We start from the raw sequence: 57,671 nt of genomic DNA, 5'->3' as shown, positions 1-57,671 counted from the left end.
CCGACAATCTCGAGCTGAAGCGAGGAGCGTTCAGAAATCCTTGCCAGCGCCTCGATGACGATATCGACCGCCTTCCAGTCCACCAAACGGCCGACGAAGATGAACTTTCCTGTCGTGCCCTCGCTCTGGCTTTCGCGACGCCAGATCGAGAAATCCACCCCGTTCTCGACGAGCTTTGAGATTGTGCCCGACACGCCGTCGGGCAACGCAAGGCGGGTTCGCTGGTTTGCGACCAGAACGACGTTCGCACGCAGCTTGCCCGGGAAGATGAACTGAACCATTCCGGCAAGTGAACGGCCGAGTCGAAGTGCTGCTCGAGACAGTACATCCTGCTCCCGCCGAAACGCCTCCGGGTATTCCATTCCGCCATTGAGAGGGCCAACCACGACCGCGGTGCCAAGACCGTACATTAACGATGGCGTCTTCGGCGAGACCGGAATTGGCTCATGGACGACATCCACGCGCCCACGATTCATAAGGTCAATGATCAAGCGCCGCTGCGCGAATTGTGTGCTGAGATGGATCGCCAGGCCGCAGGTGATGTCGGCCACCCTTCGGGGAAGGAAGCGGCTCAACCAGATCATGCCGCGGTGGAACGCCGTATCCTTGGCAAAATGCAGCCGCTCGAGATGATCGGGAAACTCTTCGTAGAGTTCTTCGCGATTGCGTGCATGAGCGACCAGGTGAACGTCTTCTCCGCGCGCCAGCAGCAGCCGGAAGTAGTTGAACGGAATGAAAGCTTCGCCACCGAAGCGACGAGATGCATTGCTTGCGACGATGACGATGCGCATGTCCAGTCTTTTGCGATGAATTTGCCGGTTCGGCCCGGGCGGATCCCCGCGTCACATTCTCTGATGAGGTTGGATGCCAGCGGTGAGCGTTTTAGGCCCTGGCTCACGCTATTGCCACCCTGCAATGATCTGTTTGGCCTCAAGCTCGAGACGATGGGCGTTCGCATCGATCTCGGCCTGAACCTGTTTCAGATCTTCGTCGCGATAGAAGAAGTCTGAGCAGCGGGCGTTATAATCGACCACGAGCAGGTTCAGATGCCGAGCCTGCTCTGGTGTCTTGACCCACTGCTTGATGAGCCTCAGACGCTCTTTCTGAAAATGGCAATAGCGGACCGCTTGCAATTCCAGGTGCTGTCCGGTGCCAACTGGAGGCATGGCCTGTGGTGCAAGGGGAGGAGCATCTGCTGTTGCAGTTGTGGCTGGCGCCGCAAGATCCGACGAAGAGCCTCCCAGCCAGCGGATACTGAGGTTGATGGCGGCTCCGCCCAGCATGATCGCCACAAGGCCGGCGGTTCCGAAGGCGAGGGAGCGCAAGAGCCTGCGCTTCAGGCTTCCCCGGGGGCCTGGTGTGCGCTCGGACGTCAATCGCCTTAGCCGCCCGATCAGGCTTTCGACCAGTTTGGGCCGTCGTGAAGATGGCGGAGCGGGCGCCGCAAGCGGCTGTCGGCCGCCTTTGGGGTGCTTTGCTCCGACAAAGGATCGCATGAATTGAAGGCTGTTGCGCATCTCCTTGAGCAACTGCGGCGGCGCGCCGTTGGCCTCGCCATAGGTGATCAACCCCGAAATGAGTGCGATGACGGCTTTTCCTGCGCCGGGTGCATTGCTCAGCCGCAAGGTCAGTTGGTGCGTCTCTTTCCACGCGAGTTCACGCGCTGCCGTATCTGCGATCTTTGCCGCATTGGTGAACGCTGTCCAGAGTGCCTTTGCCGGCCCAGCCGATTGCTCGCCAAATCCCGAGCTTTCGAGCGCCGCAATGATTTCCGACGAATTCGTCTGCGCGCTCTCGATTGCCGCACTCAGTTCCTCGACTTGCGCCGCCATAGATAATCGGGACAACAGCCGCGCGTCCGCGCTGAGTTGGTCCATCGTTGTCGGGACTGCCGCAAAGATCTCACGGGTCGCATCGCTGATCGCCAGCGCGGCCTTGGATGCGCCGGTTTGCGCCAGCTCTTCGAGGAGAGCACGGATCATCCCGAGCGGCGTATCGAGGTCCGTCTCGGAGCCGAGTGTCAGCTGACGCGCCAGCAATGGGCGGCAAAGCGAGGTCCATAGATGGACCGAATCTGTGAGTCGCTCGTGTAGCGCCCGGTGGTTTGGCTGCTCTCGCAACAACAAGCAAACCTGCTCGATGAAGCCTGCGGCCTCTCGCCGTGGCCCGTCGATCGTGGCCTCGTATTTGTCCAGCAGAAGATCGAGGCGGCTCCATGCGTCGCTGGCCTTTGCGGAGAGAATATGGATGGTGCAGTCCAGTACGGCCGGGATCGCGTCCCAGACCGTGCGGTAGCCCCGGAGGGCCGCTGCCATCTGGAGGTCGCACACAAGCGAGACGCTGTCACTGACACTGACCAGGGACGGCGGCGGCAGCTCGGCACTCTGTCGGATGGCCTTGAGCGCCGTATAGACTTCGTTGGTGTCAATGGCGGCTTGCGCCAAGATTAGCTCGATGAGTAGTTCGCCCGGTGCAGGCTGTCGGCTCGCAACCCGCGCTAGGAAATTGGCGCGATCCAGCGGCGATAGCCGCTGCGCAGATAACAACGCCTGGTCGATCGATAGATCATCGCGGAGGGCGATCTGGAATGCCTCCATCTCGTCAGGCGCGCAGGCCAGCGGATACGCCAGCTCATGAACCAGCCGGATATCAAGGTCGGAAAGGGCTTGATGCGCGATCAGGAGCTCGTCGGGTGAGGCCGCTTTTGCGTCTCGGGCAAAAAGCAGTGCATCGTCCAAGACACGCTTCGTCGCCGACGGCGTAACGCGCAGAAGCCGAAACGGCTGGGCCAGGAGGTCAAAATTGCTCGGTCTGCGCGCAGGATCCACGGCCATATCGGCTAAAAATACTCAACAAGAGAAGGAGGTCGCTCAATAGGGCCGCACGTTGACATAAAACACGTGGAGAAACCTTCTCGTAATTAAACCGATCGGGGCGGCTCGCAAACCTAATATCATACCTCTCGAGCGAGGCGGCGTTAGCCCGCCATCGTGCTCTGAGCGATGGGCCTACAGTTTTGTACATAAAATCAATGACATCCTGCCCCCTCGCCTTTTTCCGATGGGCGCATGCGTCAACGATCCCGCCCGTTGAAAGATGTTGCTGCACAAGCACAGCGATCAGTTCGTGTCTTCCCAGTGGCTAGATCGCGGCTAACTGACCTTGCCTTCGCGGCACCAAAGCGATAATCAGGTTACACCGCGTTAAGAATTCATTTATCCAAAATCTAGATGGGGGTCGCGTAATGCGAAAATCATTGGCTCTGCTGGCACTGACTGCCGCATTCATTGCTTCCGTCCCGGCGCAGGCTGCCGTTACGCTGAACCTGCTGAGCTTCGGCACCAATGTTCCTGCAGTTGTCCCGGGCCAGGTTCTCGAAACGTTCGACAGCCGCACTGCCGGAAGCTTTGCGGATTTCACGAATGGCGCCCTGGATTTTTCGTCTAAAGGCGCGAAGGTCGAGAATGGAAGTCTGGCCGGTCAATATGCTGCGCCGTACTTTCAGGGCGGAGCGGACACATCAAATTACCTGAGCGTCTTCGGAAATACGACGGAGACGGTCAAGATCAACAATGGGAGCTTGGGCACCTATTTTGGTCTCTATATCGGATCGCTCGACACCTACAATTCGATCTCGTTCTATAAGAACAACGCCCTTATCGGAACGTTTGGCGGGAACGACATCACGGGTCTGATTGCATCATTGCCGGCAAATCTGACCTCGCCGAGTTCGAACCGCTATGTCGAATTCAACTTCGACGCGGCTTCCTACTTTGACACTGTCGTGTTGAGCAGCGGAAACCAGAACTCGTTCGAGGTTGATAATATCGCCGTCAACTTCAACACGATCACGCCGGGGGTGCCCGAGGCATCGACCTGGGTTATGATGGTCCTCGGCTTCATGAGCGTCGGTCTCATTGGATATCGTCGCCGCAGCGGCGGTCCGGCTTTTCGCCTCGTCTGAGCGAATTGCCTGAGCTATGAACATGAAAAAGCTGCCCCGTTCGGGCAGCTTTTTTTGCTGTCGCCTTACGGAGCCGGCCGCAGGCGTCTTAGGTCGTGCTTTTGCATCGTAGACGGCATGGTCTGTCGTCCATGCCTGATCTCTTGAGCCTTTCGTCAGTGGCTCAGCTGGGGCGCTCTGGAGGCTGCAGTTTGCTGCCGCGTCAGATCGCTTACCTTGCGAGCGAGCAGCGATGATTGGGCGCGCTTAAAGGTTTGAAGACCCTATCCGGCGACGGCGGATTCGACCCGCGATCGGCGCTGCGGGGCCAGGCATCCGCCGGCTGGCTCCAGTCTGGCCCTATGCCTGGTGGCCGTGAATTGAACCATCAGGCACGGGGCCAAGCGTGCATTGAAGCTTCTTCCATGATGGTGTCGACGAGCCAGGAAAGCCGCCTGCCTGGGTTGAGGCACCTGATTCAACTCAGACAAAGCCCAGCGCACCAGGGGGCCGGGTTCGGTCGGAGTGCTCAGGTGACGTGTCGCTTGGTCAGGACTCGGTTCTCAGCTTGACCGCCAACGGCGGCGCCAACGCGCCGTCGGCGAGCATTGGCATGTTTGCATCGGCCGCGAGGAACGAGTGTCTGGCGGCGCGAGCATCGCGCGCTGTCGCGGCATAGTAATAGGCGGCCAGGAAGATCATGGGTGCCATGTAGAACTGGGCTATGAAGAGTTCGACCTCTGCAAACGTCCGGAAGACCGCCAACGCGACGTAGCCAGCAAAGAAGCAACTTTCCGGTTTTGGATCCTCCAATACCCAGCGGAAGGTTTCGAAAACGACGAGCAGCGTCGTCAACACGCCAAGCACGATTCCGGTCAGGCCCAGCTCTGCGCCAAGCTCCAGCCAGAGATTGTGGAAGTGGAATCCGTTGCGCGTATAGATGTAGAAAAACGCCCAGAACCTTTCCGCCCAACGGTCGCCAGGAGCCCAGACCGCCTGGAGGCCCATGCCGCCGAATGGATGCTCGGCAATCACGTCAAGAGCGTGCGACCACAGCAGTGTGCGGCCCGTGAGAGTGGTGTCCTTTCCGACAGAGGCAAGTGCGAGGTCGATAATGTTGTCGTCAATGATATACGCGATCCCGATCGCCATGCAGACGACGAGCGCCGCAACCCCGATCAGCTGATAGCGAACGCTTGCTCGCGCTGAGCGCAGCATATACGGGCCAGCAGAGCAAAGCAGGGCGATAATACCTGCAATCATGGCGCCGGCGGAGTTGGAAGCGACGAAGATGGGAGGCAACGTCACCATCGCCAACAAGGCGACCAGACGCGAGATCTTCGGCTGCTGCCGGTCAACCATAACCCAGAAGCTTGAGAGCAGAGCAAGCGCGGCTGCCAAGGCCAGCTGGTTTTTGGACCCGAACGCTGGCGCAACAAAATGATGGTAAAGGATTGATGCTAGAAACGAGTACATCAGCACGGCGATATACAAGAAGGGCGGAAGCGCCCGAGCGAAAAGCAGCGCCGCGAGGGTTGTGAGGCCAAGCTGCGCGGCTCCGCGCGCCGACAACATCGGAAATGGCGACCACAAGGCCGAGAGGGCCGCAAGGCCGACGATCATCCAGGGAATAGGACTCCAACTGAGAGCGGCGAGCGGGCGGGCCGGAAAGATCACGCAGTAGAGCCCAACGACGAGCACGAATGCCGCGGCCGGCACAGTTGGGACGGTCTGGATCAGGGCGATCGAAATGGCCGCACAAAGCCAGGCCCACCAGCTTACGCGAAGTTTCCATGCCGCTTGATCGGGCGTTGCAGCGAGGGTCGACGAGATCATGGATGTGAGTGGTTCCCAGGTTCAGCTCAAGGATCGCAACCAATCCAAAAGTATCAGATCAGCGACATAAACGGACCATGGATAAGTGAGCCCGCGGCCAGACGCGCCTCTGTCACAGAACACCGCTGTTGCCTCAGTCTTCTTCTAAGACGCCACGGCGATCCGTGCGCCCGCTCGCAATCGCTTGTTGATCCTGCGGCCGGCATCGATGGCAGGCTGCTCGATCCAGCGATGGACCACCGCCGCCCAGGCCAGCGTAAGGACGACAGCAGCTCCCGCAAACGTCAACTGCACGACCCCGCCAGCCCCCGGCGAGAGCCAATCCTCCAGTACGAGCAGAACAATCTCGTGCAGCAGATAGACGGAATAGCTGATCTTTGCCAGCCAGGCCAACAACCGCGTCGTTCCTGTCAGCCGCGCGCGGGCCAAAAGGAAAAGGGCGATGGCCGCGAGATAGCCGGTGAGGAAAGATAGGGGCGTGAACAGCGGATCGGCGCGCTCCGGCGCGCCGAGCACCACGAAGGCTGACACCGGCACCAGCACCAGCGTGGCGAGCCAAACCTGCTGCTCTGCGTCGGCCCTTCCGTTCTCGTCGATATGACGGAGGGCCAGTCCAAAGAACATCAGCGCAAGGTTCAACAGGAGATTGGCGTGTAGATACAGACCCGTGAGGCGTCCAATCAGGCTGAGCGCCACGGCAAGCATCAGAAGCCCTATCATGCTCATCAGAGCCATGCGTTGCGAATGCAGGCCGTTGCAGAGATAAAGGGCCATGCACAGGCCGTAGAAGGCCAGCTCAATGATCAGCGTCCAATATGGACCCAAGAGGACGGGCACTCCCATTGCCATCTCGAGCATGGTGGCATTGGCGATCAGATGAGAGGGCGGGACGTTGAGGTGCTTGTACCAGGTCAGCACCGCATAGGCGAACAGAACCGAAACCCAATAGGCCGGATACAGGCGGAAGAACCGCCCGACCGCGAAGGTTTGCAGCGCCATGGGGGGGCGGATCGAGAATGGCACGACATAGCCGCTCACAATGAAGAATGCGCCTACGCCAAGCCGTCCGGCGTCGAACAATGAGACGAAGACCGACTGCCATGCTTCGTGTCCGCTGACATTTGCTACGATCAATCGGTCAACGACGTGTTGCAAAAGGACGCACATTGCCGCTGTGCCGCGCAAGGTGTCGATGAAAGCGATCCGTTGGCTCGTCACGGCCGTCCTTTCAGGGCCAAGTGCCCAGCTTGCGCGTCAGCGTGCCGCCGGGCCAGCCGATGACGCCGGGGTAAAACGATAGCCGTTCACGATCATGGTCATGTGCTCGCCGGCGCTGAACCCCTGGAAGCGTCCAGCCCACGTCACCATACCCGGACTGGCAGGATCGACAGACCACATTTCGATGAAAGGGCGCATCGGATGCGAGATGTAGAAATCCATCCTGCTTCGATCCCAGGTATAGACCACCGCGCCATTGATCAGCATCTCGACTTGCCCCGCGGCGCGCTTTGCCCGGATTCCGAAGCACATCCGCTTATGAGAAAAATCGGTGCCGGCGAACAGCCGAATGGTCGTTGTGCGATGCTGCCCGCCGGGCCACGCGTGCATCGAAACGTCCAGTCCGCGACGCCCTGCAAATTCGAAGTCAACCTCGTCCTTGGTATCCCTGTCGTAGATCCACAATGGCGCAACGATCACGCCTTCGCGCAGCTCCGGAAGCGTGACATCGGCCTCCCACAGGCCGTCATCCTGCGCAGCGGTTCCGTCCACTGCCTGCAGCTGCGGTGCGCCGTCAGCGTCGAGCCGAAGGAAGATCTGTCCGCCGCTGGGTTGCACATGATCGTACTTCCAGGCGATGGTACTGCCAGCGTTTGCCCATTCCGAGGCATGCCAGCGGGCCTTGTAGTTGAACTTGCTCATGTCGGAGACGTCGAGCGCGGGCAGGTTGCAGCCTTTGCCGTCGGTGTTGATAATCGCCTGAGGTAGCTGGACCGGAATGCGATCACCGGCGGCAGCAGCCGTCAGCCCTTCGAGAAATCCGGGTCCTGTCGTGGCGTTTGGCCACACCGTCATCGCGGCTGCCCCGCCCACCGCCGCAATCGCCGCGATGCTCAGGGCCCAAGCAGCGACATGTCGCTTCATCAATCGTGTCATCCTGATCGTCCCTGTCACATCACACGCAGCCAGATCGCAACGATCTGGTCTGTGTCAATCGCTCTCCGCAGCCACGCGGCCGGAAAGAGTTCCGCTGCCGACAGCAGGATCGTTCTACGGCCCAGCAGCGCTCGCCAGCAGAGTGGCCCGAACATAGGCGCGGGTGGCCGGCTGATTTTGGCGACACGCGCGGTCGGGCACTTGCGCCGGTAAGAAACCTCGTCAAAGCGGTTCTTCTCACAATGGCTCAACCGATTGCTCGCGATGGGCTCGCTGATCGACCTTCGCTGCGGGCGCTATGGTCGTTGTGGCCGCCGTGCCGGCCGTGTCGCTCGGTTGCGCCATGACCAGACCATGGAAGTTGGAGCGCCGGAGCAGACGGGTGAGCGGCAGTTCAAAAAGGCGATAGCACAAGATCGCCGCAATGCAGCTGACCAGGAGCACGATGACCGCATTCAGAGTGGAATGAAGGGGTGAGAACTTTTCGGCGGCGCTGACGACGAAGCCATGCGTCAAGTAGAGGGAATAGGAGGCATCCCCCAGGATGATCGCCAAAGGCAAACGTGGCCAATGTCCCGCCCTCTCGACGGCTAACGCTCCCGAGACGAGCAGCAGGCTGGGGAGACCAAGAAAGATCAGGCGAGGAACGCCGTCGCCGGGATCAAGGCCCATCGTGCCGATCACAACGAATGCCCCTGCACCGATAATCAGCTGGAGGAAGCCCAACCGGTCTCCGCCCAGCGGGCCGAGTGCACTCAACGCCATGCCGGCAACGAACTCCAGCAGAATCGGATCCGTGTAGGTTCGTGCGAACGCCCCATCCTTTGCGATCACAAAGCCCGCGACTATCAGCAACAGCATGAGCGATGACGAAAACAGTCGAGGACGGCCGAGCACGAGGCCTAGCGTAAAGACAAGGTAGAAGAACATTTCATAGTTGAGCGTCCAGCCGGCAATGACCAGCGGCCAGACATGCCCCGTCTGATCGATATATGGAATAAACAGGATTGACTTGATCAGGCTCTCGGCGTCGAAGGTGAAGTTACGGAAGAAATGTGGGATCAGCGACAAGCCGCACATGATCAGCGTCATGGTCCAGTAGAGCGGCGCGATGCGGATCAGTCGCTGGCGAAAGAAGCCGGCGGGCGTTTCCTGCGTCCCGACGGTGCCCATGATGAACCCGGAGATCACAAAGAAGATGTCGACCCCCGCATAGCCTTGAGCATAGGTCTTGGTATGGAACAGCACCACCATGGTCGCAGCGACCGCCCGCAGCACTTGGATTGACTCGAGCTTCGCCACGCACGCCTCTCTTGTACTCTGACGCTGGGGCAGCGGCCGCCGCAACGCAATTCGGCCCCGCGCAATGTCGCGGAATGTAGCCTTACCTGGGCCGCACGCGGCGGCAGAAAAGCCTATGTCGATGATCCCACAATAGCAATTGTCTCGCCCCGGCAGCGCATCGTCTCCCTCGGCAGCGTTAACGCGCCGGGATTGAACTCTTGCAAGCGACTTATCTGTAGTGCTTACCGGCCGGACGCCAATCGGCAAACCCCGGGGGGTGGCGTGGTGGGGGCGGCCCCGATGCCCCGGGCCGACGCCCGAAGAAGACTGCCGGCACAGAGATGCTGGCCTGGCTTTATGCCTTCCGTGCTCATGTGCTCGCCCGCTTGGGTCCGCTCCGCGGAGATGAACGACGGGTTTGTCTCGTCCGAATTAAGGTATTTAAATACCTCTTACTGATCTGCTCGGGCGAATTTTTTTGGAGCTACTGAGGAGCACGCGACAACAGCTGCATGCGGGGCCCCTCAGCCTACGATGTGAGATGTCAACGGAGGAGCATTAAGCAAGATACCTACAAAACTTCCAAAACATACGCAGACAAAGTATGTGTGGGGGCGTGCCGATGGGCCTCCGCGTCAACGAACGAAGCCTTAAGTTGCAGCGTGAACAGGGAAAAGCGTAATGCCAATCGCGAGCTCCGTGCGTCTGGGCAAGGACGTGCAGATTTATCACGAAAGCCAAGTCAATCTTTATGGCTGCAGCGTGGGAGATGGGACGCGGATAGGCTCTTTTGTCGAAATTCAGAAAAATGCCGCGATCGGGGCGAGATGCAAGATATCGTCGCACAGCTTCATCTGTGAGGGAGTAACGATCGAGGACGAGGTTTTCATCGGTCACGGCGTGATGTTCACCAACGACCGCTTCCCGCGGGCAACCAATCCCGACGGCAGTCCGCAGACGGAGGCGGACTGGGCGGTCGAGAAGACGCTGGTCCGGCGCCGCGCCTCGATCGGCTCCAACGCAACCATCCTGTGCGGTCTGACGGTGGGGGAAGGCGCGCTGATCGCGGCCGGAGCAGTCGTCACAGTCGATGTTCCTGATTATGCGATCGTCGCAGGGGTGCCCGCTCGCATCGTCGGCAACACACGCAACGAAAAAAATCGAGCAGTTTGAGTCGTACGGCTCCCGTCTATTTCGGCAACCTCGAAGGATTTGAAAAATTGGTTAGCATAGGCCTTGTCGGATACGGATACTGGGGTCCCAACCTGCTCCGCAACTTCGTCGACTTGCCCGGCGTGACGGTGTCGGCCGTTGCGGATGCGAGGCTGTCTCAGCTCGAAGCCGTTTCGCGGCGTTACCCTGCGATCAGAACCACCAAGCATTTTTCCGATCTCGTCGTCGATAAGTCCATCGACGCTATCGTTGTCGCGACGCCCGTTTCGACCCACTTCGAGTTTGGCATGGCCGCTCTCAAGGCCGGGAAGCATCTATGGCTGGAAAAGCCGATGACCGAAACAAGTCATCAAGCGGAGCGGCTTGTCGAGGAAGCGGAAAAACGCTCGCTCGCGCTCTTTGTTGACCACACATTCGTCTATACCAGCGCTGTCCGCAAAATGGCCGAGCTGGTCAAGGCCGGAGAACTAGGAAAGATCCTCTACTACGACTCGACTCGGGTTAATCTCGGTCTGTTTCAGCGCGATGTTAACGTGATCGCCGATCTGGCGGTCCATGATTTTTCCATTCTTGCCTATCTGCTCGGCGAGCATCCCACGGCGGTATCGGCAAGCGGCATTAATCACTTTCCGGGAACGCCGGAAAATCTTGCTTACATTACTTTGTTCTACGATTCAGGTACGATAGCTCACACCAACGTCAGCTGGCTTGCTCCGGTGAAGGTCCGCCAGGTTCTCGTCGGCGGCAGCAAAAAGATGATCACCTATGATGATCTGGAGCCGAGCGAGAAAGTCAAAGTCTACGACAAGGGCGTGAGCTTCACCGACGACCCGAAGCAGATCCAGGAAATGCGGGTTGGCTATCGTATGGGAGACATGTGGGCTCCCAAGCTAGATGGCGGTGAGGCATTGCGGGTTGCAGCCGAGCATTTCATTGACTGTATCGCCAAGGGCGCCATCCCGATGACCGACGGCCGTTTTGGGCTGCGCATCGTCGAGCTGATCGAAGCCGCAACGAGCTCGATGGGAGGTCGGGGCGAAACAGTTCATATTCGGCGCCGGCCGGTCGACGAGGCGCCTGCGGGCACCTGAGGTCCAAGCACGATCTCACCCGCGGACGTCAATTCCAAAGCGGTCAAGAACAAGGACATGGGATCGTGGACGCCGTGAACAGCTTCAACGATCCAGGTGTCGTCGCGGCTTTGGCCCCCCGGCTTCTGAGCAAGTTGGCGACGAGCATCATGGTCGGGCAAGCAGCGGCTGGAGCCCGCGACCGCTCTCGGCGCGGCAGTTGCTCCAATCCTTCCGAGAGGCTTTGGTAGCCCCAGACGCACGTGTGAGAGACTATTTCGAGGGTCGACAGGCATCGCCCAACGCGCTGACGACACGATCCTGCTCGGCATCCGTCATCTGCGGATACAACGGAAGGATGATGCTTCTGGTTTGCGCGACCTCGGATTCGGTCAGCTTGTGCCGATGTGGCATCTCCGAATAGGCCTTTTCCAAGTGGGCGCACATGATGCCGCGGCGAGTCGCAATTTCGTGGTCCAGCATGGTCTGCATGACCTGTCGCTGATCGCAATGGTTGGGCAACCGTACACAGAAGCTTTGCCAGTTGCTGCGGGCATAAGCGGGCTCGACCGGGAGTCCAAGGCCGGGAATTGATGCCAGCAGTGCCATATAGCGCTCAGCCCGCTCGCGCCTCGTCTGGACGATCGTGGGCAGTCGCTTCAGTTGCTCGCGACCGACGGCAGCCTGAATGTCGGTCATACGGTAATTGTAGCCAACGACTGGGTGCTCTTCGAAGATGACCTTTGGCGATCCATGGCGCACCACATCGGGAACGCTCATCCCATGCTGTCTGAGCAGGCGAAACTTCGCAGCCCAATCGGCTCTCGACGTCGTCAGCATGCCGCCATCGCCGGTGCTCATCACCTTACGGGGATGGAACGAGAAACATGCCACGTCGCTGCGCGGGCGACCGATCATTTCCCATTTGCCGTCCACGCGGATTTCACTGGCGATGGCGCAGGCTGCGTCTTCGATCAGCACCAGGCCGTGGCGACGAGCGATGGCGACGATGCGGTCCAGATTACAGGGCATGCCCATCTGATGAACGCAAAGGATGGCCCGGGTCTTCGTCGTGATCGCTGCCTCGATCAGCTCCGGGTCGATGTTGAAGGTCTCCGGCTCGATGTCGACGAAGACAGGAATCGCTCCGCAATAGGCAATCGAGTTGGCGGTGGCGATGTAGGAATGGCTGACCGTGATCACCTCGTCACCGGCAGAAACGCCTGCTGCGAGCAACGCAAGGTGAAGAGCGACCGTGCAATTCGAAACTGCGACCGCATGTTCCGCACCGATGAACGCCGCGAATTCGCGCTCAAATGCTGCGACTTCGGGGCCTTGCGTGATCCAGCCGCTCAGGATCACACGGCGTGCGGCATCCGCTTCCCGATCGTCCATGACAGGCTTGATAATCGGTATCATTTCAACAATCCCCAAATACGCGTACTGATGATCAGTTCACGAGCTCACGATTGGCGCGCCACCACGCCACCAGGCGCTCCAGCCCCTCCCTGAGATCCACTTCAGCCCGGAAGCCGAGCAGTTTTTCGGCCTTTGCCGTATCGGCAAGACGTCGAGAGACAGGATTCACCTTTCGCTCTGGACCATACTCTGGCTTGAGGTCCGAATGCATCACCTCGAGCAAGGCCGCGGCAAGCTCGTTCAGGCTTGTCTCGGTTCCGCTCGCGACGTTGAAGACCTCGTCTGAGATGTCGCTCCGCAGCGCAAGGACGTTCGCTCGCGCGATATCCTCGATATAGACAAAGTCCATCGTGGTTGAGCCATCGCCGAGGATCAGCGGCGGCTGACCGTTGGAGATCCGATCCATCCAGCGGATCAGGACTTCCGTGTACTTACCGTGGGTGTCCATGCGTGGGCCGTACACGTTGAAATAGCGCAGCGCGACATAGGGTAGGTCGTACATGTCGTTGAAGGAGCGAAGCAGGCCCTCCAGCATGATCTTGGAGGCGCCATACCACGTGCGATTGTTATAGGGGTGGTGGTCTTCCCGCGTCGGAAACACGTCTGCAAGACCATAGATCGATGCCGAGGACGCGGTGACCACCTTCTGAACACCTGCTGTCTGGGCGGCTTCAAGGACGTTGAAGCTTCCATCACACATGACGCCCAACGCCTCGCGCGGCTCGGCGGCGCAGGCGGTTATTCTCAGCGTCGCCATGTGGATGACTGCATCCATCCCCTTCGTGATCCGGTGCACGGCGGCAACATCACGAATGTCGCCTTCGATCAGCTTGACGCGGGGGTCCTTCAACGCCTCAGTGACATTCCGCGTCGTGCCGCGGCTCAGATTGTCGAAGATGATGATCTGCTCCGGCTTGTGATCGCGCAGCAGCAGGTCGATGGTGGTCGAGCCGATCAGACCGCATCCGCCGGTTACGAGAATTCGGGCGCCGTCGATTTCCATGTCGATTATCCCTGGTTGAATGTTGGACGATCGGCCTCACGGGCCGCATCAATCGCGATAATATTCGAGAAGAGCAGCGGCCACCGTCTCCTGCGCTGACGGCGCAAGCTCCGGATACATCGGAAGCGAGAGAACTTCGGCAGCGGCCTTCTCGGAATGGGGAAACTGACCGGCTTTGTAGCCGAGATCGGCGTAGGCGGGCAGGAGGTGAATGGGGTGCGGGTAGTGGATGCCGGTCTGAACGCCCCTCGCATTCAGTTGGGTCTGTAGCGCCTCGCGATTAGACGTTCTGATGGCGTAGATATGGTAGACGTGCCGGGCGTAGGGGGCTTCCGTTGGCACGCGCACACCCTTGTCCGCAAGCATTGCCGTATAGCGAGATGCTGCGGCACGCCTCTGCTCCGTCCAACCCTCGAGGTAACGCAGCTTGACGCGGAGGACTGCGCCTTGGATGCCCTCCAGTCGATAATTGTATCCCTTCAAGACGTGCTCATATTTTCTTTCGGCACCCCAGTCCCGCAGCATGCGTAAAGAGCGGAGGAAAGTCGTATTGGCCGTGATGGCCATGCCGCCTTCGCCATAGGCGCCGAGATTCTTGCCCGGGTAGAAGCTGAAACAGCCGATGTCGCCCAAGCTTCCGGCACGCCGTCCCTTATACTCGGCGCCATGGGCTTGGCACGCGTCCTCGACCACAGCCAAACCGTGATTTCGCGCAATCGCCAGGATGGGATCCATGTCGGCGGGATGTCCGTAAAGGTGCACCGGTATGATTGCCTTCGTGCGCGGCGTGATGGCTTCTTCGAGCAGCGCAGGGTCCATGCAATAGCTGACGGGATCAATGTCGACGAATACCGGCTTTGCACCGGTGTAGTGAATGGCCGAAGCGGTCGCAACGAAGGTGAAGGGAACAGTGATGACCTCGTCACCAGGGCCAACGCCGGCCGACAAGAGCGCAAGATGCAACGCGCTGGTTCCGGTATTCACACCGACGCCGTGGGGACTTCCCGAAAATGCCGCGAACTCCTTTTCGAATTCGGCGACTTCGGTTCCGAGCGTAAACTGGCAAGAATTCAAGACAGATTGGATGGCCGCATCAACTTCCGGCTTGATGGCCTGATATTGAGCTTTCAAATCAACGAAAGGGATCATCAGCAGTTCTCGCCTGGTTACATTCGCTTATGGGCTCTGCTGTATGACGACAGGGCCATATGAAGACCGCTCCGATAGCCAGTATCGCGCTGAGAAGGAGAGTCCCCGACCCGGCAATAGGTGACCGTTGGAGCGAAAAAGGTTCATCAACCAAAATATTCTAGGTGCCATCGGATAGGCAACGAGCATTTAGAATTAAGTATAACCGACGGGGTAAAGACGGCGGGCGGGTATTCCTGCAGTAGACAATGCACTCGATATGAATATGTTTTTTTGACCTAGCCGACAGAGAAAGTATGTGACGACGTGACCGGTGGTATTGGCAACAATCAAGCGGGCGAGCAAGCGGGCATGCAGCGATCCGAGGAAGAGGCGCGGATTCTTGCAAACTTCGCCCGTTTCGACGCCGAGGTTCAATTGGCCGAGGCAGCCTACGCGCGGGGCGCGCTCGAGACCGCGGCGTTCTTTGCCGCCACTGCAGCGACCGTTGCAACCCACGCGCATTGCGGCATTTTTGCCAGTCCTCGCCTGGAACATATGCTCAACGCGATTGGACGCCGTATCGCTCCCCGCGACACGGGCCGTGAAGCCGGTCAGGGCGGAATTTGCAAGAAGGTGTTGCACGTCGGTTCAGAGGTCGCGGCGGTCGGCGGCCTTACACGAATGATCAGCCGTTGGATGGATGCCGATACCGAGCGCGTGAACTCACTCGTGCTCACGCAACACAGGGGACAGATTCCCAGCCATCTGACCGACGCCGTGAAACGCAGTGGCGGTCAGCTCACTTTGCTCAACCAGATGCCTGGGAGCCTGTTCGACTGGGCTCGCGCGCTGCGGCGGCTCGCCGCCCAGCATGATGCCATTATCTGCCACATTCATTGTGAGGATGTTCTCCCCCTGCTGGCCTTCGCAGACAAGTCCGGATTGCCGCCGGTGCTGTTTCTCAATCATGCCGATCATCTGTTCTGGCTGGGACCTAGCATTTCGCATCTGGTCATCAATCTCCGCGACGCGGCAGCCGCGATCTCAGTTTCGCGCCGTGGCGTCGAATCTCGACGGAACGTTCTCTTGCCGACCATTGTCGATGCGACCGTCAGACAATGTTCGCGCCGCGACGCCAAGATTCGCTTGGGCCTGGATCCGGACAGCCTCGTGCTGCTCTCGGTCGCACGGCGCCCTAAATATCGCACCTTGGACGGCGTAAGCTTCGCTGACCGGCACGTGGCGCTGCTCAAGGAGCACCCCAATGCCAGCCTTATCGTTGTCGGCGCCGGAGAACCCGAGGACTGGCTGGCGGCCAAAGCCAAGGTCGATGGTCGCATCATCGGGCTACCCGAACAGCCCGATCCGTATCGCTATTTTGAGGCCGCCGACATCTACGTCGACTCCTATCCCTTCGTCTCATCGACCTCCATGATGGAGGCGGGTGGCTACGGGCTGCCCCTGGTCACCATCTTCACTTTGCCGGACGAGGCAGATATTTTCGGCATCAATCACGTCGGTCTGGTCGGTACGTCATTGGTTGCCAGGACGTTCGACGAGTACGAGTCGATTCTCGGACGATTGATCGTCGATCCGACGTACCGGACTCAATGCGGCGAGGCCGTGCGTCGGGCCATGGAGGAATTTCATGTGCCGATCGGTTGGCATCCGCGGTTGGACGTGATCTTCAGCTACGCGATGGACCTTCCTCCTCGCGACGACGATTGGGCTGTCGGCGCCGACATCGAACGCCCGAGGCTCGGTGTGCTGGATGCTGTACATGAGGATATCGTCGGATCGACATACTCGGCTGCGGAAATCGAGATGATCTATATGGGAGCTCTGCCTTTTGGCCAGCGCCTCTCCCATTGGAGAACCATGCGGAAGCGCGGTGATATTCGGGGCGTCGCTGCAAGCGCACGCCTGCTGCTGCCCGAATGGTTAAAGCGACGGCTTAAGCCATAGTGGAATCTTAATCAGGGGCACCGAACCGAGGCACCAAATCCCATCCGCTTCCAGGTCCAACTGCGCTGCGGGTCGCGGCGAGCCTGAACATTCTGGCGATCCGCGCTCCGACAGACTTGTAAATTGATCCGCCATCCAGGACTGCTTCAGCTTGTAGAGCGGTAGCCTGCCTTCTCGGTGATTTTGCCAAGAATGCCGCTCAGCTGGATCGAGATGCGATTGCGCAACGCTGCATAGACATTGGCCCGGGCGATGATGCCTCCCGCCAGAGCGAGATAGACCAGTCCCGACGTCGCTGCACTGACCAGCAATTGCACGAGCACGTGAGTGTCTGGCCGCGTCACGAGCATGCCGGCGAACGCTGCGATGACTCCCGAGGCGGCCAAGGGCAGAATGACCTTGAGAGTGTCACCAAGGCTCACCGGTGTTCCACGCGTCGCGAATGCGAAGCAGGGAATGAGCAAGATGTTCAAGATCAGGGCATAGGCCGCAGCGATCCCCACCGCGCCATAAGGTGCAGCGATCAGAAAGCCGGCGCCGACGAGCGGAACGAAGACGAGGCCCCAGATGAACATCTGTCGTGTTCGCCCCAGTGACATATAGATCCAGCCCGCGGCGTTGATCGGGACGCCAGCAAAAATCGATGCTGCCAGCCATTGGAAGATCGTCACCGATTTTTCCCAGCCGGGACCGTAGACGATCGTGATCAGGGGACCCGATCCAGCAATAAGGCCTGCTGCAACGCCGGCTCCCAGGAACATGACGAGGCCAAGTGCATCCAGCAGCGCCTGGCGCCAGCGTTCTGGCTCATTCTGTAGGCGGCTGAGGGACGGCTCGACACTGGAGCTGAGCGGGCCGTTGAAGAGATTGAGCGGCATAAGCATCAGCTGGTAGCTACGGGAATAATATCCGAGCTCCGAAGCGCCGAAACGCGAGCCAATGATGATGTTGTCCAACTGGCGGTGAAAGAAGTTGACGACACTGAACCCCGTCAAATAGACCCCGAAATGCAGCGCACTTCGTGCACCGCGCCAATCGCCGACAAGGCTCGGTCGCCAGCGGCAGACGATCCAGAGCGTCGAAAGCGTAACGACATTCGCGACCAGGACCGTGACAACGAGCGCCCAGTAGCCGAGATCGGTCTTCCAGGCCACGAGAATGCCTGCGGCTGCACCTGTGGCATGCCCCAATAGTCCCGCTCCTTGCAGGGCCATCCAGCGCATCGAGCGCAGCAGCAATGCGGTATGCTGTGAGCCGAGCGCCGCAAGCGGAAATACGATCGACAGCGCCATGATGACGTCAGCGACCCGGGCGTCGTCGAAGAACAGGGCAGCCAGCGGCGCCAAGCCGCAGACCACCGGGACCAGCAGGCATCCGATGCCGACTGTGATAAAGAACAGGCCGCTGACGGTGTCTTGATCGATCTGGGAACGCTGAACAGTGGCCGAGGTCAAACCGAACTCGGAGAAGATGCCGATGAAGCTGGTCACCGCAGTGGCCATGGCTACCAAGCCGAAATCTCCCGGCACTAGCAACCGAGCCAGGATTGCAGTCGTCGCGAACTGGATGAGCATGCGGATCGGCTGCGCCGCCACCGCAACCACGCCGCCCAGGACCGTGCGGCGACCGAGGTTCTCGGCAAGATGATCGGTGTTCAAGGCGCGCCGATTGCGCTCCCGTTGGCTGGTCATTTGGAACGTCGCGTGAGAGGCTTGTCGGGTCCATTGCCTCGGAAGACGATTGCGATGGCGTCTCGCAGCGGGCTGTCAGACAGCAGCGATCGTGTGGCGCGGGTCGGAAAAATGGCGAAGGCGCGCCAAATGGCCTTCAGCGCCGCCGCGCGCTCGCCATTGCGTGCACGAAACAAGGCGGTCTCGACGAAGTAGTAAAAGAAGTGCTGCATCGTCTCGAAATAGGACCTGGCAAAATCGATAGGCGAGCTCCAGAGTCGCCATTCTGGAACGGCGTGTCGGAAGAAAATTCGTCTTGCAAAGGCCACCCGCTTGGTCTGAAGTTCGTCATAGTGACCGGTGGGTCTCTGACGAAACAGAACACAAGGTTCTGGAACAAATCCGACGCCGAAGCGGCGCGCAATCCTCAGCTGCCAGTCCCAGTCCTGTCCTCCAATCAACCTCTCATCAAACAATCCAATCGCCTCGCGGACGCTGGTTTTGACAACAGTCGCGCCAATCTGAGGGAAATAGCCGCTTAGCATCAGCTTGACGAGCGCTCCGCCCTCGGGGACGTGCGGCGGCCAAGGCCCATAGATCGGCTGCCGTTGCGGATCGGTGTTGATGATCTGTCCAACGACCATGCCCAGTTCAGGCATGCTGGCCAATAGCTGCAGATGGCGCCGGATATGATTCGACGTCCAGAGATCGTCATCGTCTAGAAAGGCGACGTATTCGCTCGTGGCGGCTTTCAAGGCGATATTGCGCGCAGCGGCGGAGCCGTTGACCGATGTGTGCAGATATTTGGCTCCGAACGCCTCGGCGATCTCGCGGGTCTCGGGGGAGGTTCCGTTGTCCCCCACAAGGATCTCGAAGAAAATGTCGTCCTGCTCTACAGCACGAATGCTCGCGAGGGCTTCGCGGAGCAGAGCCGGACGGTTGTTGGTCGGGACAACAACAGAAACTGTTTTTCTCGCAGGGGACACGGTCAATACCACTCTTCCCAGTCGTCAAATGCGCCATCGAGCAGCGCCGCGAAGATCCGATCGTCGTCCATGGAGGTTACGAACGTACGTGGAATGGTTCCAGAAGGCCGGGTGTTTTCAGCCTGGGCATAGATCAGCTCATATCCGGCTGCTTGTGCAGCTTGATGTGCGAACGACGTCCAGTTTCGTGACTGGCCGAACGGAATGGCAAAGCAGTTGACAGGCAAACCCAGCTGCGATTGGAGTCTCGCTCTGGACTGTTGGAGTTCATCGATCGTCCTCTGCTGACCGAGACGCCCGAAGTCAGGATGCGAGACGGAATGACTTCCGATCTCCACTCCCATCCGCGAAAGCTCGCCGAGTTCGTCCCAGGTGAGCATGCGCGGTCGATGCCAGTCCGAAGGGCGATCCATGAAGTCGGTGGCCACGAACAGCGTCCAAGGGATTTGATACTCGCGCAGAATCGGGGCGGCGATCATCAGCGTGCTGCGCCAGCCGTCGTCGAATGTGATCGAAAGGTCTCGCGATTGGTTTTCGCCGCGCGCGATCCGGCTGGCTGGGACGAATCGGTAGCCTTGGCCGAGCGCAAATTCGATCTGACGCCGAAATCGGCCAGGCGAACAATCGTTAACGCCAAGGTCGGGCTGCCCCACGGAATGATAGCACAGCAGGCGCCCGGAGCGCTTTGCTCGGCGGCGTCCAAACATGGCCAAAGCCTTGCGCTCGCAATACAGGCGTACTTTGGCAGCCCGTCGACGCCATCGAACCCTGTCTGTCAATTCTGCTCTCATCTCGATCCGGTGGCGCTGCTGTCCTTCAGATCGGCACCGATCAAAGGGAATTTATCCCGGTCACAATAGCACGGGACGCTTCCAAGATGCACTGCGGCAGTGATCATCTCTTTGCACTAGTCTTAACGCCTCGGCATTATACGGCGGTGCCGGGGCTCATCTGTGGGCGGTCCTGAAGCTTCATCGCCGGCCGACGCGTCGCAAGAGCTTGCTAACCCGAGCCGGTGTCGGCCAGCGTACGCGCCTTGCAACCGACCCGACGGTCAGGGTCGGCGCGACAAGAAGTTCGTAGCCGCTGCGCACGCGATGGGGTAGCGTGTCAGGTTCGACACGCTGATAGCAGCCAAGAAATCCTCCGATGACGTGGCGTCTGACGAAGCCCGCGCGTTTGAGGCGGCGGTCGAGATCGAATTTGTTGTTGTGTAGATGCCATGCGGTCGCCTCATCCGCTGAGCGCGTGTCGAAATTCGCGAATAGCCAGCCGTTCGGCTTGATTGAACGATGTAGTTGAACGGCTGTCGCGTCGAAATCGCGGACATGAACAAGAACATCGAAAGCTGTGACCACATCGAAGCTGTGATCCGGAAGTTGGCTATGGTTGAGGTCGATAATCTTGATCTGGTCTTGATGGCGTTGAAAGCGCCAGGCGGCATACCGCAGCAACGGACGTGAAATATCGGCGATCGTGACATCGAAAGAGCTGCGCCGAAAGAATTGGGCGTTCACTCCAATTCCAGAGCCGAAATCAAGGAGATTTCCGCTCACCTGCAGGTCTTCGAGAAATCTCAGGACGGCAACGGCCTGCGGGAATGCATATCCCGTCGTCTGCAGATAGGCGTACCAAGCGAGGTCATACTTCCAGGACGTCAGCGTGTCATAGAAGTCCTGCAGCCCCTCGGGCGTGGAGCGATCCGCGGAGCTCCATTCATCGACGCTCAGCTGCTCCCAGTTAATACACTTGTCGTAGGCGGCTTCCACGGCTTCGGAATGGAATTCCGCCAATTCGGCCAGAATGGCGGAGCGGCAATCGGAATCGGTGGCGATACAGTCTCGTAACCGCTTTATGTTTCCATTGAGGTAAGCGTCGCGTTGGTCCGCCGACCACGTGTCTGGATCAGGAGCTGGCGCAAGCACCGGATCGATGTGCTGCCCCTGGCTTGTTTGCAGCGGCTGGATCAGCAAGCCGGCAAGCCGAGCCCACGCCCCATTTTGCCGGGTGCTCCTGGGCATCCCTTGTTCCTGGCCATCAGAATGGCGTCTCAGCACGCAATCAAAGACGGGACGGCCTGCTGCATTGATGGCCGAATTTTAGCGCGGTATTGCCAAGATTGCAAAGCTCGGCGGTGGCGGTCCGCAACATCGGGAAATCAAAGCCCAAGCGGCCCTGAGGCCAGACAGTCCAAGGATACCACGCCTCAGCTTGGCCAAGGAAGGGTCTAGCGCGATCACCGCGCCCAGAACGTAATTATCGCTCAGCTGGCTGGCGTCAGGGTATCAATCAGAGAGAGGGAACTTTCTTCGAGCACCAGGCAGGTGAGACGTCCCGTCGCAAATGCGCCAGTGTCGATATTGACGCGGTTGGTCCGGACCTCGACCGTCTTGGTCGGCGTATGGCCATGGATGACGATCTTGCCGAACTCGCCCTGCATGTCAAGGAATTCACCTCGGATCCAGAGCAGGTCCTCCTCTGCCTGCTGCGACAGTGCCACGCCAGGCCGGACACCCGCGTGAACGAAAAAAAAGTCGCCGAACGTGCAGCTCGCCTGTAAGTTGCGAAAGAACTGCATGTGCTTGCTGCCGAGAGCAGCATGAAACGTGGCCTGAGCCTCGGGTACGGACCTGGTGGGGCCGCCCCCCAGAAAGCCTGGCATTACGCCATATGAGACGAGCGTCTCGAAACCGCCAAGTCTCATCCAGCGATCGAACGCAATCCGGTCGGTGAGGCTACGAAGGGCGAGCGCTTCGTGGTTGCCCTTGAGGAAGACGCATTCGTAAGACCCGGCATGCTCGACCAGGCGCTCAATGGTCTGCTTTGATGCCGGGCCGCGATCGATATAATCCCCAAGAAATATGAAAATTGGCCGTGCGGCGGGCCGCGCGGCCATATCGCGCTCGACCTGTCCAAGCAGCCCCTCCAGCAGATCGAGGCGGCCATGAATGTCCCCAACGGCATAGACCCTTATTCCGGGCGGTAGCAGAGGACGTCGCCCGGATATGCTGAGCTGGTCGGCAGCGGAAAGGGGATAGGGCACGGGTTCAACTCGTTGCGGCAGATCGCCTTGCTCAGCTTTCCTTGGAAGAGGTACTTTAAAAGGTATATTGTCCGGGTTTATCAATTGGACGGTCCAATTGAGGCGACAGTCTGTTGAAGGTATTCTGGCACCATGTGCTGTTTTAACCTCGGCAATGCTGCATGTTCGATCCGCGTCCTTAAGCCTGCCAAGCTTCCCGAGCCAATCAACCATAGCTGCCGATCCAGGTTGATCTACAGCTATGGCTGCTATAGATTGGAATGAGCTTTTTTTCAAATCCAAACAAGTAGTTGGAGAGCGTTTCATGTCGGTCAATGGGGTGTTGAAGGCAATTTGCGCTCCTGTCTTCGTTCTCGCTGCAAGCCACGCCTGGGCCGGCACATGCGTCGATCCTGCGCTATCGCCTGCTGCGATCGCGCAGTTCAAGTCTGATCCGAAGTCGCTCGTGGCCCCCGAGAACGATACGCGTACGATTGAAAACCTTGTTCGAGACCTCGTCGGAACCGACGCAAAGCTCGGTGCCGACATCATTCAACTGGTTCCCGACACCACACCGCGCTTTCGATCCGCCATCGCCGCTGGTATGGCGCAGGGGGCAATAGCCTGTTCGAACGTGGACCAGGAAGCTGCCTTGTTGATCCAGCAGGCGGTCGCCAGCCTCGAAGATAGTGCGTTCCAAGCATCGTTCGCCGCGGTCGCAGGTGACCTGTCGACGGCTGCCGTTCAAGCAGCGGCCGCATCGGCGACCAGCGCGGTGGGAAGTGTGGTTATTACCAATCCCGGTGGTGCACGCATTCAGACGTCCTCCCCGCGTGGGGGAGGAGGGAGCACTGCCATCGCTCAGATCACATCTGTTGGCACCAGCATTCGCGCCATCAGCGGCACCAACTCGACCTCCACGACTGCAGCATCTCCCGTAAGCGCCAAGCGCTGAATTGCCTGACCAGCGACTGAGCCTGTCGAGGATTATAGATGAACGTCGCCGGCCCGTTTTCGCGCTACTCTGACACTCTCGCCAGTAGCAGCGTCTCTTCGTCCGGATCCGTTTCACTGCTCGACATTCGGGACTTTTTCAGCCGGCAATGGCGGCTGATCTTTCTGCTTACTCTGCTCGCGATCGGAGTCGGAGTTGCCTATCTCGCCGTGGCGCCCAAGCGCTACACGGCGCAGGCGGACATGATCATCGACACCAAGCGGGTGACGTGGAATCAGTCCTCGCTCGAGACGGAGAATCGATCGATCGATGACGCCGCAGTCGAGAGCGAAATCGAAACCACCAAGTCGGAACAGGTCGTTTCGGCTGTCATTCGTAACCTTCGTCTCACGGAAGACCCTGAGTTTATTGGAGCCGGTGAAGGTCTGAAACAGCGGCTGTTTGGTCTGGCGGGCCTGCCGTCTGGACCGGCCAGCGAGCCGACGAAGGAGGAGCTGCAGCAGCGCGCCATTGCCACCGTTAAGTCCAATCTGCGGATCACGCGACTGGGCCGAAGCTATATCGAGCAGATCGCCTACACCTCGCTCGATCCGGGTAAGGCGGCAAGAATCGCGAATGCATTTGCTGATGCCTATATTGAAGACCAGCTTCAGGCAAAGTTCGAGGCGACCCATCGTGCCAGCGTCTGGCTCGAGCAACGCATTGGCGAGCTGAAAAAGCAGGCCAGCGACGCTTTTCGCGACGTCCAGGACTACAAATCCCAGAACAGCATCATCATCGGCGTTGATGGCAAGCTGGCCAGCGACATCGAGCTTGATCAGCTGAGCACGGCCTTGGCAAAGGCGCGTGCCGATACGAGTCAGGCCAGGGCCAGGCTGGATCGAATCGAACGCGTGCTGGAGCAACGTCCTGACCCGAACAAGGAGAGCTTCAACATTCCGGATCCCGTCGTCACCGACGCGCTCAGCAGCCCGGTTATCACGAAGCTCCGGCAGCAATTCCTCGACGACAAGAACAAGGAAGCCGAGTGGAGCGCCCGATATGGCGCGGATCACCAGGCCGCCCGTAATCTGCGCGCCGAGATGGCCGCTTTGCAGCGTGCGATCTGGGATGAAGTCTCGCGCATTGCAGAGAGCTACAAGAGCGAACTTCAGATCGCCAAGAGCCAAGAAGAATCGATCGACAAGCGGATGCTGGATGTGTTTCAGCAATCGTCGTCGACGAGACAGTCGCAAGTCCGCCTTCGCGAACTCGAAACCGCAGCTAACACCTATCGCGGCATCTACGAGAGCTTCTTGTCGCGCTTCACGCAATCGGTCCAGCAGCAGTCTTTCCCGTCAACGGAAGCGCGGCTGGTGTCGTTGGCTACCCCCCCCAGCGCGCCCTCGTCCCCTAAGGCGGCGCTCACGATCGCGCTTGCGACGCTGTGCGGACTTGGATTGGGAGTCATGGCCGCGGTCGCACGCGAGCAGATGACCCGGCAAATCTATACGCGAGCCCAAGTCGAAAGCCTGCTGCGGACCAATTGCCTGGCCGTTCTACCGGCGTTTAGCCAAAGGAAAGTATCGCGGTCCAAACGCGGTACACGGCAGTCCGGCGCCTTTCGGCAGATCAGTGAAGTTGCGCCTTATTCCGCGACGGCAGAGGCCCTGCGCTATATCAAGGTCGCGATCGACTTGAACCCCGCTGGCGGTAAGGTGATTGGGATCGTCTCGGCGTTGCCGGGCGAAGGCAAGACGACAGTTGCTGCGGGTTTTGCCGCGTTCGTAGCTAAGAGTGGCGCCAAGACTCTGCTGATTGACGGCGACCTCCGCAATCCATCGATGACGTCGACGCTGGGCTACGAAGATGTCCCAGGCCTTCTCGACCTCGTTGCGGGCAAATCCAGTCTCGGTGACCTCGTCATCAGCGATATGACGAACAAGTTTGACTTTGTTCCGGCTTCGACCCGCATCAAGCCCTCGAACAGTTCGGATATTCTTACGTCCTCTCAATTCAAGCAGCTGCTGAAGACGGCGAGAAACGATTACGATTATGTTCTGATCGATTTGCCTCCGATTCTGCCCGTGGTCGATGTCAAGGCGGCAGCTCATCTCTTTGATGCATTCGTGATGGTCATTGAATGGGGCAGCACGTCTTCAGATGACATCGTAAAGGCGGCCTCGGCGTCGTCCGTGGTCTCGGAGCGTCTGCTCGGTGCCGTACTGAACAAGGCCAATGAAGCCATCATGCGCCGCTTCGAAGGTTATTCCGACAGGCACTATAATTATTACACGAACGAGAAGCCGGCCGAGGAGACGGTCTAACTTCTTCATGGTGTCGGTGCGCACGAACTTCACCCGAACTGTCCTGAACGCGATCCTTGTGCTGATGGGCTTGTCGGGCTCGGCCTGGGGTCTTCTCTCGGCCAAGGACGCTGCCATCTCCGACGATTTTGCCACCGTCGAAGCACGGCTGCTCCGATTTGAAACGTTCAACCCCGACGCGGCGACCCGCGCGCTTCAGTTGGCCCAGGACAATCGAGTAAGCGCCTGTGACAGCCACGCCCAGCATACTCTGCTGCTGCTCGAGATCCCCCTGTTGGACGCCGCGCTGCGCGCGGGTGCAGGCAAGGAGTTCGATGAGCGAATGGCGTCCATGGAAGCCCGCACCCGGCTGGCATTGAGTTGTGCACCCCGGGACTCGTTTGCCTGGCTGGTCGCGTTTGGACTCGCCATTGGTCACGGCCGTCTGGACGAGGGCGCATTCTCCCTGCTTGTGAGGTCCTACAAGACTGGCCCAAACGAGGCCTGGATTGGGGTGCGACGGATGATCATCGCCGCGCCCGTTCTAACGCAAGCTCCGAAGGCCGCCCAGGCAGAGATTCTAGATGAGTTCGGAACGCTGGTAAGCCGGGGCTTTGTGGACGTAACCGCAAAGGCCTATCTCAGCGCACCAAGTGCCGCCCAAACCCTGTTGAAATCTCGCGTCGCCCAGCTCGATCCCCGGATGCAAACGTTGTTTGCCAAGGCCCTTGAATCGCTTCGAAGGTAGTCATCGTTGAAGCGGGCGCGTCATCGCAAGGAGCTCTATCGGAGCCTCTGGGCAAATGCAGGCCTCCGCGCGCTTGGTGCCTGCGCCCGGCGCGTCTGAGCCAAGTCAGGGAGTTGTCCTTGGATCAAGGCTTCCCGCAGCAGGCATGGCGAAGGCCAAAGTTCTCCACGCCGCGGCCCGGCAGGTTCGATGTGCCAAGCGCTGGCCGGGAGAGCGATCTCCGTTTTTTGAGAACGCGAATGAATCGCAGCTCTTCCAGGGCCGGGTCGTTACGACGGACAGGGCCCCTTCCTCTGATGGTTGATAGTCTCATCCCGGCGGGGACGGGCACCGAAAGGCGGCGCTTCCTCCGCTCTGAGCGCGTGCCATTGCTCAAGCGTGGCCGCAGGGCCAAGCCGTATCCGGGAAACTACGGGGAGTGTCCTCGATCCTGACTTCGATGCTTTGCGGCCCAGAAACTCACATAGTTAATTTTAACCTTTCTCATCCTGCGGCGACCAATGATAGTGGTACCGGCAGGCGGTCGAAGTTCAGCGAGTGAGGGGTTAGGGATTTGTGTTGCCCATACAGCACTGCAGGCGCCATTTCGCGGCGAGAGCCTGGGCGGCATCGCGGATCAGATCATCTTACGCTAATAATTTCATTAGCTTAAAATTTTTAGCTTAACAGAAGGTTGCCTCCGGGAATGCTTCAGCGAAAATTGTGCAGCGCGAATCGATCTGATAAAAAAATCGTTAAAGGAGAGTAACGAAAGTTATTCAACGAGGGCCTACGATATTTTGTTTTCGGAGTACCCATATGAACAGTTTATCAGATACACGCTCGGATTTAAGGTATTCTACAGTTGTAGGTTCGCCTGCTCCGGTTGGAGTAATGTCCAAGCGTATTGTGGATATTGTTCTTGCGCTTAGCGGGATCATTCTACTGGCGCCGTTGCTTTTGATTTGTTACGTCGCGGTCGTTTTGTCTTCTCCGGGGCCCGCGCTATTCCGTCACAAGCGGGTGGGATTTAGCGGTAGGACCTTCGAGTGCTTGAAGTTCCGGACCATGGTGCCGGATGCATCAGAGCGTCTTCAGGAGCTCCTTGAGGCCGATCCCGCCGCTCAGGCCGAATGGGCTGCGACCCGCAAGCTGCAAAATGATCCCCGTGTCACCGCGATCGGCGCGCTCCTGCGCAAGTCGAGCCTCGACGAGCTGCCGCAACTCTACAACGTGCTCAGGGGCGAAATGAGCATCGTGGGGCCGCGTCCCGTGACCGAGGAGGAGCTGGATCGTTACGCAACGTCCCTGGACTCCTATCTGTCATGCCGCCCGGGAATTACCGGGTTGTGGCAGGTGAGTGGCCGCAGCGGCACGAGCTACGAGAAGCGCGTCGCCTGCGACGTCTATTACGCGCACAATTGGTCGATGGTGCTTGATGCCAAGATCATCGTGGTGACAATCCCGGCCTTGCTCTCGACGGATGGGGCATGCTGATCCGCGTCCCGTGCGCCAAGTGAATGCCGAAATCAGTCCCCACGACGGATGGCCTGAGACGGCCACGGTCTTCCAAGGCTGCCGCGGCGCGGGATCAAGCTGCTGCGCCGCCCTCGGAAGCGGGGCATAATGAGCCTTCAGAACACCTGCTCTTTACGTTAATTATTTGAAAACATTGCTCGTTTCTCGCTTTGCGCTTATCTCTCCGGGAGCCGCGAAGAATGAGCCGAATGAGCGATTTTCGTTCCGCAGATCGAACCAAAGGGCCGCGCGGTCAGCAGGGGGCGTCTTTGACGTTAAGGCGGAAGCTTTCTATTGCCGCGCTCGTGTTGACGATTCTGCTGGCCATGACGATGTGGCTGGCATTGCTCGGCTGGGGTACCATGGAAGTCGTGTTGACCGCGATGTCAGCAGTCGAGAAGATCTGGACCTCAGCCTTCTGATCACGGATTGACAGCGCTGGACTTGGCCCATCGGTTATCGGCTGCCCTTCGGGGCTGCAGCTCGCGTAAGCGCCCAAGGCATCGGACCGAGCGCTGACGATTTGGCTCTGCGGCGTGTCTGAGGCGACCAACTCAGCACAACGTGCATCGCGGGAGACAGAGCCGCTGCCCACGGCTGGCCGGCCCAACAATTGCTTATCGTAAACAGTTGCTTATCCTAGACAGTTGTCTGCCCCGTCCTAGGCAAAAATTTACACCCTTGCGGGACAATGAACACGGTTGGCGTACGCGTTGGCGGTCGCATGTTGCTCATTGAGGTGTCGCGCATGGCGCAGATCTGCAAGATTTTCATGTCGACGCTTCTGGGAGTGACCCTGTTGAGTGGCGACGCTCTCGCGCGTAACCGGGTGTCGCACGACCCGGTTCAGCAATCCTCGATCCCGGAGGGCGGGGCGACGCTGGCGCCATTCCAGCATGTGAGATTCTGCATTCGCTATCCTGCAGAGTGTAAATCGGACGCGGAAAGCAAAAGTCGAATCGAGCTTGATCCCTCAATCCTCGAGCTGCTCGCGCGAATAAACCGCGACGTCAACGTTGCAATCGCGCCGACGAACAAGAGCTATGATACCAATCTGTCCGACGGCTGGAGGCTCGCGCCCAGTTCGGGTGACTGTAACGACTATGCAGTGACCAAGCGCCACGAACTCGTCCAGATCGGTATTCCTGCGAGGGCGCTCCGTCTCTCCGTGGTCAGGACCTCTTCCGGAGTTGGGCACCTTGTTCTTGTCGTTGCGACGACAAAGGGCGACCTCGTCATGGATAATCTGACAGAGACGATTAGGAACTGGGAGAGTACCAATTACGACTGGATCAAGATCCAGTCGGCGCGTGACGCGCGATTCTGGAGCGAGGTCAAGCCGGACGGCGCAATGTCGCGGGCCCGTCACCTGCGCATAGCAGGCCGCTAACTCCCATCCGGCCGCTTTCTTTGCTCAGACTTTCCCTTGCGCCGCTCCGCCGGAGGGCAGCCGTCGAGAGGCGGAAGCTATAGAGAAGGCTGAGGCATCAGTGCGCGCAAGAATCAGGGCGCCTCTATCCCAAATCCGTGCTGCGCCGCAATTAGAGAATTAGCGCGCCAGTGACGCCTCACCATGTTCAGCCGTCGCCCGGGCCAAGCCAGATCCGAGGAGAATCGAGAACGGAATCAGATAGCCTGGTATCTGCAGCGAGAAGTCGATCAGTGAGTGCAAAAAGGTCAGCGCCACGACGCCCAGTACAGCGAATGCAGAACCCTCACTTCGATCCCTTGTTCTCAGTGAATAACGAAACAATATCACGAATGACCCGACGGCGGCCGCCAAAACCATGACGCCGATCGGAAGTCCCATCTCCAATGCGATCTCGATCGGAGTGGAGTGGGCAGATTCCCATACGCCCCAACCGCTCAGATCGGCGCTTCGCACCGAAGGAAAGACGTCTGCAAACGTTCCAGCTCCGTAACCCAGGAGAGGGCGGGCCAAAGTCGCCCCGATACTCGCGACATAGACGCTGAAGCGGCCGTCATCGAATAGCCCGTGACTGCCAATGCGGCCGCTTTGTCCGAGCCATAAGACAATGACGCAAATCGCCAGTGCAGCGACCGGAAGTGCATACGACAGGCGAAAGTTGAAAGTCTTTCTAACAAGAAGGAACAGGGCGAGAAAGGCACCTATACTGGTGCAGATGAGGCCTCCCCGCGAGGTTGTGAGGAGCGTGGCGCAAAAGCACAGCAGGGCCGCCGCAAAGAACAGCAGCGACCTGAAGGCGAGGGTCTCGTTCCAGGGCATGAGCAGCAGGAAGCGAATCGTGGGCGCTTCGATAACCCGCAGCGAGAGCACCGCCCTGCATAGCCACAAGATGAAGCCGACCCCCATAAAGGTCGCCGCCGTGTTACGGTTGATGAAGGTTGCCGTCAGCATACCCTGATACGCCTCCTTGGTCTCCCAGAGAACCAGGTTCGGCGTGAGAACCAGAGCCGCGATGCCATAAACGGCATAGGTCAAGATGACATAGCGCGCGACGCGAAACAGCGTATCGGTCCGACGACGCGACACCCCGACGAAAAACCCGTTCAGAACCCCGGCCCCGAGCAGCAAAAGATGCCCAAGGGCCTCACGTGTGATCTGCGCGCGTGCTGAGATCCGCTGCGGCAGCTGGAGGCCGAGCAATTCGTTGGCACTGCTCCAACTCGGATCAGCAAGCCGGCCGAAGAAACCCGGGACAATTTGCAGGCCCATGACACCGGCGTACACCCCGCAGCCCGTCAGAAAAACCAGCAACAGCCGCACCTGATTGGTGCTGAGGGGAATGCTGAGTCCAAGGATCACACCCAGCGACAAAACGACGACCCATATGACGACCGCGAGCTGGTCGACCGAACCGAAAAACAGGGGAGCGAGCGAAAATGCTCCCAGCGTCAACCAGAGCTGCAACGACCTCGCCATCCGCAGCGCAAATCCGGAGCGTTAACTGATCACGACGCCGTAGGGCTCGACAGCCTCTAGGCTTACCACCTGGTCTTGACCGCCGTGTTCACGCTCGTGACGGCGGCTGCCGTATTTCCAGTCGCGTTGGCCGTATTATTGATCAGGGTCAGCAGCTTGTAGTAGTCGACCACCTTCGCGTTCGCGACATACATGACGTCCTTGGTACGCATCTGGAAGCCAGAGGCCAAGAGAAGGCCTGATGGATCACGCAAGTTCACGTGATAGATTGTCGGAATCCGATCGTAGGGGAAACGATTGGTGTCGATTCCGAACTTCTGCAGCAACGGCCGATCCTCATAGCGGTAGATGAACACTTCGGCCGGATCGGACTGGTTATCATTGAGGCCACCCGCCTTGCCTATCGCCTGTGCGAGGGTCAGCGTCTCGGTGTCGAAGGCAATTTCGGAATTGAAACCGAAGACGTTCTGGTTGAGTGCCCCAAGCGCTGTAAAGGTCGGCGACTCGCGGGTGATGAAGATGACGTCATTCGGTCGGATGAAGATATTCTCATTCGGGTCGTGAACGATCCGGCTGAGGAGTACCTTCACCCGCTTCCCATCACGCTGCAACGTAATGTAGCTTTCAATCGCTTCATATTTGGGACCGCCGGCGCGTGCGATCAGCGCGAGCAGACGCTCGCCGACGCTGTTCAATGCTAGGACACCAGGGGTGTTGACGTCGCCCAGCACGCTCACCACGCTCGAATGCTGCTGATTGAGGCTGACGACGACCTGAGGCTCGATGGCGCGGTTGCGCAGGCGGGCAACGATAGCCTGCTGAATTTCCGGGAGCGTCCGGGCCGCCGCTGGAATCTCCCCTGCATAGGGAACGTAGATGTTGCCGTTCTGATCGACGGCCTGCGGGGGCAGATCAACAAAATTGCCGGGACGCGCGCCGGCCGCCGTCGCAGGGGTAAAGAGACCACCGGGCGCGGCCTCGAAGATCGAAATGTTCAGAACGTCGCCTACGCCTGCGACCTGCACCGGCTTAGGGCGCTTGTCTGGAAATGCGCCCTGAAAGCTGATCAGATTCGGCTGCGACAGAAACCCAATGGTATCGGCGCTTACGTCGACCAGAGCGTAGGGCAGCGCGGCGTTGGATCGCAGGCCCGCGGTCGCCGTTGCCTCGATTGCATCGCTCTTAGGACCGGTTCCCGGCAGGAGCGCGCAGCCCTGCAATATCATCACGACGGCTAGGCCGCACGCAGCTCGCGACACAATCTTCAACTTCTTCACGGCCCCGGATGCGTTCAAATGCACGTTGGCTGAGCCTGCAGAGTAGGACGGCTCGAGATTGGCAGGTTTGCCGGTCCCGGTCCTGAAGAGTGAGCTCTCGGATGCCATGCTTTTCTGTCGACTTCATTGGGCCAAACCTGCGCTTGGCCGAGCCAGTCCCCAAGTGGCAGGACCCTACAGGCGGAGGAACTTGACCGAAAGTGCGGGGTGGCAAAAGCGCACCACTTTTGGTCACAAGTTGCAGATGTGCCACAGCACCCTCGAGTTGAAAGTGTCGCGTCGGAGGAACGTCCGGCGCGGATCTCCGCCCATTCGATTCCTGATTGTATTCGCTGAAATTCGACCGTAGGTTGTGTTTCGATTCGTGTGTTCGACCCCAGGACCTCCGCGCACACCACCGGGCCAACTCTCGTTAAGGTTTTCCTAGGAATTTGCGTGGAAGATGGGTCTCGGATGCCTCGTTGGAGCCTCGAAACGAGGTAACACGGCGGTGATTGTACGGTACTTTGAAACCTCCGAATCGTGGTATACTTGAGTTTCGGTTGGGGATCAGCCATGGGATACGCTGCGATTGCGCTTGCCACCCTGGGATTAGGCTTGGGCCTGACGTCCCGTGTCTGGGCTCTATTCCCGGTTGTCATGGTGCTGTTCCTGGCAACGATCACCCTCGCCATTCAGCAGGCGTTGGGCCTGATGGAAGCGACTCTTTATACCGTGCTCGCTCAATTGATCATTCAGGCCTGCTATTTTGTCGGGCTGGTGGTTCGAGTGACATTCGGACCGCCGCGTCAGCCTGCAGTCAAGCTTGCCCGTAAGCCGTCAGTTCAGGCCTTCGGAAATCTGCGGGCACACCGGCTCGGTCGACGTGCGACCTGAATGATTCTGCCACCGGACAGTCCGGGCGGCAGATTTTGTATTGGTCTCGCCGGCGGATTGCCTGACGGGCGTGCACGTTTGGTACTCTCTCGGCCAGAAGGGGGTCTTCTTGAGAAGTAAGCTTTTCAGGTCCTGTCGGCCGGATGAGACCGACCGCCGGAGAGCTGTCATACGGTTGTAGCTTTAGATTGAAGGTGTTTCCTCCACATCGCCAGCATGTTCTGGGCTCATGCTTCGCCGTAATATGTGTAGCTTCGCTTGGGCTGCCCTTCGAGACGGCGCAGGGCTGCTTCATCTACCTTGTTGAGAACCACTCCCACAACCTTATCGGTGACGATGGGCGACTCCGATAAGGCGGCAAGTACGACGGATGCTGGCGTATCGTTCCATTTGATCATGAGGATCAGCGCGTCGAACATCGAGGCTGTCGCCACGACGTCAACAACGGGAAGGATCGGCGGCAGGTCGACCAGAACGTAATCATAACGATCTTGAGCAGCTTTAAGAGCATCCAGCACGCGTGTCGAGTTCAGAATGTCGGCGCCGCTTGCAGGCCGCAGGTGCGCGCTCGCGGGCATGAAATCAAAGCCGTACGCAAGGCTGGAGATAACGATCTGCTCGAGATCAGATTGGCCGGCGGCCAGTTCCAACAGCCCAGGCTGCCTGGTATATTCGAGCATTCTGGTCATCGCTGGATTGCGAAGGTCGCCATCAACCAGCAGCACGCTGTGTTGGTTCTTCGCCAGGAAGGCCGCTAGCCCGGCCAAAGTGGTCGTCTTTCCCTCGCCGGGAACTGCCGAAACCAGCCCGATGATCTTACCGCCTGCCTTCTTCAGATCCAGTGCGAGCTTGATGGCGCGAAGCGCCTCGGCCGTCGCCGAGAACGGGCTCGCGTCGGCGAGCTGCCGGAACGCGGCGGCTTCGGCCTTCATCTTGTTACGTACGCTTAACCTAAGGCGTTTCCTGCGGGCAATTGGCAGCGTCGCGAGGCAGGGCTTCTGTGTGAGACGCTCGAGCTCTTTCCGGGTGCGCAAGCCGCGGCCGGTCCTGTGTCTTACGAGCGAAGCAAGGATCCCGAATCCCAGGCCGTATACAGCCGATAAGATCACGATTTGACTCGATATCGGCGCAACACGAAATCCGGGACCTGCCTCGTGGACAATCCTCGATGAGTTCTGCGGCAGCGGCTGCTGCTGCGCGGTTTGCGCGAACCGAGCCAAAAAAGTCGCATAGTTGGTCTGGTAGACCTTCGCCGTGCTTTCTAGTTCCCGTAGCTTGGCCTGCAATTGCCGGGTTTCCGCCGACTGCTGAAACACTTCCCCCAGTTTCTTGTTCAGTTCGTCCTCATGCGACTTGGCAATCTCAACCTGACTCTTGTACCCCTCGGCGAGGCGTGCAACCTCGTCCCAGATCGCGTGCCGGCGAGCTGCCATTCGGTCCCGCAACTGAACGGCGGCCTGGTGATCTGGCCCATACCGCGAACTCAGTTCGGATTCCTTGTTCTTATCTTGTAGAAAGTCGTCCCTGAGCCCATTGATCACGGGGCTCTTCAGTGCATCCGGCACTGACGGGGCGGCGGCGAGGTCAAGAGCCTGCCCCGTGGTGCGTTGCGCGAGAACGTGCGTAATCTGCTCCAGCTTCGATTGAGCCTGGATGGTCTCTCCGCGCGATTTGGCCAGCTCTTTACTGAGCTTGTCCAACTCGACCTCGCTCGCGAGTCGGCCTTGCGAGCCGAGGATGATCGCATTCTGGAATTTGAAATCCTGCACAGCCTGTAAGGAGTCCAGAACCTGCCGGTGGAGCTCCGCCACGCGCTTTTCGAGCCACCCTCTCGTTCGGACCGCGGTTTCGAAATAGGACTGCAGCTGATCTTCGATATAGGCCTGAGCAACGGCATTGGCGATTTCGCCCGCGAGAATGGGATCTTGCGAGGTGTAGGTAATTTCCTCGATGTAACTTCGTCCTACGCGGACGATGCTAAGGTTGCGGCTGACCGTCGCCACCGCGCAGCGCAGACGCGCTTCGCTCGAACGCAGGCTCGAATCAGGCCCGGACAGAAACCTGAGCAGTCCGCGATCGGGGCATTCGAATTCAGGTCTTTGATCAAGATGAAGTCGCGATACGACTGTCGCGATGACTTTTTCAGACACCGTGGTTTCGATCTCGGTCTCGACCGCAGCGTCGTCGACGAGCAAGTTCTCGATGGTAAGGTCTGAGCGGATCCAGACATCCTTCTTGCTGCCAATCATGACGGAGGCTTGCGAGGCGTACTTCGCCGGGGTGAGAGCAATGTTGGCGAATCCGGCCCCGAGAGCCAAGGCCGTAGTCGTTATCATCAGGCGCCAATGGCGACGGAGAAATTCGCGCATTACGAGGAGAGCGCCTCGGGTGGAATCCGATTTATCGGCCGCGGCCGACAAGTTCGACTCCATCGTCTCGATTCCACTCATCGGGCGTACCCTTCTCAACCTCTCTACAGCAAGCATCCTTCAAGATCGCTCGCATATGTCGTTGCTTGCAAATGAGCCTGCCGAGATGCCCATCCGACGATGGGCGCCTCGTTCGCAAACCTCCGAGGTGCCCCTTGTCTTCGGCAGATCCAGACACCGGTCAAATCAAATGGCTCGAATATGCCTTCCGCTTTCCTGCATTTCGATTTTTTTCCGAGACCATCGGGGACAAATATTGCCGGATTTTCAAGATGGTGGTAAAAACGTGATCAAGAGAGGCGGCCCGTCCCGATGTCCTGTGCAGAAGGTTGAGCGTCAGACCGTCCTGAGGCCCATCGGACCCGTTGATCAGGCTATTCCGCGAGTCGGAAGGACTAGGCTCACGCAGCGCCGCTCAAGGTGGGCCTGCCGTCAGATCAGGAGGCGAGCGCAGCCTCGTAATACTCGTCCCAGAAGCGCGACGCCTCCTGGCTTCCGAAGTGGATCGCGATCGTTTCGCGTGCCGCCACCCTCATGCGCGCGAGTGAACCTGGCTCTTCATAGGTTTGCATGATTGCCTCGAGCGCCTGCTGTGCCAGCCGTTCGACTTCGTCCGTAAATGTTGCCTCGAAGGCGGGGCTGTCGCGATTTGCCGCGTTCGATGCGACCCACTCTCCGTAGCGGTTGGTAGGCAAGTCGAGCAGGATGCCATTCTGGCGGTCGCAAATGAATTCAGGCAGCGCGCCTTGTCGCGTTGCGATGACCGGGCAGCCCACGGCCATCGCCTCCAGCGCGCTATAGCCGAACGTGTCGCTGAATGTGGTCAGCAGCGAAAAATCCGAGCGGCGAAAGAGGTCCGTGACCGCCGCATTGTCGATTGATCCCAAGAGCGTTATGGCCGGATGTTCAAGCCTGCGACGCCAGTCGTGGAAGTACCCCTCACGTAGCGGATCTGTCCAGATGCCCCGTCCCATGGTGAGTGTGGAGGCAATGGATATGTGCAACGGAACTCCGCGCGCTGCACCTAATTCTGCAAGACGTATGGCGACGCAGCCCCCTTTGCGTGCGAAGTGATTGCCGACGAAGCTGACGCGAATCCGATCGGTGATCGGTGGTTCGTTGGGCTCGACCCAGTCCGGAAGCGGGAGATTGGGATAACGCACCGTCGTCTTGGCGAGCAACACGTCTCTCTCAGCCGCATCAGCGTGCACGGCCTCGAAAATTCCCCGCGCGTGCTTGGAAATCGCGATGATGCCGCGGCAACGTCGGCTCGCTAATGATCTTCGCAACATCCCGAAATATGCGGTCTGCTCAAGCCCGTAAGCGCGAGGGAGGTGGGATTCAAACCCGATGATGTAAGGCGTTGTCCCGATCGGCAGGCGGTTGAATGCATGAACCAGATCGAAGTGGCGCGGAGGCAGAGGGTTGAAGAGGGTAATTCCCTCGACCTTCGTGCTAAGGTAGTTGAGAGGAAGGAACGTCCGATGCTCAATCCTGTGACGGCTGTGGCGCGGTCCGTTGAAGCGCCACGGATACCGCGTAGGCGTGAGAATAGAGAGCGTCTTCAACTCTGACCTTCCCGCGGCAACTGACGTTCCCGCACTCCATCACCGTCGGGCAGGCGCAACCTTAGTGCCAGGAAAAGAAAGGCCTTCGGGCAGGCGCGCTGCGCGGGCCGCAACGTAATTGATCGATATGGCATAATTTTCGTCTTGCGAACAAGATGGCGCGACCCAGGGCGATCGATTGAAGCCGCGTCGGCGATCAAACAACTTAAGAGGAGTGATCCGACATTATACCTCTGTTGGTTTAATTAGTTCCCTGAAGATACTCAAATCCCTGAGGATACTCAAAATCGGCACGTCGGCGACCCCAGACTGTGCGTAGTCAAGGCTGAAGAGTCCAGTTGCGGTCTGGTCTACGGTTAATTGGCGAGGTGTCTGGTGGCACTGCAATGCGCTGTTTCCTGTCAATTCATATCGCGGTTGCAATCGTGAAAACGCGGGACGGCGCTGGAAAAGTTCCTGAAGGCTGAGGCGGCGTTGACTAGCGGCGCGTGAAGATCGACCGTCGGATGACGAGCACGTCCTCTCGAAGCTTCGCTCCAGGGAGGAGCGCCAACACGCCAATATATAAAACGACACCGATCACGACACATACGACGAAATCCAGGGGAGGCGACGTTCGGTCGGCTATCACCGTCCTGAGCGCAATGACGCCCGGAATCATGAACCCGGACGCCAGGAGCGGCTCGAGCGTTTGAGCGGCCGATTCTGCCTTCGGAATTCTACATGTCTCTAGGGCAAGATAGGTACAAATCACGCCACTTACGACGGTCCCTGCCGAGACCCCGGCAGCTATGCCAGCAGAGCCGAAGGCCAAACCGGTCGAAATCCCGATGAGTAGGAATAGCGAACGAACCAAGCTAATCTGAAATTCGACTTCGGTTCGCCCCACGCCGATGACCATAGCCGAGTTCAGAACGAACACCATCTGGACAATACCGAATGGAGTGAGGAGCGCGACCAACCTTCCTGTGCCGCGCCAAGCCTCGGTCAATGCAAGCTCGATGATAAGATCGGACGTCAGGGCGAGCCCGGTCAGAGCAGGGACAATGGCCAGTAGTATCATTCGTAGCGAGCCGAAATAAAGCCTCGCGAGCTGCAGTCCATTGCGCTGGTTTTCGGCAACGGCGGGCATAATGGCGTAGTGGATGCCGCCAAGGATCTGACAAGGTATGTTGACCAACTGATAGGCGAATGCATAGCGACCGAGTTCGCTTGGCCCCAACAGCGATCCCACAAGGACATTGTCGAGGTTCGTTCCGAGGAATGTGATGACCTGGGAACCGACAAGACCGATGCCGAACCGCGCCCGGGCTGTCGCCGCGGAGAGGTCAAGCCTGAGGATCGGGAAAAATCCGGACGCTATGGCAAATACACCAACCCGCACCAGCCAAAGTGTCCACTGCTGCGCGACGAGTGCAAAGGAGCCCCAATCGCAATAGGCCGTGGCAAGAGCAACGGCGGCTCCGCCGACTGTCGAGAGTATGTCGGCGCAGGCAACGGCTTTGAAGCGCGCGGCTCTTTGAAGACGCGCAGAAGGAACGATGGTGGCCGAGGAAAGCAGGAACAGAGGTGCAAGGGCGAGGAGTATGCCGCCTAGAGCCGGCTGCCCAAGAAGGTCTGCTATCGGGTGGGCGGCAACGGCAAGCAAGCACGCCAGCGCCAGAGCAAGTCCCATGACGATCCAGAATACGCTTGATTCCAGCGTCCGCGTCAGCTCGGGAGCGCGCACCAGCGAGGCTCCCAGGCCGAGGTCGCTGAAGAGCATTAAAAAGAAGAAGAACGGAGTTGCCAGGGCGATACCGCCATAGGATGACGGTCCGAGGATCCGAGCAAGCACGGGGACCAAGACGAGCTGAAGCACGTAGCGGCATGCGTTTCCGACCGCAAGAACGGTTGTTCCTATGAAAACTTTTCTATTGCTCACGAGATGGCGGACACGCATGTGCAAGCGGCAAACTAAGTGCGCCCCTCGTAGCGGCGGGCGCGACCGGAAGTGTTTGCAGCCGGAGGGGCCCGGGCGTCTGAAGCAACGGCTGCGTTCCTTGTGAGGATCCATTCATCTCCGAACGGCCTCGGCGCCAAATGGCTCATCGGAGCTGCAGGTTGAGCCGGTGCAGTATGGGCGGAGCGCCTGCCTTGTACCTGGGGCCAAGCCTTGGGCGTCGCGGGCGCGTCGAGCCGGGGCACACCTTCCGAAGTCCCAAAGCAAAACAGATTTAGCGGCTGCTTGACTTGATGGGTCTGAGGCTAATGGTTTCTGGCTCATGGTCGTGGCTGGCTGGTATCTACATTTCGTCCCGACAGCTGCAATGAAAGAGGTTGCGATAGGCGCGCAAGGGAGCAGTCGAAAAGCCGGCGCTTTTGTCCGAACCTTCCGATATTAGCCTTAATGGCAGGATCCGGCTGGTTTTATTTTGATCTGCTGGCCGCGCCCAATAAGTGTAGACCGGCGGGAACAGTGGCCAAGATGGAGAGGGCAAGCTGAAGATCGCCTACCTGGTTCACGATCTCTCGGATCCTGCCGTCCATCGGCGGACCCGAATGCTGAAGGCTGGCGGCGCCGATCTGAAGTTGATCGGCTTCAGGCGCAGCGCAGCTTCGATACGTGAGGTTGAGGGCTGCGAAGTTGTCGATCTCGGCGCGACAATGGATGGGGCCTTTGTTGCGCGCGTTTTGTCCGTCGCCTCGGCTCGTTTCCGCTTGGCCGTCTTGGCAGATGCTGTGCAGGACAGCGAGGTCGTTCTGGCAAGAAATCTGGAGATGCTTTACCTCGGCGCAGCGCTTCGCCGCCGCTACGCCAAGCGAGCTGCGCTGGTGTTTGAGTGCCTCGATATCCATAGGCTGCTGCTCGGAAGGGGGTTGCCAAGCCGGCTGCTGCGGTCACTGGAGTCAAACCTCATGCGCGAGGTGGATCTGATCCTGACGAGTTCGCCGCGTTTCATCTCCGAATATTTCCGGCCAAGGAGGTTCCAGAGCCAGATCCAAGTTGTCGAGAACAAGTTGCTGTTTCCCGACACCGAGACACTCGCGCGTGCCTCGCGGCAACTCCCGGCCGGACCACCTTGGCGGGTGGGGTGGTTCGGAATGCTTCGGTGCCGCCGGAGTTTCGCAATTCTTGCAGCCGTTGCCCGCGAAGCGGCCGGCCTGGTCGAAGTGAGCATCGCCGGCCGGCCGTCGTCCAAGGAGTTTCCTGATTTTGATGACTTGGTCCGCCGCTCACCGCACGTGAGTTTTAGCGGACCCTACCGGTCCGATCAGCTGTCGAACCTCTACGGCGAAGTTCACTTCAGCTGGGCCGTTGATTTCTTCGAGCAGGGGCTCAACTCGTCCTGGCTCTTGCCGAACCGTATCTACGAAAGCTCGTATTTTGGGACCGTGCCGATCGCGCTGGAGGGTGTCGAAACTGCACATTGGCTTGAACAAAGAGGTATTGGGGTAATCCTAAGGGGGGACCCGGAGCTTGAGCTGAAGGGGTTGCTGTGCCGATTGGTGCCTGACCGGTATAGAGATCTGGCCGCAGCAGTGGATCGTGTCCCCCCTTCCGATATCGCCGACACGAAGGACAGCTGCCGACAGCTTGTCGCGTCCCTCGCGGTGGCCCGTAACTTGGCACGTGAAGGATCTTGAGCATGTCGACTGCACGAAATACCACTGGCCAGCGGCGCTGCATTGTCGTGATCCCCTGTCTAAATGAGGAGGAGCACATTGAGCAGACGCTGAACCATTTCATCGCGGAGCCCGATGGCATCGTCTGCAAAATCGTCGTTGCGGACGGAGGCAGCACCGATCGAACAGCAGAAATTGTCGAACGATGTGCAGCGCGTGATAATCGTATCGTGGTTCTGCACAACCGTCGCAGGATTCAGAGCTGCGGCGTCAACAGGGCAGTCGAGGATTGGGGTGACAGCGCTCCCTTCCTGGTCAGGGTGGATGCGCATGCTGCCTATCCCGCAGGATTCTGCGCCAGACTGCTCGCGGCGCAGGAGGCAACAGGAGCTGATTCCGTCGTTGTCAGCATGATCGCCAAGGGAACAACCTGCTTTCAAAGGGCGACCGCCGCGGCGCAGAACTCGCTCCTCGGTAATGGCGGCTCTGCCCATCGACGCGCAGCCGACGGTCGCTTCGTGGATCACGGGCATCATGCGCTGATGAGCGTTGCCGCCTTCAGGGCGGTCGGAGGATACGACGAAACGTTCTCTCATAACGAGGACGCGGAGCTAGATTGGAGGTTGAAGCAAGCCGGATTTCGAATCTACCTGTGTGGTGGAGCGGACATCACCTACTATCCCCGAAGTTCGGCGCTTGCCTTGTTTCGCCAATATTGGAATTTCGGGCGCGGTCGTGCGAAGAACGCTCATAGGCATCGCGTTCTACCGAAGCTGCGGCAGATGGCGCCGATCATGGTCGGGCCGGCAGTGGCGCTGGCTCTGCTAGGCTTTTTCGTCCCGCTTTTCGCAGGCCCTGCAATCTTATGGGCGCTGATCTGCATCTTCTATGGATTTTCACTCGGCTTTCGTAAGGGACAGCCGTGCGAATGCGGGGCAGGACTAGCAGCAATGATCATGCATTTGGGATTTTCATTCGGCTTTCTGAATTATGCAGTCGGTGCGCTTCCCAAAGAAATCCGATCGAACAGCTGATTGGCCGCGAGTTGCCTGGAAATAGCAATGGCCCAAACTGAACAGGATGCATCCGGAGATGCAATCGACGTCAGTGTGATCGTCGCAAACTATAATGGCGAACGTTTTGTTGCCGACGCAATTCGTTCGGTATGCCGGCAGAGCCTACGCAATCTTGAAGTCATTGTTTGCGACGATGCCTCCACCGACGGCAGCGTGCAGCTGGTACAGCAGATCGGTGCTGCCGACGACAGGATCCGCCTCGTCCAATTGCAAAGAAACGCCGGTCCGGCGGCCGCGCGTAACCGCGCCCTCGACATTGCGAGGGGACGATGGGTCGCTATCATGGATAGCGACGATCTGGTGCATCCGGATCGATTCGAAGCTCTGATCAAGGCGGCCGAAAGCTGTCACGCTGATATCATTGCCGACGATCTGCTGGCCTTCGAATCCAGCCGGCAAACGCGCCCATATGCGGTGTTGAGAGGAAAATGGGCTAAAGAGGCGCATTGGGTTACAATCGAAGACTATGTGAGATCAAACAATTTTTATGGCCGCGGGCCGGCCTTGGGCTATCTCAAACCGATGTTTCGCCGCTCGCTGATCGAAGCCGGCAGGGTTCGCTACGACGAGCGACTGAGAATAGCCGAGGACTACGACTTCGTCTTTCGCCTCATGCTATCGGGTGCGAAGTTTCGCACCATACCCCGGCTCGGGTACTTCTATCGACGGCACAGCGGATCGATCTCACACCGGCTCAACACGGCGGTGCTGACGAGCATTCTCGATGTTGAGGAGGAACGGAAACAACAACAATCCCTGACCGCTCTGACGCCGGTCCTTCGCGCGCGCGAGCGCTCGGTCAGGCGAGCGCTCGCGTTCGAGAGACTGGTTCAGGCGATTAAGGCGCGGCAAGCGCTTCGGGCCGTGGCAATTGCGGCGAGAAACCCTTTTGCTGCCGCCCTGTTACGCCTTCCCGTGCGCGAGCTTTTCTTACGCCTGCTCGCCAAACCGCAGCCAAAACGCCCGGAGCGACCTCAGATCTGCGTGCTCAGTCGCCAACGGATCGTGGGCCGGACCAATGGCAGCTCACGCTATCTGCTGGATATCGTCGAGTTTCTGCGCGGACAAGCGGTGGACGTGCACTTGATCGTACCCTCGCCTGTTACCTTGGGACGATGGCCCTTCCTGAAGCTGTCGAGCGACATGGCCATGTTCAAATCCATCAAGATCCGGGGGACAATGCGCGTTGGTCGGTACATAATTACTTGCGATCCGCGCGTAGCAATGAAAGGGGTGTTGGGGTTGCTAGACCGCCTGCTCTATCGGGCAGGCCTGATATCGAGGCGGCTCTCGCAGCCCGCTCCCTATGCGGTATCCCAGGGATTGACGCGCGCGGATCAGCTTTTTCTAGCAACGGAAGCGGCCATCTGTGGGGATGTCCAGGTGGCCGATTACTGCTTTCTAACAGAAGCTTTCGCGTTCACACTCCGACCGGACGCGCGGCGGCTGGTGATCATGCACGATCTGTTTTCCAGCCGGTCCGATCCTGCCGCACTGGCGAGACTGTCACTCGACGAAGAGGTGCGGATGCTGGCGCGCGCAGAGACCATCGTTGCGATTCAACGCGATGAGGCCGCAGTGCTACAGCGTGAGCTGCCCTCGCATCAGATCATCGTTGCTCCCATGGCGGCGACCGCTGTGAGTCAGGCTGAGCCGGGTCGATCCGAGACCTTATTGTTTGTCGGGAGCTCGGCCGGGCCGAATGTGGACGGCATCCGTTGGTTCCTTGAGGCGTGCTGGCCCATCATTCGGCAGCGCAGGCCGGATGTGGAGCTTCAGATCGCAGGGAGCGTGTGCAACGCTCTCCCGGCAGCACCCGCCGGTGTCCGACTGCTGAACGTGGTCGACGATCTGGATGGTCTCTATTTGGAGGCTGGTGTCGTCATCTCGCCGTTACGTCTGGGATCGGGACTAAAGATCAAGCTGATCGAAGCGCTATCGAAGGGCAAGGCAGTGGTGGCGACCACGACAACGATGCAGGGGGTGATGGATGTTCTGGGCGAGTGCGCGATTGTTGAAGATGACGCCGCCGGTTTTGCGTCTGGCGTGGTTACCTTGATGGCCGATGTAGAAAAACGCCGTTTACTGGGCACCAAAGGCATCTCGGCGATTGCAGCGCATTTTTCCCCGGAGCGCTGCTATGGGGGCATCGTGTCGGCGCTGGGCGGTCAAGACGCAGTTCAACAGGTGTCGGCGGCGGATGCTCGGCATGATTAATTCACATGACCTGCATCTTGATCGCAGCCTACGCTATGGCCAAATTGATGCTCTGCCTGGATTTGCGTCTTAGGCTAGCGCATTCCCTGGGCGCTGGCGCCGGATGGCCGCAATGATCAATTCAGCCATAGTCGACGTGATCGTCGCCGTCCGCAACAATGCAGGCACGATTGAACGTGCTGTACGCTCCGCGCTTGCCGAGCCGGAGGTCGGACGCGTGATCGTGATTGATGATCAATCGACGGATCGTACGGCTTCGGTCGTGCGGGGACTGTCTTCTGGGCAATTCACCGGCCGAATCCTGCTTGAGCAGATGCCAAGCAATGTCGGGCCGGCAGCAGCGCGCAATCGCGGGTTGGAGCTCTCCGAGGCAGCCTTTGTAGCTATCCTGGATGGGGACGATTATTTCAAGCCGGGTCGGATCCGGGCTCTCCTGGAAAGGTCGGACGGCGCGGACTTCGTGGCAGATGATCACCTGCAGGTCAGAGAGGGAGAACGAGAGGACGCCAGCTCCACCACTTTTCTACTCGGTATCGAGCGGGAGATCATCCTGGATTTTGAGACGTTCGTTGCAGGCAATATCAGCCGTTCGCGACAGTTGCGAAAGGAGTACGGATTTCTGAAGCCTATTATCCGGCGCGCCTTTCTGGATCATCGTCAGTTGCGCTACGATGAGAAGCTGAGGCTGGGTGAGGATTTTGCGCTTTATGCAAGAGCTCTGGCTTCAGGCGCAGTTTTCCGGGTGGTGCCGTCGAAGACATACGTCGCCATCGTCCGGCCGGGATCGATCAGTAGTAACCACACGAAGTTCGACCTTGAGTGTTTGCGGGATAGTGATCGCGAACTTGAGAAGTTTGCATCTCTCACGCACAAACAGAGATTGCTCATTCAGGAACACTCTGCCTCGATCGATTCCCGCGTCCAATGGCTGAACCTGATCGATGCAGTCAAGGCGCGCAACATAGAGGCTTTTGTGTCTGCATTCCTCGTTCGCTGGTCCACATCCTTATATTTGCTTGGACTTTTGCTCGAGCAGGTGTTCCTTCGGTGTAAACGCCTACTGATTGGACGTTAATCCGCCGATCGATCCTGATCGATGTCGGTCAGCGGCTGCGCCGAATCTAGATCGCAGGAGATGCCGACCCTGTCGACGCGGAAGGGACGTTGAGCTGATCGGACGCTCAGAGTGTGCTCTCTCCCTCTTGAGATGACCCCCGCGGGCATCAGTCATCCTGCGAACACGTCACAGTTCACGCCATTGGGTATTGCTGCGGATGCGAAAGCTTGATGGCACTCACTATCGCAAAGTCTTGATCTTGCGACCGGACATCAGATGTCAACATCTCGATCGCCTTACTAATTGTGTCAACGTCATTCGACGCAGGGGCAAGCGAGCTCGCTACTGGACACGAACGCATCGGTCGTTGCGCTTGACCCAAGTAGCCATAGCGCACTAGCGGGATGTGCGGACGATGCTTCGCTTTATTGCAGCATGAGATCACGGGTCTGCTACGCGGAGCAACGCGTTTCTGTCCTTCCGTGAGTGCTCGTATGATTTGTGGCGACAGCAAGACAAGAGTAAGCGTAACGAACGGCGCGGTGTACTAAGCTTGTATACCAGTCTGGCCTTTTCCCGGACGCAAAACGTCCGCAACGGGGCCGCATTTTTGACCGACCCATCAAGCTTGCGGCAGTCCCGTGCACGGGACGATCAGCGGGAGCCGCTCGAAAGCCTTACGGAACATCCTGCACCGCGGGACGTTTGGTCCGAGAGGAGGTCTTGCAATGTCCACCATCGCTATTTGGGTTGGAAGTTGGGTGCTTCTGAATGGATTGGTCGCGGCCGCTCTGATGTCCCGACGCTCCCGCCCAGCAGTAAGGATGTCACTCATGAATTGGGTCATGACCCGCCGGTCGCGACCCAAACCATTTGCGCGGCAAACACGAGCGCCTTTGGGCCGGTAACTGCAGGTCTCCAGATCAAGTCAACTCTCATCCCCAAGTTCGACCTCCTGTTGCCGGGTGACGACCAGAGCAGAGAGCGCGGCGCCTGAGCGCTCACGGTCCGCTCCGCCATAGCGCACCCCTTTGACGGCCCAGTTAGGGCCGCCTCGTTCCTTTGGCGTGACTTTCTCGACGATAACGGCAACGAAGCGTTCGCATGCGGGGTCACTGTTACGGACACCCTCCGCAAGTTCATTTTCGAGTGCGGACCGCGCCATTGGCTTCCGAGCCGATTTTTCAGTTCGCTTCAACATGTAGTGCTCCTTTACAGGAACGGCTGGCTCCGCCGTTCCCAGGCCGCGGAGCCTCAATGCCGCAGATTGGCATAGCTCGAACGTAGGGCTCAAGCAGGATCATGGCGTACTTCCGGTCTATATGGTACGTCAGCTCGGCCTTCGATCGGACTAACGAATATCGTCGACGGCTTAGAAATGAGACGCTTAGCTGGAAACGAATAGTTCAAACCGGCCAGCGTGAGTGCGGCAATTTAGGAGGCGAACTAGTTCGTAAGCAAAACGTGATGTGACTGTCTTCGGTGTCCGAACGCCGATCATCGGAACGCCAGGAATTCAGCAAGAACGTCCGCAACGCCTCATCCGGTTATGGGAGAAATCAGCTGAGGCTTATCTCTGCGCTAAGTCCTTAGCGGGGATCGGCATAAAAGCGGTCGAGCGCTGCCCGGCAGAGTTGCTCGTCGAAATCGGATCGTTTGCGAAACTCAGCCATACAGCCGTGCATCGCGACGAGCTCGCCGAATTGCTCGATTGCGCTGTAGTCTCTGCCTTCGTAGTCATCCACTAACAGCTTGGTGGTGCGGTCGATCTGTAACAGGCTCTGAAGGGCACAGGCGACGCGAAAGCGGCCGTCTACAAGGACCAGGTCAGGCATATCCTGGAGCACTTTCCACGGTGCTTGCGGCAAGCTTTTCCATCTTGCGATCCTGTTGGCGGTGGGGACGTCGAACACCGGATAGCCCCAGTCGCGCGTCAATCCGATATCTGGCGTAAGGATCGAGATTTTTGCTGTTGTTTCTGGCAGTGCCTTTTTTACGGCTCTGGCGAATACCGGGTCCGGCTCCACGCTGACTAATTGGGAGACATACTTCGCCGCCATAACAGTCGAGCCGCCGCTGCCGTATTCCAGATAAATTCGGCTGGAACGGATTGCTGTCGAAAAGAAACTAAGGCCACCTTCGTCGAAAACCGGCGTCTGACCGACAGAGTAGCCGAGAAGATACTTCTGCGCGACAAAGCAAGCGGCCCGAAAATAGTGGGGAAGCCGGTTCAGATTCATGAATTTTACCTTGAAGCGGCGTCTGTGGCTATCATCGACTACGGACGCCCGCGGACACCAGATGCTATTAGGCTCGAGGTTCTTTGGGCGAGCCCGTCGACGGAGAGGTCTGAGCGCAAACTTACGGCGTTCCCCGCGCTCAGGGCTTGGTGTTGCATTCGGAGTAGAACGATCCGTTAACAGCATCGGTCCGCTCGAGACATTGGGCCAATTCAGTCACGGTCCCGGCTACGGTGAAATCATAGGCTTGCTCTCGGAATGCCAGCACATAGCGCCCAGGCGGAAGCGAGAAATCGACTTTGTCGGATTGGGCGAGAAGCATTTCTGGATTGTTGGCAATTGGGCGCAATCTGAGCTCGTAGAATTTGTTGCGGATATTCCACGCATCGGAAATTGGCGTAACCAACAGTTTTCCCTTAGCATCGAATGACAGCGCGCGACTCACCCGTGCCACGACCCGCACCTCCAAACGTTCCGGCGCATTACCGGCCAGATCGCGCCGGAACAAAACGAAACGGACTTTGCCGTCGGGAAGGGTGGTGCGGCTCGGGTGATTGAGAGGGGTCGAAATCGAAATCCGTTTGTCGGGGACACGTTCGGGAAGCAGTTCCAGCTCCTTCAGCTCGTTCTCCGCAATGGCATAGATGCCGTAATCTCCAGGAACCGGGAAACCAAGTGAGGGTGGAGGAGACGGGGCTTGGCTTGATCCGACGGCGGGTGCCGAGCTAGAGGCCTGCAAGTTCGCAGGCGCGTCCACAGGCGTGCTTATGTGCAACGCAGCGGGCGATTCACGGCGCCCCCAGATGGTATCTCTTTGCAGGATGATGGTCAGGCTGCCGGCGATCAGCGCCACGCTGAAGCAGAAGCGTGCCAAATTCGCCAGCAATCCGGCCCGTGGCGCCTGGATGTACGCAATATCTTGCCCCCAATGCGCCCGCGCCGGCAAAATGATGTCCTCAGTCGCAGGAGTGATCGGTGCTGCGACCGATGGGAGGGATCTTTCGGATTCGTCTGGAGGCGTCGCCCGGTGCGACAACCTGGCGGTCGGGGGCGGGGGAGCGAGTCCTTCGCGTTCGACGCGCCTTGCCTCAAACTGCTCAACCCCTTGAATTGCGGTCTCGAGCGCCGCCACAAGCCGCTCCTGATCGGCTGCATCCAGCCAGGGGCCCTGATCCTTGAGTCGGGAGCGGGCAAACTCGTAGACCGTAGAGCGAAGCTCGGCCGGATCCTCGGTAAGACGATGGATCATGCGCTGCAGGGTCAGCGCATATTCGATTTCCTGCGCAAACGGGGAAACGGTCTTGTCCTTGTCGACGCTTGACAATTCCGGATTCATAGCGCCTGTCCCTGCCTCCATGGGGCGAGGATAGCGATAGATTGCGTCTAAGCACAGGGGGTTTAAGGCGTCATATCCCATGCCGACGGTCTGGGGGTGGCTTTACCAGCACTCGCAGAGTCGTATAGGTTGGCAGCCGGAGATGAGGTTTCACTTTGGAGATAATGACGATGATGTACGCCAAGGCAAAGATAGCGATGGCTGCGACGGTCGCGATTGTTGCTATGGCGTCATCGGCTCCCGCAATGGCGCGTCATCGGCTCTATCCGCTGACGCAATGCGGTCCCAACTTCGAGCACTTGTGCCCCCTTCATGGGTCCTTTGAGGGCGCTCCGTTCCACTACAATCTTGCGATCCATCCGGGGTGCATCAGGACCGTTCCAGTTCAAACGGCGTATGGTGCGGATCGTCGCCGGGCAATCGTCTGTGGCGCTCCCGCGCGCGAGATGATCTGGTGGTGACGACACAAAGCCTTGCAGTCGCAGACCCGACTTCTACCTGATGGGCCCCTGCTGGGTTGAGCGGTTTGTCGTCGAAGGTTGAGCAGGCGTGTTCCTGATCGGCCCGTTGTTAATTGGGCCCTGGTTGATACCATGCGCCGAATACGGCGCATGGTCGCGCCGAATATTGCCATTGGCATCTCTTTGAGACGTGACGCCGGATTGGGCCGTGGCGGGACCCAACGAAATTGCCAGCCATAGCGCCGTCAAGCTCCATTTTGTCAGGACACTCAACATCTTTGTCTCCTCCCCTGGCAAGCATTCCCAAAGGTCACTAATCGTACCAGCTTGATGGACACGAGGCGAGGCGATCCTTAGGGTCGAAACGTACGAGTCGTGGAAGCTGACGTGGGGTGCCGCGAGAGCTGAAGGCTAGGCTTGCGACCGATCAGGGAGCTTTCGATGGAGTGGGTTTTGCTGGTTTCGTTACAGTGGGTCGTGTTTGGAAGCCCAACACAACCGACGACACAGGTGATCGACTCTTTCCCATCCGAGCAACTCTGCAACAAGGCTGCCGAGGCCATAAGGGCTGAGATCAACACTCCCATCAGCGGCCAACAACGGCTTCAGACAATTGGACGGGTGATCTGCTTCATGCGGAAAGACGGCGCGCAGCCTGCCCGCTGAACTGGAACCGATAGCTCCAATAGATCGCCGGTGGTCCCCTCCGCTGAGGATCAATCCCGTGGATAAGCTCGTTGGAGCACATGTCCGGCTGTCAAAAGGACCAATACAGCCAAGCACATCATCAAGGCTGCCGACCGGATCTCCTCCCGCGAGAAGCCAGCGTAGACGTGAGCTGTGTGCCTGAAGAAGGCCGCGCTCGCGATTGCCGCGCCGAGCGCCAGCGTCACATGCTTGAAGCGGGAGTTGAGGGCAGCGATCATTGGTCGACACTTCAGGTTGTTGCGTCTCAGAAGCTCAGTTAACCATGTCAAAATCGGCGCAGATATGGCAGTCGCGCCATGTTGATCGCCTGTTGCGGCCACCAAAGTGGCCTCTGGTGGGCCAATTCGGGCGAAACGGAGCGAAACCAAGCTTAACCTGACGAAATCTCGCTGTTCAATACAATTAATGGATGGCCTCTGTGACCTGGATCGCCTTCTGGTATCGAAGCTCTGCGCTGGGCACAGAGCTGGAGCCGCTGAGACGGCGTCAGGTCCTTCATGAGACTAGATTTCAGAACAGCCTTCTCTGCGACGAGTCCATCTGCATCAGCGATTGGAGCTGCGGGCCGGCTCAGAACGCATTTCTTTTGCGTAGCACTTCAAAAAACGTCTTCATGATGATCTGTACATCGAGCCAAAGGCTCCAGTTGTTGATATACCAGAGATCCATCTCGACCCGCCGTGAAATGAGCTCGAGCGAGGGGGTAGCGCCGCGAAGGCCATTTACCTGTGCCCAACCGGTCATGCCCGGCTTGACGTGATGACGAAATGCATAGTCCTGCAGTAGGCGCTCGAATTGATTGTCGTGGGCAATCGCGTGAGGGCGGGGGCCGACGAGCGACATGTCCCCGCGTAGCACGTTGACGAGTTGAGGGAGCTCATCAATGCTAGCGCTTCGAAGATATGCGCCGATACGTGTCACCCGCGGATCGTTACGCGTAGCCTGGGTGACCGTATCGCCGTTTTCCAGGACGGTCATTGTCCGGAATTTGAACATGACGAACTGGCGGCCATTAAACCCCTTTCTGTTCTGAAGAAAGAAGATCGGGCCTTTGCCGTCGAGTTTGATCGCAAGGGCTGTTAAAGCGATGATGGGACTTAATAAGATCAGGGCCATCAGGCCTATCACTATGTCCATCATGCGTTTGACGGTGCGCTCGACACCACTCAGCGGAGCTCTTTGGATTTCCAGCGAAACGACCCGCTGCTGGGCAGATGGAGCATAGTCGCTCAAGGCGCGGATCTGCCTGTCAGGCAGCAGCCGGACTGACACGGGAAAAGCCTTCATCTGCTGTCGCAAATGCTCTAGCCGCTCTGGCGAGTTCCAGGGAATCACGAGCAGGACCTCTGAAACCTCGTGCTCCTGCATGAACTTGGCAGCCGTTGCGACAGCCTTCAGGTCTCCCGCCGTCTGATTTTCGGCGTCCAGCGCCGGGCTGAGCGCTACGCGATGCACTTCGGCGGCGCCGAACAAAACGAGAAGATCTCTCGGTTCGAGCGCATCCAATTCCAGGGGAGTACCAAGCAGAATGAGATCGCGTCGGCCGATCACGCCACGGCCGACTGCGTCTTCAAGGATGCTCTTGGCCAGCTTCCTGCCAGTCAGGAGGCCGGCGGGTGCGGTCGCCAAGAACAGCAGGAAAGCGCCTCTCGAGAATGAGGTGCCGACTTTGAACAGGAAAGCAAAAAAGGCCAGCATCAGCGCAGTTGTGAGCCATGAGAAGTTTATCTCAAGGAACTCAACCGACGGCTTCGCAGCGCTTTCAAGATCGTAGTAGCCGTGCCCGCTGAGCCGCACGATGTGGAGAAAGCTCGCAGCGAGGCCAAGCGCGAAATAGGCCGACAGGTCGGGGATTGGAGTATCTGTAAGCCAATGATAGGTAAAGCAGGCCGACAGACTCGCGATCAGAATGATAGTCGCGTCTGCCGTCGCCAGAACATAAGTAACTGCCTGGCTCGGAAGCGGAGCTTGGATCGGGGCGACCGCGGAGTCGCCAACCTCCTGCTCGGCATCGCGAACCTCTGACCGCATAGACATCAAAGAACCGTTCCGCATTCAAAAGGTGAGCAGCCAGTCTGATCTCAACTTGCAGAAGTAATTTTCCACCAATACGGGCAGACTAGTCTTGAGGGCAGTGCAATGCAACCTCATGTGCGGCGCAGAACGGTATTGGGAGTGGGCTAATCGCAATCTCGGACCGTTTGTTCCTCATTCGACACAGTTCGCCGCTCTCCTCAAACGAGCTCGCGATGGCCGGATCTAGTCACCGAGCGAGTCCGATCGCTCCGATCGCGCGTCGTTTCGGAGGCATAAAAGCTGGACGGCGCTGCAGGCCCGCGAAGTGATTCGTTGATGTCTGCACCGGGTTGGGCTGACAACAATGAGACCTCGTGTCGTCTTCGCCCGTGTTGAAGTCCGGCGATCTCGATTGATCCGCCACGCCGCCATCATGCCGAGACTGGGATCGGGGCTGGGCAGTCGTTTTCCCAATTCGCGTTGAGGCAGGTGAAAACACGGGACTTCAATACGTCGCCAGGATTGTTGTATTTTTATCACAAGAGGAGTGGAAGCCGGAATTCGACGCGCGGGCGCGTGAGACAGCACTCTGGGTCCTGTTTTGAAGGGATCCGACTGCACTAGGCAAAGGCCGATGACGAGGGCTGGTCTGATTTTCAGCTCTTGGTATAAGTTGGCCTCAACCTTCAGCGGCCTTGTCGAGTCCTTTGATCACCTGATTGCGAGACTGGAATGCATATTGAGCGCCATGGACTATTAGGCATTCTGTCTCTTACCCCCGTGAAACATGGCGATTCCCGGGGGTTCTTTTCGGAAGTGTATCGCCGCGACCTTCTCTCGGAAGCCGGTCTGCCGAGCGATCTCGTCCAGGAAAACCACGTTTACTCCGCCCAACGCGGCGTGCTCCGCGGTCTGCATTTTCAGCGTCCACCCCGCGCACAAGGCAAGCTCGTACGATGTATTCGCGGTGCCATTTTGGATGTGGCCGTCGACATCAGGATCGGGTCCCCGACCTTCGGGCGGCATGTTGCGGTTGAGCTGTCCGCGACCAACTGGAGACAGTTGTGGATCCCGGAAGGCTTTGCCCACGGCTATGCGGTATTGGAGGCGCCTTGCGAGGTCCTCTACAAGGTTAGCGATTACTGGGATCCGGGAGCCGAGCACGGTCTCGCGTGGGACGATCCAGATCTTGGGATCGATTGGAGGCTCGGCAATCACGAAGTGATCCTATCTGAAAAAGACCGTACTCACCCCCGCCTCTGCAACCTTGCGCCCGTTTTCCAGCTCGCCGAGAAATCTTGCTCATGAAGATCATCGTCACCGGTGGAGCCGGTTTCATCGGATCGGCAGTTTGCCGGCATCTTGTATCCGATCTCGGACACACCATCCTGGTCCTCGATAAGCTGACCTATGCCGGAAACATGGCGTCGTTAGCGCCAGTGATCTCGAACCCGAACCTGTCGTTCGAGAGGGTCGATATCTGCGAGAGAGAGAAAGTACAGCAAGCCTTTTCGACCTTCGCTCCAGACGCAATTGTCCATCTCGCGGCGGAAACACATGTGGATCGCTCCATCGATGGTCCGGATCACTTCATCGAGACCAATCTCATTGGCACCTTCACATTGCTGGAGGCTGCGCGGGGGTATCTGAAGGGAAAGGGGCGTCCGAAGGCAGATCGCTTTCGGTTTGTCCATGTCTCGACAGACGAGGTCTTCGGCTCGCTTGGGGAAGAGGGGCTTTTCACGGAAACGACGGCATACGATCCAAGCTCGCCCTATTCGGCAAGCAAGGCCGGATCCGATCATTTGGCCCGAGCTTGGCACCGAACCTATGGTTTGCCGGTCATTGTCTCGAACTGCTCCAACAATTATGGACCGTATCAGTTTCCGGAGAAGCTCATTCCGCTAATGATACTGAACGCTATGGAAGCGAAGCCACTCCCCATTTATGGCGACGGTGGCAACATTCGCGACTGGCTGTTTGTCGATGATCACGCCCGTGCGCTGGCTGTTCTGCTTGAACGAGGTGCGCCAGGCGCGACCTATAACATCGGTGGACGGACGGAGCGCCGTAACATCGATGTCGTCAGACAAATCTGTCAGTGTCTGGATCGGCTGCGCCCCGCTGGCAGTCCGTATGAGCAGCAAATGGTCTTTGTGGCGGATCGGCCCGGTCACGATCGCCGCTATGCACTTGACTGCAGCAAGTTGGAGCGCGAACTCGGCTGGAAGGCCCAGGAGACGTTCGAGACAGGCATCGAGAAAACCGTTCGCTGGTATCTCGACCGTTCGGATTGGTGGGAGCCGCTACGCGAGGTCTATCGTGGCGAGCGCATCGGCGCGTCGAGGTAGCTCTTGAAGACAACCCGAATATATATTCTCGGGCGGCAGGGGCAGGTTGCCAGAGCCCTTCAGGAGGTTTCCGAGAAACGCACTGACGTGGTTGTCGGCTTCGGCGGTCGCAATGACTTCGACATTGCGGATGCCGAGGCCGTCCTGGGAGCATTGCGTAGCTTCAGCCCGGACGTCGTGGTTAACCCCGCCGCCTATACCGCAGTCGATCGTGCGGAAGAAGAATCGGCCGCCGCATTTCACGTCAATCGCGATGGGGCGAGAGCGGTTGCAGAGGCAAGCGCACGGCTGGAGATCCCAACGATCCATCTGTCAACGGATTATGTTTTCGACGGCGCAAAGCCGACTCCTTACGTGGAGAACGACGCGACCGCCCCGATCAACGTTTATGGCGCCTCGAAGCTCGCGGGCGAGCATGCGGTGGCTGTCGCGAACGATCGGCACGTCATCCTACGAACTGCCTGGGTGTATTCACCGTTCGGGCAAAACTTCGTTCGTACGATGCTTCGGCTCGCAGCTACTCGCGACACGTTGCGAGTGGTGGATGATCAGGTCGGATGCCCAACCTCCGCTCACGACATTGCGCGGGCCATCCTAGCAATCGCGGGCAGGATTGATCGGTCTGGATGGTCGACGGAATTCGGCGGTGTCACGCACATTGCCGGTCCCGATGTTGTCACATGGTGCGATTTCGCCCGCCAGATCATGCGCATTGCGGCGGCGCGCGGTGCACGGTCGGCAAATGTTGAGCCGATCACGACGCGCGATTATCCGACCCCTGCCAGACGTCCTGCGAACTCTCGTCTGTCTTGCAACCGCCTGATGGCGGTCTTCGGAGTTTACATGCCGCCGCTCGAGCAATCGCTTTCGGAGTGCGTCTCGCGCCTTATCATCGACGAAGTCTGACGAGGGGGATGAAGGTGAAGGGAATTATTCTGGCGGGTGGCAGCGGAACGCGCCTGTACCCGATGACACTGGCGATCTCTAAGCAGTTGCTTCCGGTCTATGACAAGCCCATGATCTATTACCCGCTGACAACGCTGATGCTTGCAGGCATTCGTGAGATCCTGATCATATCGACGCCTGAGGATCTGCCACGGTTCGAATCGCTGCTCGGTAGCGGGGAGACGTTGGGTTTGGAGCTGTCATACGCCGTCCAGCAGCGCCCGGCGGGCTTGGCCGAAGCCTATATCATTGGCGCCGACTTTGTGGATGGGGCTTCATCGGCGCTCATTCTTGGAGACAACATTTTCTACGGTCACGGGCTTCCCGAGATGCTCTCCCGTGCCGCCAAGCGGACCCACGGCGCCACCGTCTTTGCATACCGTGTTGCGGATCCCCAGCGCTATGGAGTCGTCGGCTTCGACGAGACCGGTCGGGCGAACTCGATCGAAGAAAAACCCGCCACTCCCAGGTCGAACTTCGCTGTCACCGGCCTGTACTTCTATGATGGCGACGCGGTCCGCATCGCATCGGGGCTCCGGCCCTCGGCGCGCGGCGAGCTGGAGATTACAGATCTGAATCGAGTCTACCTGGAGCGTGGCCTGCTTCAAGTCGAACAGATGGGGCGCGGCTTCGCATGGCTTGATACTGGGACGCCGGACAGTCTGCTGGCGGCGTCTGATTTCGTTGCCTCGCTAGAACGCCGCCAGGGCTTGCGCATTGCGTGTCCGGAAGAAATTGCGTTCAATCGAGGCTTTATCGATCGTGGTCAGCTTGAGCGCCTTGGCGAGCGTCTTGGAAAGTGCGACTACGGGCAATACTTGCTATCGGTCGCAAGGTCTGAGCAGCACGGTGGAAACTAGGGCTTGGATCAGCGTTGCAGCATTGTTCGGGACATGCGCGTCACCCCTTCGAGGTGACTTGCAGTGTAAAGGCGGGCATCAGGCTGTGCTGCGGTGCACAGCCGGTCGCCACCAGCCCTTGATCAAGTTCTCCCGGGCTTCTGCTTGAGCGAGCAGATCCGGACGATACTTGCTTGGGATTGCAGCCTCCACCTTGCTTAAGGAGCGGGACGCATCTCGGGCATCGTCGATGTCGACGAAACGATGGGCTGCAATAATCCGCGCATTCGGCATCATGTGCTGAAACCCCAGATTGGCGAGTCCTCCGAGCTGCAGCAGCTCGGTTGGTGAGAGGTCGACTCTGATCTGACCTTCAGTGGGAGCCTTGCGGCGGACCCCAGCGCCGTGTCCTGTGCGCCAGCACTCCTCGGCGAGCGCCGCGCCCAAAACCCAAAGTAGCGAAGGAGTGGGGTCGGATCTTTTTTGTCTCGGATCGGAGAACTGCGCCAGATTGCTGTTGAGGTTCTTTAAAGCTGCCTGAATGTCCGGGCCGGGGTTCTTAGCAAGATGGGGCGCCATGCCGACAATGAGCTCGCGCACCGCGTCCTCAATTCCATTGTTTCGTCCCCTTGCGAAATATGAGCGGCCGCACGACCAGGCAAAGTAGAACGATGCAACCAGTAGTCCGAGCATCCCGTACAGTACGATATCCACGATGGCCCCCGTGAACTTCCCCGCATTCGGAAAAATTAGCCGATTGTTGTTAAGGTTTTTCTTAAATGAGGATGCTGCGCCTGAGATAAGGATTTTACGTCGCGTTTACTATCCGGCCTGGCAACCTCAGGTGTTAATATGATACTAATGTATTTCTCTTCATTCTAATGAAGGGGGTAAGTTATGGGCATTGACAACCTTGGTCACAGGCACTGTAAAGCCATCTGCGATGAGATAGGCGACAGATTGCGTTTTTATCTAGATCGGAGCTCTTCTGATTTGCCGTCGCGGCTTCTGGAATTGCTAGGAAGATTGGAGGATCAGGAGAAGGTGGCATCGCCCTCGATCGTCCATGACCTCGAGGTAGCCGAGGTTGATAGTGATCTAGTCGTAGAGGCGTAGCATTACGTTCGCGCGGTCACTGCGTTCGCCGGCGCGCCGTCGTTCAACAGGCGCCTATTGCTCGTCTAGTAATTAATTATATCAGTATGGATTGCCTTAGCCGCTAAGGTCCGAATGTTCGTTGCTATGGCCGAACGGCGTCAGACCTGTCAGGTGCCCGTCATGTCGAGAGGCGATAATCTTCTTGTTTCATTTCTCGAGAAACGGGTTGGGTTGCCGCTTGCGCGGGTGGTCTTGTTGCCGTGCGCGGTTACCAAATCCGGACGCGGCGACGGCCTGTGCGTGGGTGCTAGTGACCCGAGAATAGAGTAGGAGGAAAATCCCGAATAGCGGCGATGCGGATTTTGCGGCATAGTGGCGTTGACCGCGCGATCTTGAGAGCCTTTCGCATCGTATGGGCCCAGCAGTCGAGGCTAAGGCAATCGCCGGTTTCTAGAACATGATGTTTTTTGCCGGAATCAGGATTCCCCAGGCGGTGAACTTCTGATTCAAATTCCATGCTGGAGC

44 protein-coding genes (1 of these 44 running past the window's edge) are annotated in these 57,671 nt (G+C 58.7%); 19 read left to right on the top strand and 25 right to left on the bottom strand.

The genetic code is table 11. From position 1 onward, the window contains the following. Together ACQR1Y_RS32575 and ACQR1Y_RS32570 are read right to left on the bottom strand one after the other, a co-directional pair. A protein-coding gene (locus ACQR1Y_RS32575) for a glycosyltransferase family 4 protein (RefSeq protein ID WP_434879671.1) crosses the window boundary here: on the bottom strand, positions 1 to 791 show its 5' portion. Its footprint begins 451 nt before the window's first position; the window shows 791 of its 1,242 coding nt (coding positions 1-791); its start codon is at positions 789 to 791; its stop codon lies off the left edge, out of view. 108 nt (positions 792 to 899) lie between these two features. Continuing rightward, the gene (locus ACQR1Y_RS32570; RefSeq protein ID WP_434879670.1) at positions 900 to 2,738 is read right to left on the bottom strand and encodes a hypothetical protein; all 1,839 of its coding nucleotides are present in this window, start codon (positions 2,736 to 2,738) and stop codon (positions 900 to 902) included. Positions 2,739 to 3,244: 506 nt separating this feature from the next. Here ACQR1Y_RS32570 and ACQR1Y_RS32565 point away from each other — a divergent pair. After that, on the top strand, positions 3,245 to 3,964 hold the full coding sequence (locus tag ACQR1Y_RS32565) for an Npun_F0296 family exosortase-dependent surface protein (protein ID WP_434879669.1): 720 nt from the start codon (positions 3,245 to 3,247) through the stop codon (positions 3,962 to 3,964). Positions 3,965 to 4,492: 528 nt separating this feature from the next. Here the strand turns inward: ACQR1Y_RS32565 and ACQR1Y_RS32560 are convergent. The 4 genes from ACQR1Y_RS32560 to ACQR1Y_RS32545 all read right to left on the bottom strand — a co-directional run bounded on the left by ACQR1Y_RS32560 (position 4,493) and on the right by ACQR1Y_RS32545 (position 9,235). Further along, positions 4,493 to 5,779 (bottom strand): O-antigen ligase family protein, encoded by a 1,287-nt coding sequence (locus ACQR1Y_RS32560; protein ID WP_434879668.1) that lies wholly within the window; start codon positions 5,777 to 5,779, stop codon positions 4,493 to 4,495. A gap of 144 nt (positions 5,780 to 5,923) precedes the next feature. Next, positions 5,924 to 6,997, bottom strand: a complete 1,074-nt coding sequence (locus ACQR1Y_RS32555) for an acyltransferase family protein (protein ID WP_434879667.1) — start codon at positions 6,995 to 6,997, stop codon at positions 5,924 to 5,926. Positions 6,998 to 7,033: 36 nt separating this feature from the next. Then, positions 7,034 to 7,921, bottom strand: a complete 888-nt coding sequence (locus ACQR1Y_RS32550) for a family 16 glycosylhydrolase (RefSeq protein ID WP_434879666.1) — start codon at positions 7,919 to 7,921, stop codon at positions 7,034 to 7,036. Positions 7,922 to 8,170: 249 nt separating this feature from the next. Further along, the gene (locus tag ACQR1Y_RS32545) at positions 8,171 to 9,235 is read right to left on the bottom strand and encodes an acyltransferase family protein (protein ID WP_434879665.1); all 1,065 of its coding nucleotides are present in this window, start codon (positions 9,233 to 9,235) and stop codon (positions 8,171 to 8,173) included. A 663-nt stretch (positions 9,236 to 9,898) separates the two neighbouring features. On the opposite strand from ACQR1Y_RS32545, the gene ACQR1Y_RS32540 reads away from it, so the two are divergent. Both ACQR1Y_RS32540 and ACQR1Y_RS32535 read left to right on the top strand, forming a co-directional pair. Next, a complete protein-coding gene (locus tag ACQR1Y_RS32540; RefSeq protein ID WP_434879664.1) occupies positions 9,899 to 10,390 on the top strand; it encodes an acyltransferase in 492 nt (163 codons plus the stop codon). A gap of 47 nt (positions 10,391 to 10,437) precedes the next feature. Next, positions 10,438 to 11,481, top strand: coding sequence for a Gfo/Idh/MocA family protein (locus ACQR1Y_RS32535; RefSeq protein WP_434879709.1), 1,044 nt, complete (start codon positions 10,438 to 10,440; stop codon positions 11,479 to 11,481). A 252-nt stretch (positions 11,482 to 11,733) separates the two neighbouring features. On the opposite strand, the gene ACQR1Y_RS32530 is transcribed toward ACQR1Y_RS32535, so the two are convergent. The 3 genes from ACQR1Y_RS32530 to ACQR1Y_RS32520 are packed head-to-tail and all read right to left on the bottom strand — an operon-like array spanning position 11,734 to position 15,031. Further along, positions 11,734 to 12,879: a DegT/DnrJ/EryC1/StrS family aminotransferase gene (locus ACQR1Y_RS32530; protein ID WP_434879663.1), complete on the bottom strand. Its 1,146-nt coding sequence runs from the start codon at positions 12,877 to 12,879 to the stop codon at positions 11,734 to 11,736. A gap of 31 nt (positions 12,880 to 12,910) precedes the next feature. Further along, complete coding sequence (locus ACQR1Y_RS32525; protein WP_434879708.1) at positions 12,911 to 13,876, bottom strand: NAD-dependent epimerase/dehydratase family protein; 966 nt, start codon at positions 13,874 to 13,876, stop codon at positions 12,911 to 12,913. Positions 13,877 to 13,930: 54 nt separating this feature from the next. Beyond that, on the bottom strand, positions 13,931 to 15,031 hold the full coding sequence (locus tag ACQR1Y_RS32520; RefSeq protein ID WP_434879662.1) for a DegT/DnrJ/EryC1/StrS family aminotransferase: 1,101 nt from the start codon (positions 15,029 to 15,031) through the stop codon (positions 13,931 to 13,933). A gap of 306 nt (positions 15,032 to 15,337) precedes the next feature. Here ACQR1Y_RS32520 and ACQR1Y_RS32515 point away from each other — a divergent pair, with 306 nt between their 5' ends. Further along, entirely contained in the window at positions 15,338 to 16,978 is a 1,641-nt protein-coding gene (locus tag ACQR1Y_RS32515; protein ID WP_434879661.1) for a glycosyltransferase, read from the top strand. Positions 16,979 to 17,124: 146 nt separating this feature from the next. Here ACQR1Y_RS32515 and ACQR1Y_RS32510 read toward each other — a convergent pair whose 3' ends face one another. The 5 genes from ACQR1Y_RS32510 to ACQR1Y_RS32490 form a co-directional block, all read right to left on the bottom strand. After that, positions 17,125 to 18,669, bottom strand: coding sequence for a lipopolysaccharide biosynthesis protein (locus ACQR1Y_RS32510; protein ID WP_434879660.1), 1,545 nt, complete (start codon positions 18,667 to 18,669; stop codon positions 17,125 to 17,127). After that, complete coding sequence (locus ACQR1Y_RS32505) at positions 18,666 to 19,634, bottom strand: glycosyltransferase family 2 protein (RefSeq protein ID WP_434879707.1); 969 nt, start codon at positions 19,632 to 19,634, stop codon at positions 18,666 to 18,668. The genes ACQR1Y_RS32510 and ACQR1Y_RS32505 overlap by 4 nt, the downstream gene beginning before the upstream one ends. Positions 19,635 to 19,636: 2 nt before the next feature. Further along, positions 19,637 to 20,413: a polysaccharide deacetylase family protein gene (locus ACQR1Y_RS32500; protein ID WP_434879659.1), complete on the bottom strand. Its 777-nt coding sequence runs from the start codon at positions 20,411 to 20,413 to the stop codon at positions 19,637 to 19,639. A gap of 192 nt (positions 20,414 to 20,605) precedes the next feature. Beyond that, positions 20,606 to 21,655, bottom strand: a complete 1,050-nt coding sequence (locus ACQR1Y_RS32495; RefSeq protein WP_434879658.1) for a class I SAM-dependent methyltransferase — start codon at positions 21,653 to 21,655, stop codon at positions 20,606 to 20,608. 242 nt (positions 21,656 to 21,897) lie between these two features. Further along, a complete protein-coding gene (locus ACQR1Y_RS32490; protein WP_434879657.1) occupies positions 21,898 to 22,677 on the bottom strand; it encodes a metallophosphoesterase family protein in 780 nt (259 codons plus the stop codon). A 304-nt stretch (positions 22,678 to 22,981) separates the two neighbouring features. On the opposite strand from ACQR1Y_RS32490, the gene ACQR1Y_RS32485 reads away from it, so the two are divergent. The 6 genes from ACQR1Y_RS32485 (at position 22,982) to ACQR1Y_RS32460 (ending at position 29,531) form a co-directional block, all read left to right on the top strand. After that, on the top strand, positions 22,982 to 23,611 hold the full coding sequence (locus ACQR1Y_RS32485) for a hypothetical protein (RefSeq protein ID WP_434879656.1): 630 nt from the start codon (positions 22,982 to 22,984) through the stop codon (positions 23,609 to 23,611). A 38-nt stretch (positions 23,612 to 23,649) separates the two neighbouring features. After that, the gene (locus tag ACQR1Y_RS32480) at positions 23,650 to 25,917 is read left to right on the top strand and encodes a polysaccharide biosynthesis tyrosine autokinase (protein WP_434879655.1); all 2,268 of its coding nucleotides are present in this window, start codon (positions 23,650 to 23,652) and stop codon (positions 25,915 to 25,917) included. A 7-nt stretch (positions 25,918 to 25,924) separates the two neighbouring features. Then, entirely contained in the window at positions 25,925 to 26,644 is a 720-nt protein-coding gene (locus ACQR1Y_RS32475) for a hypothetical protein (RefSeq protein WP_434879654.1), read from the top strand. Positions 26,645 to 27,517: 873 nt separating this feature from the next. Beyond that, entirely contained in the window at positions 27,518 to 28,120 is a 603-nt protein-coding gene (locus tag ACQR1Y_RS32470; RefSeq protein ID WP_434879653.1) for a sugar transferase, read from the top strand. A gap of 230 nt (positions 28,121 to 28,350) precedes the next feature. Then, a complete protein-coding gene (locus ACQR1Y_RS32465; protein ID WP_434879652.1) occupies positions 28,351 to 28,563 on the top strand; it encodes a hypothetical protein in 213 nt (70 codons plus the stop codon). Positions 28,564 to 28,889: 326 nt separating this feature from the next. Further along, positions 28,890 to 29,531, top strand: coding sequence for a transglutaminase-like cysteine peptidase (locus ACQR1Y_RS32460; RefSeq protein ID WP_434879651.1), 642 nt, complete (start codon positions 28,890 to 28,892; stop codon positions 29,529 to 29,531). A 159-nt stretch (positions 29,532 to 29,690) separates the two neighbouring features. Here ACQR1Y_RS32460 and ACQR1Y_RS32455 read toward each other — a convergent pair whose 3' ends face one another. Further along, a complete protein-coding gene (locus tag ACQR1Y_RS32455) occupies positions 29,691 to 31,034 on the bottom strand; it encodes an O-antigen ligase family protein (RefSeq protein WP_434879650.1) in 1,344 nt (447 codons plus the stop codon). Between the two features lie 74 nt (positions 31,035 to 31,108). Next, positions 31,109 to 32,431, bottom strand: coding sequence for a polysaccharide biosynthesis/export family protein (locus ACQR1Y_RS32450; RefSeq protein WP_434879649.1), 1,323 nt, complete (start codon positions 32,429 to 32,431; stop codon positions 31,109 to 31,111). 447 nt (positions 32,432 to 32,878) lie between these two features. On the opposite strand from ACQR1Y_RS32450, the gene ACQR1Y_RS32445 reads away from it, so the two are divergent. Further along, on the top strand, positions 32,879 to 33,199 hold the full coding sequence (locus tag ACQR1Y_RS32445; RefSeq protein WP_434879648.1) for a hypothetical protein: 321 nt from the start codon (positions 32,879 to 32,881) through the stop codon (positions 33,197 to 33,199). A gap of 227 nt (positions 33,200 to 33,426) precedes the next feature. On the opposite strand, the gene ACQR1Y_RS32440 is transcribed toward ACQR1Y_RS32445, so the two are convergent. From ACQR1Y_RS32440 to ACQR1Y_RS32430, 3 genes are all read right to left on the bottom strand, one after another. Continuing rightward, positions 33,427 to 35,649, bottom strand: a complete 2,223-nt coding sequence (locus ACQR1Y_RS32440; protein WP_434879647.1) for an AAA family ATPase — start codon at positions 35,647 to 35,649, stop codon at positions 33,427 to 33,429. Between the two features lie 416 nt (positions 35,650 to 36,065). Further along, on the bottom strand, positions 36,066 to 37,196 hold the full coding sequence (locus tag ACQR1Y_RS32435; protein ID WP_434879646.1) for a glycosyltransferase family 4 protein: 1,131 nt from the start codon (positions 37,194 to 37,196) through the stop codon (positions 36,066 to 36,068). Between the two features lie 478 nt (positions 37,197 to 37,674). Continuing rightward, positions 37,675 to 39,138, bottom strand: coding sequence for an oligosaccharide flippase family protein (locus ACQR1Y_RS32430; RefSeq protein ID WP_434879645.1), 1,464 nt, complete (start codon positions 39,136 to 39,138; stop codon positions 37,675 to 37,677). Between the two features lie 599 nt (positions 39,139 to 39,737). On the opposite strand from ACQR1Y_RS32430, the gene ACQR1Y_RS32425 reads away from it, so the two are divergent. From ACQR1Y_RS32425 to ACQR1Y_RS32410, 4 genes are all read left to right on the top strand, one after another. Further along, complete coding sequence (locus ACQR1Y_RS32425) at positions 39,738 to 40,823, top strand: glycosyl transferase family 1 (protein ID WP_434879644.1); 1,086 nt, start codon at positions 39,738 to 39,740, stop codon at positions 40,821 to 40,823. A 2-nt stretch (positions 40,824 to 40,825) separates the two neighbouring features. After that, positions 40,826 to 41,836, top strand: coding sequence for a glycosyltransferase family 2 protein (locus tag ACQR1Y_RS32420; protein WP_434879643.1), 1,011 nt, complete (start codon positions 40,826 to 40,828; stop codon positions 41,834 to 41,836). A 27-nt stretch (positions 41,837 to 41,863) separates the two neighbouring features. Further along, on the top strand, positions 41,864 to 44,095 hold the full coding sequence (locus ACQR1Y_RS32415) for a glycosyltransferase (RefSeq protein WP_434879642.1): 2,232 nt from the start codon (positions 41,864 to 41,866) through the stop codon (positions 44,093 to 44,095). A gap of 112 nt (positions 44,096 to 44,207) precedes the next feature. Further along, entirely contained in the window at positions 44,208 to 45,170 is a 963-nt protein-coding gene (locus ACQR1Y_RS32410) for a glycosyltransferase family 2 protein (RefSeq protein WP_434879641.1), read from the top strand. 910 nt (positions 45,171 to 46,080) lie between these two features. On the opposite strand, the gene ACQR1Y_RS32405 is transcribed toward ACQR1Y_RS32410, so the two are convergent. From ACQR1Y_RS32405 to ACQR1Y_RS32390, 4 genes are all read right to left on the bottom strand, one after another. Then, complete coding sequence (locus tag ACQR1Y_RS32405; RefSeq protein WP_434879640.1) at positions 46,081 to 46,353, bottom strand: hypothetical protein; 273 nt, start codon at positions 46,351 to 46,353, stop codon at positions 46,081 to 46,083. A gap of 388 nt (positions 46,354 to 46,741) precedes the next feature. Continuing rightward, positions 46,742 to 47,392, bottom strand: a complete 651-nt coding sequence (locus ACQR1Y_RS32400; RefSeq protein WP_434879639.1) for a hypothetical protein — start codon at positions 47,390 to 47,392, stop codon at positions 46,742 to 46,744. Between the two features lie 139 nt (positions 47,393 to 47,531). Further along, the gene (locus tag ACQR1Y_RS32395; RefSeq protein WP_434879638.1) at positions 47,532 to 48,728 is read right to left on the bottom strand and encodes a hypothetical protein; all 1,197 of its coding nucleotides are present in this window, start codon (positions 48,726 to 48,728) and stop codon (positions 47,532 to 47,534) included. A 1,739-nt stretch (positions 48,729 to 50,467) separates the two neighbouring features. Then, positions 50,468 to 51,934 carry an undecaprenyl-phosphate glucose phosphotransferase gene (locus ACQR1Y_RS32390; protein ID WP_434879637.1) on the bottom strand — a complete coding sequence of 489 codons (1,467 nt, stop codon included), beginning with the start codon at positions 51,932 to 51,934 and terminating at the stop codon, positions 50,468 to 50,470. A gap of 711 nt (positions 51,935 to 52,645) precedes the next feature. Here ACQR1Y_RS32390 and rfbC point away from each other — a divergent pair. From rfbC to rfbA, 4 genes are read left to right on the top strand one after another with little or no spacing between them, the layout of a single operon-like run. Then, positions 52,646 to 53,221, top strand: coding sequence for a dTDP-4-dehydrorhamnose 3,5-epimerase (rfbC, locus tag ACQR1Y_RS32385; RefSeq protein WP_434879636.1), 576 nt, complete (start codon positions 52,646 to 52,648; stop codon positions 53,219 to 53,221). Beyond that, positions 53,218 to 54,264 carry a dTDP-glucose 4,6-dehydratase gene (rfbB, locus tag ACQR1Y_RS32380; RefSeq protein ID WP_434879635.1) on the top strand — a complete coding sequence of 349 codons (1,047 nt, stop codon included), beginning with the start codon at positions 53,218 to 53,220 and terminating at the stop codon, positions 54,262 to 54,264. The genes rfbC and rfbB overlap by 4 nt, the downstream gene beginning before the upstream one ends. A 3-nt stretch (positions 54,265 to 54,267) precedes the next feature. Next, entirely contained in the window at positions 54,268 to 55,170 is a 903-nt protein-coding gene (gene rfbD / locus ACQR1Y_RS32375) for a dTDP-4-dehydrorhamnose reductase (protein WP_434879634.1), read from the top strand. Positions 55,171 to 55,178: 8 nt separating this feature from the next. After that, the gene (rfbA, locus tag ACQR1Y_RS32370; protein WP_434879633.1) at positions 55,179 to 56,069 is read left to right on the top strand and encodes a glucose-1-phosphate thymidylyltransferase RfbA; all 891 of its coding nucleotides are present in this window, start codon (positions 55,179 to 55,181) and stop codon (positions 56,067 to 56,069) included. A gap of 78 nt (positions 56,070 to 56,147) precedes the next feature. Here rfbA and ACQR1Y_RS32365 read toward each other — a convergent pair whose 3' ends face one another. Together ACQR1Y_RS32365 and ACQR1Y_RS32360 are read right to left on the bottom strand one after the other, a co-directional pair. After that, entirely contained in the window at positions 56,148 to 56,762 is a 615-nt protein-coding gene (locus ACQR1Y_RS32365; RefSeq protein ID WP_434879632.1) for a hypothetical protein, read from the bottom strand. A gap of 691 nt (positions 56,763 to 57,453) precedes the next feature. Beyond that, positions 57,454 to 57,671 (bottom strand): hypothetical protein (locus ACQR1Y_RS32360; protein ID WP_434894333.1); only part of this gene is annotated, 218 nt, incomplete at its 5' end.

Source organism: Bradyrhizobium sp. HKCCYLRH3099 (genome assembly GCF_051167855.1).
Classification (GTDB): domain Bacteria; phylum Pseudomonadota; class Alphaproteobacteria; order Rhizobiales; family Xanthobacteraceae; genus Bradyrhizobium.
The sequence above is the reverse complement of the archived record's forward strand: the minus strand, read 5'-3'. Positions and strand labels throughout refer to the sequence as shown.

Coding starts and splice junctions, on each gene's coding strand:
- ACQR1Y_RS32405 (WP_434879640.1), bottom strand. CDS start 46,353: ATGTTGAAGCGAACTGAAAAATCGGCTCGGAAGCCAATGGCGCGGTCC.
- ACQR1Y_RS32410 (WP_434879641.1), top strand. CDS start 44,208: ATGATCAATTCAGCCATAGTCGACGTGATCGTCGCCGTCCGCAACAAT.
- ACQR1Y_RS32440 (WP_434879647.1), bottom strand. CDS start 35,649: ATGAGTGGAATCGAGACGATGGAGTCGAACTTGTCGGCCGCGGCCGAT.
- ACQR1Y_RS32395 (WP_434879638.1), bottom strand. CDS start 48,728: ATGAATCCGGAATTGTCAAGCGTCGACAAGGACAAGACCGTTTCCCCG.
- ACQR1Y_RS32460 (WP_434879651.1), top strand. CDS start 28,890: ATGGCGCAGATCTGCAAGATTTTCATGTCGACGCTTCTGGGAGTGACC.
- ACQR1Y_RS32485 (WP_434879656.1), top strand. CDS start 22,982: ATGTCGGTCAATGGGGTGTTGAAGGCAATTTGCGCTCCTGTCTTCGTT.
- ACQR1Y_RS32565 (WP_434879669.1), top strand. CDS start 3,245: ATGCGAAAATCATTGGCTCTGCTGGCACTGACTGCCGCATTCATTGCT.
- ACQR1Y_RS32530 (WP_434879663.1), bottom strand. CDS start 12,879: ATGATACCGATTATCAAGCCTGTCATGGACGATCGGGAAGCGGATGCC.
- ACQR1Y_RS32510 (WP_434879660.1), bottom strand. CDS start 18,669: ATGACCAGCCAACGGGAGCGCAATCGGCGCGCCTTGAACACCGATCAT.
- ACQR1Y_RS32520 (WP_434879662.1), bottom strand. CDS start 15,031: ATGATCCCTTTCGTTGATTTGAAAGCTCAATATCAGGCCATCAAGCCG.
- ACQR1Y_RS32480 (WP_434879655.1), top strand. CDS start 23,650: ATGAACGTCGCCGGCCCGTTTTCGCGCTACTCTGACACTCTCGCCAGT.
- ACQR1Y_RS32465 (WP_434879652.1), top strand. CDS start 28,351: ATGAGCGATTTTCGTTCCGCAGATCGAACCAAAGGGCCGCGCGGTCAG.
- ACQR1Y_RS32400 (WP_434879639.1), bottom strand. CDS start 47,392: ATGAATCTGAACCGGCTTCCCCACTATTTTCGGGCCGCTTGCTTTGTC.
- ACQR1Y_RS32495 (WP_434879658.1), bottom strand. CDS start 21,655: ATGCCCAGGAGCACCCGGCAAAATGGGGCGTGGGCTCGGCTTGCCGGC.
- ACQR1Y_RS32475 (WP_434879654.1), top strand. CDS start 25,925: ATGGTGTCGGTGCGCACGAACTTCACCCGAACTGTCCTGAACGCGATC.
- ACQR1Y_RS32430 (WP_434879645.1), bottom strand. CDS start 39,138: ATGCGTGTCCGCCATCTCGTGAGCAATAGAAAAGTTTTCATAGGAACA.
- ACQR1Y_RS32450 (WP_434879649.1), bottom strand. CDS start 32,431: ATGGCATCCGAGAGCTCACTCTTCAGGACCGGGACCGGCAAACCTGCC.
- ACQR1Y_RS32420 (WP_434879643.1), top strand. CDS start 40,826: ATGTCGACTGCACGAAATACCACTGGCCAGCGGCGCTGCATTGTCGTG.
- ACQR1Y_RS32560 (WP_434879668.1), bottom strand. CDS start 5,779: ATGATCTCGTCGACCCTCGCTGCAACGCCCGATCAAGCGGCATGGAAA.
- ACQR1Y_RS32415 (WP_434879642.1), top strand. CDS start 41,864: ATGGCCCAAACTGAACAGGATGCATCCGGAGATGCAATCGACGTCAGT.
- ACQR1Y_RS32425 (WP_434879644.1), top strand. CDS start 39,738: ATGCTGAAGGCTGGCGGCGCCGATCTGAAGTTGATCGGCTTCAGGCGC.
- ACQR1Y_RS32470 (WP_434879653.1), top strand. CDS start 27,518: ATGTCCAAGCGTATTGTGGATATTGTTCTTGCGCTTAGCGGGATCATT.
- rfbB (WP_434879635.1), top strand. CDS start 53,218: ATGAAGATCATCGTCACCGGTGGAGCCGGTTTCATCGGATCGGCAGTT.
- ACQR1Y_RS32390 (WP_434879637.1), bottom strand. CDS start 51,934: ATGTCTATGCGGTCAGAGGTTCGCGATGCCGAGCAGGAGGTTGGCGAC.
- ACQR1Y_RS32445 (WP_434879648.1), top strand. CDS start 32,879: ATGGGATACGCTGCGATTGCGCTTGCCACCCTGGGATTAGGCTTGGGC.
- rfbA (WP_434879633.1), top strand. CDS start 55,179: ATGAAGGTGAAGGGAATTATTCTGGCGGGTGGCAGCGGAACGCGCCTG.
- ACQR1Y_RS32540 (WP_434879664.1), top strand. CDS start 9,899: ATGCCAATCGCGAGCTCCGTGCGTCTGGGCAAGGACGTGCAGATTTAT.
- ACQR1Y_RS32550 (WP_434879666.1), bottom strand. CDS start 7,921: ATGAAGCGACATGTCGCTGCTTGGGCCCTGAGCATCGCGGCGATTGCG.
- rfbC (WP_434879636.1), top strand. CDS start 52,646: ATGCATATTGAGCGCCATGGACTATTAGGCATTCTGTCTCTTACCCCC.